The 56,834-nt window shown below is 50.2% G+C and carries 59 protein-coding genes, 13 tRNA genes and 4 rRNA genes (2 of these 76 running past the window's edge); 74 read left to right on the forward strand and 2 right to left on the reverse strand.

Translation table 11 applies throughout. The annotated features are described in order from the left end of the window. The 46 genes from rpoB to MKX64_RS13010 all read left to right on the forward strand — a co-directional run. On the forward strand, nt 1-2,996 hold the 3' portion of the coding sequence (rpoB, locus tag MKX64_RS12785; RefSeq protein WP_095267530.1) for a DNA-directed RNA polymerase subunit beta. The gene continues 550 nt to the left of window position 1, outside the view; only the last 2,996 of its 3,546 coding nucleotides appear in the window; its start codon lies off the left edge, out of view; its stop codon occupies nt 2,994-2,996. 88 nt (nt 2,997-3,084) lie between these two features. Next, the gene (rpoC, locus tag MKX64_RS12790; RefSeq protein ID WP_095267531.1) at nt 3,085-6,699 is read left to right on the forward strand and encodes a DNA-directed RNA polymerase subunit beta'; all 3,615 of its coding nucleotides are present in this window, start codon (nt 3,085-3,087) and stop codon (nt 6,697-6,699) included. 175 nt (nt 6,700-6,874) lie between these two features. Next, the gene (locus MKX64_RS12795) at nt 6,875-7,126 is read left to right on the forward strand and encodes a ribosomal L7Ae/L30e/S12e/Gadd45 family protein (protein ID WP_095267532.1); all 252 of its coding nucleotides are present in this window, start codon (nt 6,875-6,877) and stop codon (nt 7,124-7,126) included. A 138-nt stretch (nt 7,127-7,264) separates the two neighbouring features. Continuing rightward, nucleotides 7,265-7,687, forward strand: a complete 423-nt coding sequence (gene rpsL / locus MKX64_RS12800) for a 30S ribosomal protein S12 (RefSeq protein WP_095267533.1) — start codon at nt 7,265-7,267, stop codon at nt 7,685-7,687. Between the two features lie 51 nt (nt 7,688-7,738). Beyond that, complete coding sequence (gene rpsG, locus MKX64_RS12805) at nt 7,739-8,209, forward strand: 30S ribosomal protein S7 (RefSeq protein WP_095267534.1); 471 nt, start codon at nt 7,739-7,741, stop codon at nt 8,207-8,209. 46 nt (nt 8,210-8,255) lie between these two features. After that, on the forward strand, nt 8,256-10,334 hold the full coding sequence (gene fusA, locus MKX64_RS12810) for an elongation factor G (RefSeq protein WP_095267535.1): 2,079 nt from the start codon (nt 8,256-8,258) through the stop codon (nt 10,332-10,334). 94 nt (nt 10,335-10,428) lie between these two features. Continuing rightward, the gene (tuf, locus tag MKX64_RS12815; protein ID WP_095267536.1) at nt 10,429-11,619 is read left to right on the forward strand and encodes an elongation factor Tu; all 1,191 of its coding nucleotides are present in this window, start codon (nt 10,429-10,431) and stop codon (nt 11,617-11,619) included. A gap of 401 nt (nt 11,620-12,020) precedes the next feature. Continuing rightward, nucleotides 12,021-12,329: a 30S ribosomal protein S10 gene (rpsJ, locus tag MKX64_RS12820; RefSeq protein WP_006676490.1), complete on the forward strand. Its 309-nt coding sequence runs from the start codon at nt 12,021-12,023 to the stop codon at nt 12,327-12,329. Between the two features lie 38 nt (nt 12,330-12,367). Beyond that, complete coding sequence (gene rplC / locus MKX64_RS12825) at nt 12,368-12,991, forward strand: 50S ribosomal protein L3 (protein ID WP_095267537.1); 624 nt, start codon at nt 12,368-12,370, stop codon at nt 12,989-12,991. Between the two features lie 26 nt (nt 12,992-13,017). Next, nucleotides 13,018-13,641, forward strand: a complete 624-nt coding sequence (gene rplD, locus MKX64_RS12830; protein WP_095267538.1) for a 50S ribosomal protein L4 — start codon at nt 13,018-13,020, stop codon at nt 13,639-13,641. Beyond that, on the forward strand, nt 13,641-13,934 hold the full coding sequence (gene rplW, locus MKX64_RS12835; RefSeq protein WP_095267539.1) for a 50S ribosomal protein L23: 294 nt from the start codon (nt 13,641-13,643) through the stop codon (nt 13,932-13,934). Before rplD ends, rplW begins: the two co-directional genes overlap by 1 nt. A gap of 29 nt (nt 13,935-13,963) precedes the next feature. After that, nucleotides 13,964-14,794 carry a 50S ribosomal protein L2 gene (gene rplB, locus MKX64_RS12840; RefSeq protein WP_095267540.1) on the forward strand — a complete coding sequence of 277 codons (831 nt, stop codon included), beginning with the start codon at nt 13,964-13,966 and terminating at the stop codon, nt 14,792-14,794. Nucleotides 14,795-14,864: 70 nt separating this feature from the next. Next, the gene (gene rpsS, locus MKX64_RS12845; protein WP_095267541.1) at nt 14,865-15,140 is read left to right on the forward strand and encodes a 30S ribosomal protein S19; all 276 of its coding nucleotides are present in this window, start codon (nt 14,865-14,867) and stop codon (nt 15,138-15,140) included. Between the two features lie 35 nt (nt 15,141-15,175). Beyond that, complete coding sequence (gene rplV, locus MKX64_RS12850; protein WP_095267542.1) at nt 15,176-15,508, forward strand: 50S ribosomal protein L22; 333 nt, start codon at nt 15,176-15,178, stop codon at nt 15,506-15,508. Nucleotides 15,509-15,521: 13 nt separating this feature from the next. Next, entirely contained in the window at nt 15,522-16,187 is a 666-nt protein-coding gene (gene rpsC / locus MKX64_RS12855) for a 30S ribosomal protein S3 (protein WP_007132563.1), read from the forward strand. 2 nt (nt 16,188-16,189) lie between these two features. Further along, nucleotides 16,190-16,624 (forward strand): 50S ribosomal protein L16, encoded by a 435-nt coding sequence (gene rplP / locus MKX64_RS12860; protein ID WP_095267543.1) that lies wholly within the window; start codon nt 16,190-16,192, stop codon nt 16,622-16,624. After that, the gene (gene rpmC / locus MKX64_RS12865; RefSeq protein ID WP_007132561.1) at nt 16,614-16,811 is read left to right on the forward strand and encodes a 50S ribosomal protein L29; all 198 of its coding nucleotides are present in this window, start codon (nt 16,614-16,616) and stop codon (nt 16,809-16,811) included. Before rplP ends, rpmC begins: the two co-directional genes overlap by 11 nt. A 45-nt stretch (nt 16,812-16,856) precedes the next feature. After that, the gene (rpsQ, locus tag MKX64_RS12870) at nt 16,857-17,123 is read left to right on the forward strand and encodes a 30S ribosomal protein S17 (protein WP_007132560.1); all 267 of its coding nucleotides are present in this window, start codon (nt 16,857-16,859) and stop codon (nt 17,121-17,123) included. Between the two features lie 35 nt (nt 17,124-17,158). After that, on the forward strand, nt 17,159-17,527 hold the full coding sequence (rplN, locus tag MKX64_RS12875; RefSeq protein WP_095267544.1) for a 50S ribosomal protein L14: 369 nt from the start codon (nt 17,159-17,161) through the stop codon (nt 17,525-17,527). A gap of 48 nt (nt 17,528-17,575) precedes the next feature. Next, the gene (gene rplX, locus MKX64_RS12880) at nt 17,576-17,932 is read left to right on the forward strand and encodes a 50S ribosomal protein L24 (RefSeq protein WP_095267545.1); all 357 of its coding nucleotides are present in this window, start codon (nt 17,576-17,578) and stop codon (nt 17,930-17,932) included. A 29-nt stretch (nt 17,933-17,961) separates the two neighbouring features. After that, nucleotides 17,962-18,504 carry a 50S ribosomal protein L5 gene (gene rplE / locus MKX64_RS12885; RefSeq protein ID WP_095267546.1) on the forward strand — a complete coding sequence of 181 codons (543 nt, stop codon included), beginning with the start codon at nt 17,962-17,964 and terminating at the stop codon, nt 18,502-18,504. A gap of 47 nt (nt 18,505-18,551) precedes the next feature. Then, nucleotides 18,552-18,737: a type Z 30S ribosomal protein S14 gene (locus MKX64_RS12890; protein WP_013312154.1), complete on the forward strand. Its 186-nt coding sequence runs from the start codon at nt 18,552-18,554 to the stop codon at nt 18,735-18,737. 33 nt (nt 18,738-18,770) lie between these two features. Further along, nucleotides 18,771-19,169, forward strand: coding sequence for a 30S ribosomal protein S8 (gene rpsH / locus MKX64_RS12895; RefSeq protein WP_095267547.1), 399 nt, complete (start codon nt 18,771-18,773; stop codon nt 19,167-19,169). A 30-nt stretch (nt 19,170-19,199) separates the two neighbouring features. After that, nucleotides 19,200-19,742, forward strand: a complete 543-nt coding sequence (rplF, locus tag MKX64_RS12900; RefSeq protein ID WP_095267548.1) for a 50S ribosomal protein L6 — start codon at nt 19,200-19,202, stop codon at nt 19,740-19,742. A gap of 112 nt (nt 19,743-19,854) precedes the next feature. Continuing rightward, nucleotides 19,855-20,223, forward strand: coding sequence for a 50S ribosomal protein L18 (gene rplR, locus MKX64_RS12905; RefSeq protein WP_095267549.1), 369 nt, complete (start codon nt 19,855-19,857; stop codon nt 20,221-20,223). Between the two features lie 26 nt (nt 20,224-20,249). Then, nucleotides 20,250-20,747, forward strand: coding sequence for a 30S ribosomal protein S5 (rpsE, locus tag MKX64_RS12910; RefSeq protein WP_095267550.1), 498 nt, complete (start codon nt 20,250-20,252; stop codon nt 20,745-20,747). Nucleotides 20,748-20,759: 12 nt separating this feature from the next. After that, nucleotides 20,760-20,945: a 50S ribosomal protein L30 gene (gene rpmD, locus MKX64_RS12915; RefSeq protein ID WP_007132553.1), complete on the forward strand. Its 186-nt coding sequence runs from the start codon at nt 20,760-20,762 to the stop codon at nt 20,943-20,945. Nucleotides 20,946-20,987: 42 nt separating this feature from the next. Continuing rightward, nucleotides 20,988-21,428 (forward strand): 50S ribosomal protein L15, encoded by a 441-nt coding sequence (rplO, locus tag MKX64_RS12920; protein WP_095267551.1) that lies wholly within the window; start codon nt 20,988-20,990, stop codon nt 21,426-21,428. After that, entirely contained in the window at nt 21,428-22,726 is a 1,299-nt protein-coding gene (gene secY / locus MKX64_RS12925; RefSeq protein ID WP_095267552.1) for a preprotein translocase subunit SecY, read from the forward strand. The genes rplO and secY overlap by 1 nt, the downstream gene beginning before the upstream one ends. An 88-nt stretch (nt 22,727-22,814) precedes the next feature. Continuing rightward, on the forward strand, nt 22,815-23,459 hold the full coding sequence (locus MKX64_RS12930) for an adenylate kinase (RefSeq protein ID WP_095399119.1): 645 nt from the start codon (nt 22,815-22,817) through the stop codon (nt 23,457-23,459). A gap of 5 nt (nt 23,460-23,464) precedes the next feature. Continuing rightward, on the forward strand, nt 23,465-24,217 hold the full coding sequence (gene map / locus MKX64_RS12935) for a type I methionyl aminopeptidase (protein ID WP_095267554.1): 753 nt from the start codon (nt 23,465-23,467) through the stop codon (nt 24,215-24,217). 10 nt (nt 24,218-24,227) lie between these two features. Then, nucleotides 24,228-24,533, forward strand: coding sequence for a KOW domain-containing RNA-binding protein (locus MKX64_RS12940; protein WP_095267555.1), 306 nt, complete (start codon nt 24,228-24,230; stop codon nt 24,531-24,533). A gap of 3 nt (nt 24,534-24,536) precedes the next feature. Further along, the gene (gene infA, locus MKX64_RS12945; RefSeq protein ID WP_006212898.1) at nt 24,537-24,752 is read left to right on the forward strand and encodes a translation initiation factor IF-1; all 216 of its coding nucleotides are present in this window, start codon (nt 24,537-24,539) and stop codon (nt 24,750-24,752) included. Nucleotides 24,753-24,901: 149 nt separating this feature from the next. Further along, on the forward strand, nt 24,902-25,015 hold the full coding sequence (gene rpmJ / locus MKX64_RS12950) for a 50S ribosomal protein L36 (RefSeq protein ID WP_003333770.1): 114 nt from the start codon (nt 24,902-24,904) through the stop codon (nt 25,013-25,015). A 21-nt stretch (nt 25,016-25,036) separates the two neighbouring features. Continuing rightward, entirely contained in the window at nt 25,037-25,405 is a 369-nt protein-coding gene (gene rpsM, locus MKX64_RS12955; RefSeq protein ID WP_095267556.1) for a 30S ribosomal protein S13, read from the forward strand. A gap of 19 nt (nt 25,406-25,424) precedes the next feature. Next, nucleotides 25,425-25,820 (forward strand): 30S ribosomal protein S11, encoded by a 396-nt coding sequence (gene rpsK / locus MKX64_RS12960; RefSeq protein WP_007132545.1) that lies wholly within the window; start codon nt 25,425-25,427, stop codon nt 25,818-25,820. A 135-nt stretch (nt 25,821-25,955) separates the two neighbouring features. Further along, entirely contained in the window at nt 25,956-26,900 is a 945-nt protein-coding gene (locus tag MKX64_RS12965) for a DNA-directed RNA polymerase subunit alpha (RefSeq protein ID WP_095267557.1), read from the forward strand. Between the two features lie 34 nt (nt 26,901-26,934). Beyond that, entirely contained in the window at nt 26,935-27,300 is a 366-nt protein-coding gene (rplQ, locus tag MKX64_RS12970) for a 50S ribosomal protein L17 (protein ID WP_095267558.1), read from the forward strand. 363 nt (nt 27,301-27,663) lie between these two features. Further along, nucleotides 27,664-28,467 carry a tRNA pseudouridine(38-40) synthase TruA gene (gene truA / locus MKX64_RS12975; protein WP_095399120.1) on the forward strand — a complete coding sequence of 268 codons (804 nt, stop codon included), beginning with the start codon at nt 27,664-27,666 and terminating at the stop codon, nt 28,465-28,467. A 30-nt stretch (nt 28,468-28,497) separates the two neighbouring features. Next, nucleotides 28,498-28,827, forward strand: a complete 330-nt coding sequence (locus MKX64_RS12980; RefSeq protein ID WP_095267560.1) for a TFIIB-type zinc ribbon-containing protein — start codon at nt 28,498-28,500, stop codon at nt 28,825-28,827. 211 nt (nt 28,828-29,038) lie between these two features. Beyond that, entirely contained in the window at nt 29,039-29,476 is a 438-nt protein-coding gene (rplM, locus tag MKX64_RS12985) for a 50S ribosomal protein L13 (RefSeq protein ID WP_095267561.1), read from the forward strand. Nucleotides 29,477-29,496: 20 nt separating this feature from the next. Then, nucleotides 29,497-29,889 (forward strand): 30S ribosomal protein S9, encoded by a 393-nt coding sequence (rpsI, locus tag MKX64_RS12990; RefSeq protein WP_095267562.1) that lies wholly within the window; start codon nt 29,497-29,499, stop codon nt 29,887-29,889. Between the two features lie 369 nt (nt 29,890-30,258). Further along, nucleotides 30,259-30,951 (forward strand): phosphoadenylyl-sulfate reductase, encoded by a 693-nt coding sequence (locus MKX64_RS12995; protein ID WP_095267563.1) that lies wholly within the window; start codon nt 30,259-30,261, stop codon nt 30,949-30,951. A 64-nt stretch (nt 30,952-31,015) separates the two neighbouring features. Continuing rightward, nucleotides 31,016-32,185, forward strand: a complete 1,170-nt coding sequence (gene sat / locus MKX64_RS13000) for a sulfate adenylyltransferase (RefSeq protein ID WP_095267564.1) — start codon at nt 31,016-31,018, stop codon at nt 32,183-32,185. A 68-nt stretch (nt 32,186-32,253) separates the two neighbouring features. After that, complete coding sequence (gene cwlD / locus MKX64_RS13005) at nt 32,254-33,024, forward strand: N-acetylmuramoyl-L-alanine amidase CwlD (protein ID WP_095267565.1); 771 nt, start codon at nt 32,254-32,256, stop codon at nt 33,022-33,024. Between the two features lie 60 nt (nt 33,025-33,084). Continuing rightward, nucleotides 33,085-34,191, forward strand: coding sequence for an Mrp/NBP35 family ATP-binding protein (locus tag MKX64_RS13010; RefSeq protein ID WP_341036061.1), 1,107 nt, complete (start codon nt 33,085-33,087; stop codon nt 34,189-34,191). 226 nt (nt 34,192-34,417) lie between these two features. Here MKX64_RS13010 and gerD read toward each other — a convergent pair whose 3' ends face one another. Beyond that, nucleotides 34,418-35,140, reverse strand: a complete 723-nt coding sequence (gene gerD / locus MKX64_RS13015) for a spore germination lipoprotein GerD (RefSeq protein WP_095267567.1) — start codon at nt 35,138-35,140, stop codon at nt 34,418-34,420. 125 nt (nt 35,141-35,265) lie between these two features. On the opposite strand from gerD, the gene MKX64_RS13020 reads away from it, so the two are divergent. Next, a complete protein-coding gene (locus tag MKX64_RS13020; RefSeq protein WP_095267568.1) occupies nt 35,266-35,859 on the forward strand; it encodes a KinB-signaling pathway activation protein in 594 nt (197 codons plus the stop codon). Between the two features lie 45 nt (nt 35,860-35,904). Here the strand turns inward: MKX64_RS13020 and pdaB are convergent, their stop codons facing one another. Next, on the reverse strand, nt 35,905-36,708 hold the full coding sequence (gene pdaB, locus MKX64_RS13025; protein WP_095267569.1) for a polysaccharide deacetylase family sporulation protein PdaB: 804 nt from the start codon (nt 36,706-36,708) through the stop codon (nt 35,905-35,907). A 94-nt stretch (nt 36,709-36,802) separates the two neighbouring features. On the opposite strand from pdaB, the gene MKX64_RS13030 reads away from it, so the two are divergent. The 27 genes from MKX64_RS13030 to MKX64_RS13160 all read left to right on the forward strand — a co-directional run. Further along, a complete protein-coding gene (locus MKX64_RS13030; RefSeq protein WP_095267570.1) occupies nt 36,803-37,414 on the forward strand; it encodes a stage II sporulation protein M in 612 nt (203 codons plus the stop codon). 271 nt (nt 37,415-37,685) lie between these two features. Beyond that, nucleotides 37,686-37,916 carry a hypothetical protein gene (locus MKX64_RS13035; RefSeq protein ID WP_095267571.1) on the forward strand — a complete coding sequence of 77 codons (231 nt, stop codon included), beginning with the start codon at nt 37,686-37,688 and terminating at the stop codon, nt 37,914-37,916. 385 nt (nt 37,917-38,301) lie between these two features. Continuing rightward, nucleotides 38,302-39,854, forward strand: a 16S ribosomal RNA gene (locus MKX64_RS13040). A 193-nt stretch (nt 39,855-40,047) separates the two neighbouring features. After that, nucleotides 40,048-40,164, forward strand: a 5S ribosomal RNA gene (gene rrf / locus MKX64_RS13045). Nucleotides 40,165-40,173: 9 nt separating this feature from the next. Next, nucleotides 40,174-40,250 (forward strand) — tRNA-Ile (locus MKX64_RS13050). A 35-nt stretch (nt 40,251-40,285) separates the two neighbouring features. Further along, a tRNA-Ala gene (locus MKX64_RS13055) sits at nt 40,286-40,361 on the forward strand. Between the two features lie 294 nt (nt 40,362-40,655). Continuing rightward, nucleotides 40,656-43,704, forward strand: a 23S ribosomal RNA gene (locus MKX64_RS13060). A 203-nt stretch (nt 43,705-43,907) separates the two neighbouring features. Continuing rightward, a 5S ribosomal RNA gene (rrf, locus tag MKX64_RS13065) occupies nt 43,908-44,024 on the forward strand. Together the 16S, 23S and 5S rRNA genes with 13 tRNA genes alongside form the textbook arrangement of a ribosomal RNA operon. An 8-nt stretch (nt 44,025-44,032) precedes the next feature. Further along, nucleotides 44,033-44,108, forward strand: a tRNA-Asn gene (locus MKX64_RS13070). Nucleotides 44,109-44,111: 3 nt separating this feature from the next. Then, nucleotides 44,112-44,187, forward strand: a tRNA-Thr gene (locus MKX64_RS13075). A 40-nt stretch (nt 44,188-44,227) separates the two neighbouring features. Next, nucleotides 44,228-44,302: transfer RNA gene (locus MKX64_RS13080), tRNA-Glu, on the forward strand. A 1-nt stretch (nt 44,303) separates the two neighbouring features. Next, nucleotides 44,304-44,379 (forward strand) — tRNA-Val (locus tag MKX64_RS13085). 49 nt (nt 44,380-44,428) lie between these two features. After that, nucleotides 44,429-44,503, forward strand: a tRNA-Gln gene (locus MKX64_RS13090). Between the two features lie 5 nt (nt 44,504-44,508). Continuing rightward, nucleotides 44,509-44,584 (forward strand) — tRNA-Lys (locus MKX64_RS13095). Nucleotides 44,585-44,598: 14 nt separating this feature from the next. Continuing rightward, nucleotides 44,599-44,682 (forward strand) — tRNA-Leu (locus MKX64_RS13100). Between the two features lie 7 nt (nt 44,683-44,689). Continuing rightward, nucleotides 44,690-44,764 (forward strand) — tRNA-Gly (locus MKX64_RS13105). A gap of 1 nt (nt 44,765) precedes the next feature. Then, a tRNA-Arg gene (locus MKX64_RS13110) sits at nt 44,766-44,842 on the forward strand. Between the two features lie 53 nt (nt 44,843-44,895). Then, nucleotides 44,896-44,969, forward strand: a tRNA-Pro gene (locus MKX64_RS13115). Between the two features lie 11 nt (nt 44,970-44,980). Further along, a tRNA-Gly gene (locus tag MKX64_RS13120) sits at nt 44,981-45,054 on the forward strand. Between the two features lie 267 nt (nt 45,055-45,321). Next, nucleotides 45,322-48,105 carry a phosphoenolpyruvate carboxylase gene (gene ppc / locus MKX64_RS13125; RefSeq protein ID WP_095267913.1) on the forward strand — a complete coding sequence of 928 codons (2,784 nt, stop codon included), beginning with the start codon at nt 45,322-45,324 and terminating at the stop codon, nt 48,103-48,105. A gap of 250 nt (nt 48,106-48,355) precedes the next feature. After that, nucleotides 48,356-48,925, forward strand: coding sequence for an RNA polymerase sigma factor SigW (gene sigW / locus MKX64_RS13130; RefSeq protein ID WP_095267914.1), 570 nt, complete (start codon nt 48,356-48,358; stop codon nt 48,923-48,925). 131 nt (nt 48,926-49,056) lie between these two features. After that, nucleotides 49,057-49,671, forward strand: coding sequence for a zf-HC2 domain-containing protein (locus MKX64_RS13135; RefSeq protein WP_095267915.1), 615 nt, complete (start codon nt 49,057-49,059; stop codon nt 49,669-49,671). A 202-nt stretch (nt 49,672-49,873) separates the two neighbouring features. Further along, entirely contained in the window at nt 49,874-50,707 is an 834-nt protein-coding gene (gene cdaA, locus MKX64_RS13140; RefSeq protein ID WP_341036067.1) for a diadenylate cyclase CdaA, read from the forward strand. Next, nucleotides 50,700-52,154 carry a CdaR family protein gene (locus MKX64_RS13145; protein WP_341036068.1) on the forward strand — a complete coding sequence of 485 codons (1,455 nt, stop codon included), beginning with the start codon at nt 50,700-50,702 and terminating at the stop codon, nt 52,152-52,154. The genes cdaA and MKX64_RS13145 overlap by 8 nt, the downstream gene beginning before the upstream one ends. Nucleotides 52,155-52,205: 51 nt before the next feature. Beyond that, entirely contained in the window at nt 52,206-53,546 is a 1,341-nt protein-coding gene (glmM, locus tag MKX64_RS13150; RefSeq protein ID WP_341036069.1) for a phosphoglucosamine mutase, read from the forward strand. Between the two features lie 754 nt (nt 53,547-54,300). Next, entirely contained in the window at nt 54,301-56,133 is a 1,833-nt protein-coding gene (gene glmS, locus MKX64_RS13155; protein ID WP_095267920.1) for a glutamine--fructose-6-phosphate transaminase (isomerizing), read from the forward strand. Nucleotides 56,134-56,459: 326 nt separating this feature from the next. Further along, nucleotides 56,460-56,834: the 5' end (the start) of an alpha/beta fold hydrolase gene (locus MKX64_RS13160; RefSeq protein WP_095398659.1), read on the forward strand. 429 nt of this gene lie beyond the right edge of the window; 375 of the gene's 804 nt are visible here — the first part of the coding sequence; its start codon is at nt 56,460-56,462; the stop codon falls past the right edge of the window.

The raw sequence follows: 56,834 nt of genomic DNA on the forward strand, positions 1-56,834 counted from the left end.
ACCGCACCCGCAAAATCCCTGTAACCGTGCTTTTGCGTGCGCTTGGTTTTGGTACGGATGCCGAGATTCTGGAGTTGCTGGGCAATGATGAATATATTCAAAACACGCTGGACAAGGACAACACGGACTCTACCGAGAAGGCGCTGATCGAGATTTACGAACGTCTTCGTCCGGGCGAGCCGCCGACGCTGGAGAATGCGAAGAGCCTCCTGGTCGCGCGTTTCTTTGATCCGAAGCGTTATGACTTGGCTAATGTGGGTCGCTACAAGATCAACAAGAAGCTTCATATCAAGAATCGTTTGTTCAACCAGCGTCTGGCTGAAAGCCTGATCGACGTTGAAACTGGCGAGATTATCGCAGAAGCAGGACAAACGGTAGACCGTCGTCTCCTCGACGAGATTATGCCACACCTCGAGAAGAGCGTTGGCTTCAAGAACTACCATGTGGCCGGCGGTGTGCTGGATAGCGATGATATCCCGATGCAAACCATTGATGTCTTCTCTCCAATTGAAGACGGCAAGGTAGTGAAAGTGATCGCGAACGGAAATATCGACAAATCCGTGAAACATATTACGCCGGCGGATATCATCTCTTCCATCAGCTATTTCATCAACCTGCTGCATGGAATCGGGAACACGGATGATATCGACCATCTGGGCAACCGCCGTCTGCGTTCTGTTGGCGAGCTGCTGCAGAACCAGTTCCGTATCGGTTTGTCCCGCATGGAGCGCGTTGTGCGTGAAAGAATGTCGATTCAGGATGCGAATGTGATTACGCCGCAGGCATTGATCAACATTCGTCCTGTTATCGCATCCATCAAGGAGTTCTTCGGAAGCTCCCAGCTGTCCCAGTTTATGGATCAGACGAACCCGCTGGCAGAACTGACGCACAAGCGTCGTCTGTCTGCACTCGGACCTGGTGGTCTGACGCGGGAGCGCGCAGGCTTCGAAGTCCGCGACGTTCACCACAGTCACTATGGTCGTATGTGTCCGATCGAGACGCCGGAGGGACCGAACATCGGTCTGATCAACTCTTTGTCTACCTTTGCCCGCATTAACGAATACGGCTTTATTGAAGCTCCGTATCGCTGGGTGGATCCGAAAACAGGCAAGGTAACCGAGCAAATTGATTACCTGACTGCGGATGAGGAAGACAACTACGTGATCGCCCAGGCGAATGCCGAACTGAACGAAGACGGCAGCTTTACAGATGATGTCGTTATCGTTCGTTACAACAAGCAATCCGATAACATCCTGCCGATGCCGAGCGACCGTGTGGACTACATGGACGTATCGCCGAAGCAGGTTGTATCCGTGGCGACGGCGCTCATTCCGTTCCTTGAGAACGATGACTCTAACCGCGCCCTGATGGGATCGAACATGCAGCGTCAGGCGGTTCCTCTGCTCGTGCCTAAAGCTCCGCTTGTCGGAACAGGCATGGAGCATAAAGCTGCTAAGGATTCCGGTGTATGTATTGTAACCAAATACGACGGGATTATTGAACGTTCGTCCGCTGACGAAATCTGGCTCCGCCGCGTGGAGAACGTGGACGGACAAGAAGTCAAAGGGGACATCATTAAATATAAACTGCACAAGTTTATGCGTTCCAACCAAGGAACCTGCATTAACCAGCGTCCGATCGTCAAGCGCGGCGACGTGGTGAAGAAAGGCGACATTCTGGCCGACGGTCCTTCAACCGAGATGGGCGAATTGGCGCTTGGCCGCAACGTTGTTGTCGCGTTTATGACTTGGGAAGGTTATAACTACGAGGATGCGATCCTTCTTTCCGAGAAGCTCGTGAAGGAGGATGTGTACACTTCGATTCATATCGAGGAGTACGAATCCGAGGCTCGCGACACGAAGCTGGGGCCGGAGGAAATTACGCGCGACATTCCGAACGTCGGTGAAGAAGCGCTGAAGAACCTGGATGAGCGCGGCATTATCCGCATCGGTGCCGAGATTAGCGCCGGAGATATTCTCGTCGGCAAGGTTACGCCTAAAGGGGTAACGGAACTGACGGCGGAAGAGCGTCTCCTGCATGCGATCTTCGGTGAGAAGGCTCGCGAGGTTCGCGATACGTCACTTCGCGTGCCTCACGGAAGTGACGGCATCATCGTTGACGTGAAGGTGTTTACCCGTGAGAACGGCGATGAGCTGCCTCCAGGCGTCAACCAATTGGTTCGCGTCTACATCGCACAGAAACGGAAAATCTCTGAAGGCGACAAGATGGCAGGACGTCACGGTAACAAAGGTGTCGTTGCCCGGATCTTGCCTGAAGAAGACATGCCGTTCCTGCCGGATGGCACACCGGTACAGGTTGTGCTTAACCCGCTCGGGGTTCCATCGCGTATGAACATCGGTCAGGTGCTTGAGGTCCATCTGGGTATGGCTGCCCTCCAGCTCGGCATTCACGTTGCAACGCCGGTATTTGACGGTGCAAGCGAGTATGACGTGTTCGATACGATGGAGGAAGCAGGCATGCAGCGCAACGGTAAGACCGTGCTGTATGACGGCCGGACTGGCGAGCGCTTCGAGCGTGAAGTTACGGTGGGCGTCATGCACATGATCAAACTGGCGCACATGGTTGACGACAAAATCCATGCCCGTTCCACAGGCCCTTACTCTCTCGTTACGCAGCAGCCGCTGGGTGGTAAAGCTCAGTTCGGCGGTCAGCGCTTCGGTGAGATGGAGGTGTGGGCGCTTGAGGCCTACGGTGCAGCGTACACGCTGCAGGAAATCCTCACAGTGAAATCCGATGATGTTGTCGGCCGGGTAAAAACGTACGAATCGATTGTCAAAGGCGAGAACGTTCCGGAACCAGGTGTTCCTGAATCGTTCAAGGTATTGATCAAGGAGCTTCAGTCTCTCGGTATGGACGTCAAAATCCTAAGCGAGGACGAAGAAGAAATCGAGATGAAAGAACTCGATGATGAAGATGATGCCGCAGGTGATAAACTGAGCCTTAACTTGGAAGGCGCTGAAGTCGGAGTGGAATAACGGCTGCTGTTCACCCCGTCGGTCTTTGGCCGGCGGCGGTGTTGCGACCGTAGCACATAATTAGGACTAGGTTGAGGAGGGTTGCTCCTTGTTGGACGTTAACAATTTTGAGTATATGAAAATCGGTCTTGCTTCCCCGGAGAAGATTCGTTCTTGGTCCCGCGGCGAGGTGAAGAAGCCGGAAACGATTAACTACCGGACATTGAAGCCGGAAAAGGAAGGCTTGTTCTGTGAACGGATTTTCGGTCCTCAAAAGGACTGGGAATGTCATTGCGGTAAATATAAGCGTGTCCGTTATAAAGGCGTTGTCTGCGATCGCTGCGGCGTCGAAGTTACGCGTGCCAAAGTCCGCCGCGAGCGGATGGGACATATTGAGCTGGCCGCTCCTGTATCCCATATCTGGTACTTCAAAGGCATTCCAAGCCGGATGGGTCTGGCGCTGGATATGTCTCCAAGATCTCTTGAGGAGATCATCTATTTCGCATCTTATGTCGTAACCGATCCAGGCGATACGCCGCTGGAGAAAAAACAGCTGCTGTCCGAGAAAGAATATCGCAGCTATCGTGAGAAGTACGGTTATGGTTTCCAGGCTGGCATGGGTGCTGAGGCTGTGAAGAAGCTTCTTCAGGATCTGGATATTGAAAAAGAACTGGAATTCCTGAAAGAAGAGCTGCGTACGGCACAAGGCCAGCGCCGCAACCGCGCCATTAAGCGCCTTGAAGTCATTGAGGCGTTCCGCAATTCCGGCAACAAGCCGGAGTGGATGGTGATGGATGTACTGCCGGTGATCCCGCCTGAGCTTCGTCCGATGGTTCAGCTGGATGGCGGACGTTTTGCCACTTCTGACCTGAATGACCTGTATCGCCGTGTTATTAACCGGAACAACCGTTTGAAGCGTCTGCTGGATCTCGGAGCTCCGGACATCATCGTACAGAACGAGAAGCGTATGCTTCAGGAAGCGGTTGACGCGCTCATCGATAACGGCCGTCGCGGCCGTCCGGTTACAGGACCGGGCAACCGTCCTCTGAAATCCCTCAGCCACATGCTGAAAGGTAAGCAAGGGCGCTTCCGGCAGAACCTGCTCGGTAAACGGGTAGACTACTCCGGTCGTTCCGTTATCGTCGTAGGTCCGTACCTGAAGATGTATCAGTGCGGTCTGCCTAAGAAAATGGCGCTTGAGCTGTTCAAGCCATTTGTGATGAAAGAGCTGGTCAACAAAGGTCTGGCTCACAACATCAAGAGTGCAAAACGCAAAGTTGAACGTGTAAGCCCAGAGGTCTGGGACGTGCTTGAAGAAGTGATCAAGGAGCATCCGGTACTGCTTAACCGTGCCCCTACGCTTCACAGACTCGGTATCCAGGCGTTTGAGCCGATTCTCGTTGAAGGTCACGCGATTCGTCTTCACCCGCTCGTATGTACAGCGTACAACGCGGACTTTGACGGTGACCAAATGGCGGTTCACGTGCCGTTGTCTGCAGAGGCACAGGCGGAAGCTCGTCTCCTTATGCTGGCATCCGGCAACATTTTGAACCCAAAAGACGGCAAGCCTGTCGTTACCCCTTCCCAGGATATGGTCCTTGGTTCCTTCTATCTGACGATGGACAACAAGGAAGAGAAGGGCACCGGCATGATTCTGGGCAGCGTGAACGAGGCGGTATCCGCATATCAGCGCGGTGTTGCAGGTCTTCATGCACGTGTTGCCATCCCGGTTAAAGCGCTTGGCAAAACCAGCTTTACCGAGAAACAGCAGCAAGCGATGCTCGTAACGACGATCGGCCGGATCATCTTTAACGAGATTTTCCCGGCAAGCTTCCCGTATATTAACGAAGCTACGCGTACGAACTTGCTTCAAGGTACGCCGGAGAAGTATTTCATTTACGAAAAAGGCACCGATATTCAAGAAGTGATTCAGAATCTTCCGATCAGCGGTGCTGTCGGTAAGGAATATCTGGGTCAGATTATTGCTCGCTGCTTCGAAACGTACCATACAACCGAAACCTCCATCATTCTGGACAAAATCAAGCAGCTCGGCTTCACGTACTCGACACGTGCCGGCGTGACCGTAGCGGTCTCCGACGTTATCGTGCCGGAAGAGAAGAACGAGATTCTGAGAGAGTCCGATGAGAAGGTTAACGTCGTTACGAACCAATACCGTCGCGGTCTGATCACCAATGAAGAACGCTATGACCGCGTTATTGATATCTGGTCCAAAGCGAAGGACGACATTACGGAAGTTCTGATGAAATCGATGGACCGCTTCAACTCCATCATGCTCATGGTGGACTCCAAAGCGCGGGGTAACAAATCGCAGATCACCCAGCTGGGCGGTATGCGGGGTCTGATGGCCAACCCGTCCGGTCGAATCATCGAATTGCCAATCAAATCGAACTTCCGCGAAGGACTGACGGTACTCGAGTACTTCCTGTCCACGCACGGTGCGCGTAAAGGTCTGGCCGATACCGCGCTTCGTACCGCTGACTCCGGTTACTTGACACGTCGTCTGGTCGATGTCGCCCAGGACGTGATTGTACGCGAGGACGAGTGCAGCACGGATAAAGGCTTTACCGTAAGCCGCATCCAGGACGGCAAGGAAGTCATCGAGGATCTGTATGATCGTATCGAAGGCCGTTATTCCTTCGAAACCGTTCGTCATCCGGAAACAAAGGAAATTATCGTGAACCGCAACGAGCTGATCGATTCGGACAAAGCGGCCGAAATCGTGAAGGCTGGCGTAGAGAAAGTTCAGATTCGTTCGATTCTCAGCTGCCGCGCTCGCTATGGCGTCTGCAAAAAATGCTACGGCCGCAACCTGGCTACCGGCAAACATGTTGAAATTGGTGAAGCGGTTGGTATCATCGCCGCCCAATCCATCGGTGAACCGGGAACCCAGCTTACGATGCGTACATTCCACACAGGCGGTGTTGCCGGTGACGATATTACGCAAGGTCTTCCGCGTATCCAGGAGCTCTTCGAGGCCCGTAACCCTAAAGGTCAAGCGACCATTAGTGAGATCGACGGCGTCGTCAAAGAGATCCGCGAGACGAAAGACCGTCGTGAGATTGAAGTTCAGGGCGAAGCGGAAACGAAAGTCTACTCCGTCACATACGGCTCCCGTCTGCGCGTAAGCGAAGGACAGCATATTGAAGCCGGTGACGAGCTGACAGACGGATCCATCGATCCGAAAGAAATGCTTCGCATCAAAGGGATTCGCGGTGTGCAGAACTACATTCTGCAGGAAGTACAGCGCGTTTACCGGAACCAGGGTGTGGAAATCAACGATAAACACGTTGAAGTGATGATCCGGCAGATGCTGCGCAAAATCCGTATCGTTGATGCGGGAGATACGAACCTGCTGCCAGGCTCTTACGTGGATATCCATGAATACGAGTCAGCGAACAAGGAAGCGATTCTGTCCGGTAAAGAGCCGGCAGTTGCCAAGCCGGTGCTGCTCGGGATTACAAAAGCGTCTCTGGAAACCGACTCATTCCTGTCCGCAGCCTCCTTCCAGGAGACTACGCGCGTGCTGACCGACGCCGCCATCAAAGGTAAAGTCGACCAGCTGCTCGGTCTGAAAGAGAACGTCATTATCGGTAAGCTGATTCCTGCCGGTACCGGTATGAACCGCTACCGCAGCGTGAAATTCGAAGGTCAGGATCTTCTGAACGACGAAAATCAGGAACTGGAGCCAGCTTCCGTAGAGTAACAAGAAAGAAAGGATGGGACGGGATGTGAAAGCAGCCGTAATCCGGCGCTTTGCTCCCGTCCCAGAGTTTCTTTTTTTATCCGATTTAATAGCTTGACATCGTTTGGGGCAGATGCTAATATAGCAAAGGTGCGTGAATAGTTGCCTTGTTCCCTGATCTTTTGGAGGAATGCTTGTGTCTAATGAAAAAGGATTACAGGATGCACATGTCAAGATCGGCACCAAACAAACGATGAAGGCCGTGGAAACAGGCCAGGCCGCAGAAGTCTATGTGGCTGAAGATTGTGATCAGCGTCTGATAACCAAGATCGTATCCCTGTGCAGCAAGCATCAAGTGCATATCAATTATGTGCCTACGATGAAGGGGCTTGGGGAAGCGTGCGGCATAGAAGTCGGCGCAGCCATGGTCGCAGTCTTAAAATCATGAGTAGGAAACTGTTTTTGTTGGAGGAGCGTACTTCTCTCGGCAAAAACTTTTCATTTGTTCTTTTATGAACCGCCTGGGTCTGTGGACTTAAAACTTGGTTTGTAACAGGATGATAATTACGGGAAGGGGGTGGCTAGAATGCCAACAATTAACCAACTGGTTCGCAAAGGCCGTCAAGCAAAAGTGTACAAGTCGAAATCTCCAGCTCTTCAAAAAGGATTCAACGCTTTGAAACGTGAGGAGACGAACTTGAGCGCTCCGCAAAAACGCGGTGTTTGCACTCGTGTAGGTACAATGACGCCGAAGAAACCGAACTCCGCACTTCGTAAATATGCCCGTGTTCGCTTGACGAACCGCATTGAGGTGACGGCATACATTCCGGGTATCGGTCATAACTTGCAGGAGCACAGCGTTGTATTGGTTCGCGGCGGACGGGTAAAAGACCTTCCGGGTGTACGTTACCACATCGTTCGCGGTGCGCTTGATACCGCTGGTGTTAACAACCGGATGCAAGCTCGTTCCAAATACGGTACGAAGCGTCCGAAAGCAAAAAGCAACTAATGCTCATGTGACAACAATAGCATGACCATGATTGAAGAAAGGGGGATATCCATGCCACGCAAAGGTCCAGTTACAAAAAGAGACGTGCTGCCGGATCCGGTGTACAACAGCAAGCTGGTTACTCGTCTGATCAACCGTATCATGTTGGATGGTAAAAGAGGTGTTGCTCAAAGCATCCTTTACAATGCATTCAACATCATCAAGGAACGTACAGGCAATGATCCGATGGAAGTATTCGAAGCTGCTATCAAGAACATCATGCCAGTACTGGAAGTTAAAGCTCGTCGTGTCGGCGGTGCAAACTACCAGGTTCCGATCGAAGTTAAACCAGAGAGACGTACATCCCTTGGATTACGTTGGCTCGTAAACTACTCTCGCACACGCGGTGAGAAAACAATGGAAGAGCGTTTGGCAGCAGAGATTATCGATGCTTCCAACAACACAGGCGCTTCCGTTAAGAAGCGTGAAGACACGCACAAAATGGCTGAAGCAAACAAAGCATTTGCTCACTACCGCTGGTAGGATTAACAGTCACATTAAACTTCAATTTTGAAGGGAGACTATTCGCATGGCAAGAGAGTTCTCCTTGAAAAATACACGTAACATCGGGATCATGGCGCATATTGACGCTGGTAAGACGACCACCACAGAGCGGATCTTGTTCTATACCGGTCGTACGCACAAAATCGGGGAAGTTCACGAGGGTGCTGCTACGATGGACTGGATGGAGCAAGAGCAGGAGCGCGGAATCACAATTACGTCCGCTGCTACAACCGCTCAGTGGAAAGGTCATCGCGTTAATATTATCGACACCCCGGGGCACGTTGACTTCACAGTAGAAGTTGAACGTTCCCTTCGTGTATTGGATGGGGCAGTAGGTGTATTCAGTGCGAAAGAGGGCGTTGAACCTCAGTCGGAAACCGTATGGAGACAAGCAGACCGTTACGGTGTACCGCGGATCGCATATGTGAACAAAATGGATATTATCGGCGCTGACTTCTTGAATGTTGTAAAAGACATGAGAGATCGTCTGCAAGCGAATGCGGTAGCGATTCAGCTTCCGATTGGTGCAGAAGCTGACTTCATCGGCATCATCGATCTTGTCGAGGAAAAAGCTTATATGTATAAGGATGACCTCGGCCAGAACATCGAAGAAGCTGAGATTCCAGCCGAATACAAAGATCAAGTTGAAGAGCTTCGCAACGAGCTTATCGAGAAGGTAGCTGAGCTGGACGAAGATCTGACCATGAAATACCTTGAAGGTGAAGAAATCACGGTTGAGGAGCTGAAAGCTGCTCTGCGCAAAGGTGTAGTAGAGGTTAAAATCTTCCCTGTAATCTGCGGATCTTCTTATCGTAACAAAGGTGTTCAGCTGATGCTTGACGCTGTTATCGACTATCTGCCGGCTCCAGTTGACGTACCGGACATCAAGGGTACCCTTGAAGACGGAACGGAAGTAAGCCGCAAATCTGCCGATGAAGAGCCATTTGCTGCTCTGGCGTTCAAAATCATGACGGACCCTTATGTTGGTAAGCTGACGTTCTTCCGTGTGTATTCCGGTATTCTGCAATCCGGCTCTTACGTACTGAATGCAACGAAAGGCAAGCGCGAGCGTATCGGTCGTATCCTTCAGATGCATGCGAACAGCCGTCAAGAAATCAACCAGGTTTATGCTGGTGATATCGCGGCAGCTGTAGGTTTGAAAGATACCGGTACAGGTGATACACTGTGTGATGAGAAGCATCCAGTTATTCTGGAGTCCATGAACTTCCCGGATCCGGTTATCGAAATCGCAGTTGAGCCTAAAACAAAAGCCGACCAGGATAAAATGGGTGTGGCCCTCGGTAAGTTGACAGAAGAGGATCCAACGCTTCGCGCTCATACGGATGAGGAAACCGGCCAAACGATTCTGGCAGGTATGGGTGAGCTTCACCTTGATATCATCATCGACCGTATGCGTCGTGAGTTCAAGGTTGAGACCAACGTTGGTAAGCCTCAGGTTGCTTATCGCGAAACCTTCCGCAAGCCAGGGCGTGTTGAAGGTAAATTCGTCCGTCAGTCCGGTGGTCGTGGTCAATACGGTCACGTATGGGTTGAGTTCGAACCTCTCGAAGCGGGTAGCGGCAACCAGTTCGACAGCAAGATCGTCGGCGGTGCTGTACCTAGAGAATATATTGGACCAGCACAACAAGGTATTGAAGAGCAGATGAAGAACGGTGTACTTGCCGGCTTCCCGCTTGTAGACGTTAAAGCTACAATCGTTGACGGTTCTTACCATGATGTTGACTCCAATGAAATGGCGTTCAAAATCGCCGGTTCTATGGCTTTGAAAGCGGCGAAGGATGTATGTAGTCCTGTCCTGCTTGAGCCAATCATGAAAGTAGAAGTTACCGTGCCTGAGGAATACATGGGCGACGTAATGGGTATGCTGAACTCCCGCCGTGGACGTATCGAAGGTATGGACTCCCGTGGCGGTACGCAAATTATCCGTGCGAAAGTGCCTCTCTCCGAAATGTTCGGTTACTCTACAACTCTTCGTTCCGGTACACAAGGCCGCGGCGTATTCTCGATGGAACTCTCCCATTACGAAGAAGTTCCTAAGAATATCTCCGATGAAATTGTGACCAAGTTCAAAGGCGCAGAGTAATAAGTTTCACCTGCTGGATTAGGAGACGGGATGATCGTCCCGTTCATTCCGTTCCAGCCTAACATATATATCCCCTTAAGGAGGAATTGTTCAAATGGCAAAGGCTAAATACGAACGTACGAAACCCCATGTTAACATCGGTACTATCGGTCACGTTGACCATGGTAAAACAACTTTGACTGCTGCAATCACTACTGTATTGTCCAAAAGATACGGCGGTGCTGCTGTAGCATTCGACCAAATCGACAAAGCTCCTGAAGAGCGCGAGCGCGGTATCACAATCTCCACAGCTCACGTTGAATACGAAACTGATACTCGTCACTATGCACACGTTGACTGCCCAGGTCACGCTGACTATGTTAAAAACATGATCACTGGTGCTGCTCAAATGGACGGCGCAATCTTGGTTGTATCCGCAGCTGACGGCCCAATGCCGCAAACTCGCGAACACATCCTGCTGTCCCGTCAGGTAGGCGTTCCTTACATCGTTGTATTCCTGAACAAATGCGACATGGTAGAAGACGAAGAGCTTCTGGAACTGGTTGAAATGGAAGTTCGTGACCTGCTGAGCGAATATGACTTCCCAGGCGACGACACTCCAATCACTCGTGGTTCCGCTCGTGAAGCGCTGCAAAACCCAGATGGTCCTTGGGCTGACAAAATCGTTGAAATGTTCAAAACCATCGACGAGTACATCCCACTGCCAGAGCGCGACACTGAGAAGCCTTTCTTGATGCCTGTTGAGGACGTATTCTCCATCACAGGTCGTGGTACTGTTGCTACTGGTCGTGTAGAGCGCGGTACGATCAAAGTTGGTGACGAGATTGAAATCGTGGGTATCGCTGAAGAGACTCGCAAATCCGTTGTTACGGGCGTTGAGATGTTCCGTAAATTGCTGGATTCCGCACAAGCTGGTGACAACATCGGCGCATTGCTTCGCGGTGTTGAGCGTACTCAAATCGAGCGCGGTCAAGTACTTGCTAAGCCTGCATCCGTTAAACCACACACGGAGTTCACTGCTCAAGTATACGTACTGAGCAAAGAAGAGGGCGGACGTCATAAGCCTTTCTTCACTGGCTACCGTCCACAGTTCTACTTCCGTACTACGGACGTAACTGGCGTAATCAACCTGCCAGAAGGAACTGACATGGTAATGCCTGGTGACAACATCACCGTTACCGTTCAACTGATCGCTCCAATCGCGATCGAAGAAGGTACGAAGTTCTCCATCCGTGAAGGCGGCCGTACTGTAGGTGCTGGTTCCGTTGCTTCCATCATTAAGTAATTAACGCTTATTCCATAAGCGATCGATATGCAACAGTGTACTGTAACGAGCAACAATGTGATGTAACGATAAGAGAGTCCGGCCCTCAAGGCCGGGCTCTTTTTCTGTGACAACTTCCTTCTATATATATGATAGAATTTGCGAAGCAATTCCTGTCCCGTGTTTAAGACGGGGGACGGAGATCTATACTGATAACAGCCAATACATGGCTTTTCATGAATTATGATTTAATGCTTGCAATACGCCTATCTTTTCTATATAATAGTGAATGTTGTTCTGCGACGTTGCGATGATGTGAGAGGTTACCGACACACCCGGCCCCTTTGCCATGAGGAGGGTGATCGGAAAATTTTCACGGAGTATGTCCGATACCAAATTGGGCGATAGAAGGAGGGAATAAAATGGCAAAGCAAAAAATTCGTATTCGCTTGAAAGCATACGACCACAGAATTCTTGATCAATCCGCTGAGAAAATCGTTGAGACAGCTAAACGTTCGGGTGCTGGTGTTTCCGGTCCGATCCCGCTTCCAACTGAGAAACAAGTAATTACCATTCTCCGTGCGGTGCACAAGTATAAGGATTCTCGGGAACAGTTCGAGATGCGTACTCATAAACGCTTGATCGATATCGTGAACCCGACTCCACAAACTGTGGATGCCTTGATGCGCTTGGACCTGCCGTCCGGTGTAGATATCGAAATCAAACTGTAATTGCATAATGAATTAGTGAAAAGAAAAGAGGTGTCAACATGAAAGGTATCTTAGGTAGAAAACTCGGAATGACTCAAGTGTTTACTCCAGAAGGTAATGTAATCCCTGTAACGGTTATCGAAGCAGGTCCTTGTGTTGTTCTGCAGAAAAAAGATCTTGAGAACGATGGATACGAAGCGATCCAGGTTGGTTTCGCTGATAAGAAAGAGCAACGTGCCAACAAACCAGAAGCAGGACATGCGAAAAAAGCAAATACTGCACCTAAGCGCTACGTTCGCGAAATTCGCGGTGTTGACCTCGCGAGTGTCGAGGTCGGCCAGGAGCTGAAGGCAGATGTCTTCTCCGAAGGCGAATTTGTTGACGTAACCGGTATTTCCAAGGGTAAAGGTTTCCAAGGTGTTATCAAGCGTTGGGGACAAAGCCGCGGACCAATGTCTCACGGTTCCCGTTATCATCGCAGACCAGGTTCCATGGGTTCGATCCAGGCTAACCGTGTTCCTAAAGGAAAACGCCTGCCAGGTCACATGGGCCACGAAACAGTTACCATCCAAAAGCTTGAAGTGATCAAGGTAGACGCTGAGCGTAACGTTATCCTTGTTAAAGGTTCCGTTCCAGGACCGAAAAAAGGCTTTGTGCAAATTAAAGAAACGGTGAAGAAATAATCACCTAAAGAAAGGAGGAGCAAACAATGCCTAAAGTAGCACTTTATAATGTCAGCGGTAGCCAAGTTGGCGAAGTAGAACTGAATGAAGCGGTATTCGGGATTGAGCCGAACGTGCATGTTATGCACAGTGCAGTATTGCTGCAGCGCGCTTCCCTTCGTCGCGGTACGCATAAAGTAAAAGGACGTTCTGAAGTACGCGGCGGCGGTCGTAAGCCTTGGAAACAAAAAGGCACAGGACGCGCTCGTCAAGGATCGATCCGTGCACCACAATGGAAAGGCGGCGGTACCGTATTCGGACCAACTCCGCGCAGCTATTCCTTCAAACTTCCTAAGAAAGTTCGTCGTCTGGCGATCAAATCCGCTTTGTCTTCTAAAGTGAACGACAATGCAATTATCGTACTGGATCAATTGACGCTGAATGCGCCAAAAACGAAAGAGTTTGCAAGCATCCTGAGCAACCTTAAAGTAGGACGTAAAGCTCTGATCGTTGCTCCTAGCTACGATGACAACGTTGCCCTTTCCGCTCGTAACATTCCGGGAGTGAAGTTTGTAGCGGCTGATGGCATTAATGTTCTTGACGTACTGTCGTACGATCAACTGATCATTACGAAAGAAGCAGTTCAGAAGGTAGAGGAGGTGCTCGCGTAATGAAGGACCCACGCGATATTATCAAGCGCCCGGTGATCACGGAACGTACGGCTGACTACATGGCAGATCTGAAATATGCTTTTGAAGTTGATATTCGTGCGAACAAAACCGAGATCAAACAAGCTGTTGAATCCATTTTCAAAGTGAAAGTTTCGAATGTGAATACGATGCGTGTTCCGGCGAAGCCGAAACGCTATGGCCGTTATTCCGGTTACACTTCCGAATGGAAGAAAGCGATCGTAACGCTTACTCCGGACAGCAAGCCGCTCGAATTCTTTGAATCTGCAGAATAACAATTTCTTGAGTAAGGAGGGAAAACACAGTGCCTATTAAAAAGTATAAACCGACATCCCCGGCTCGCCGTAACATGTCCGTGTCGACTTTCGAAGAGATCACCACGAACAAGCCGGAGAAATCGCTTTTGGCGCCGCTGAGCAAAACAGCTGGCCGCAATAACCAAGGTAAAATTACGGTTCGTCATCATGGCGGCGGACATAAACGTAAATACCGGATCATCGACTTCAAACGTAACAAAGACGGCATTCCAGGTCGCGTTGCTACGATTGAGTACGATCCAAACCGTACTTCCAATATCGCTCTGATTCACTACGCAGACGGAGAGAAGCGCTACATCATCGCTCCTAAAGGTCTGAAAGTAGGAGATCAAGTTGTTTCCGGCGTAGGTGCCGACATCAAAATCGGTAACGCACTGCCGCTTGAGAACATTCCGGTGGGTACTGTTATCCACAATATCGAATTGAAGCCAGGCAAAGGCGGACAATTGGTTCGCGCTGCTGGTACAGAAGCACAGCTTCTCGGTAAAGAAGATAAATACGTAACGATTCGTTTGTCTTCCGGTGAAGTTCGTCACATCCTGAAAACTTGCCGTGCAACCATCGGTTCTGTGGGTAACCAAGACCATGAGTTGATCAAAATCGGTAAAGCAGGCCGCAGCCGCTGGCTCGGACAGCGTCCTGAAGTGCGCGGGGTTGTTATGAACCCTAACGATCACCCTCACGGTGGTGGTGAAGGCCGCGCTCCAATCGGACGTAAGTCTCCTATGTCTCCTTGGGGTAAACCAACCCTTGGTTACAAAACCCGTAAAAAAGGCAAAGCTTCTGACAAATATATCGTTCGCCGCCGCACGAAGTAATGCGCTCACTCGCATAGCTTCGTGAAGTGCCGAAGGTAACGAGATCATTTGGTGAAGGGAGGATTTCTATATGAGCCGCAGTTTGAAAAAAGGACCTTTCGTCGACGGATACCTGCTTAAAAAAGTAGAGGAAATGAACAGCTCGAACAAAAAGGCTGTGATCAAAACTTGGTCCCGCCGTTCCACTATTTTCCCGCAATTTATCGGTCACACGTTCGGTGTATATGACGGCCGCAAGCATGTGCCTGTATATGTAACAGAGGACATGGTAGGACACAAGTTGGGTGAGTTTGCTCCAACTCGTACTTACAAAGGTCACGAAGACGATAAGAAAACGAGAAGATAATTAACGAAGCTCTTTGTTTGAGAGGAGGTTAAACAATGGAAGCAAAAGCACATGCAAGATCGATTCGGATTGCTCCTCGTAAAGCTCAACTCGTAGTTGACTTGATCCGCGGCAAGCAAGTCGGCGAAGCGATCGCAATTCTTCGTCACACTCCAAAGGCTGCATCTCCAATCGTGGAGAAGTTGCTGAACTCGGCTGTTGCGAATGCTGAGCACAACTACTCTTTGGATGTTAATAAATTGGTTGTAACCCAAGCTTATGTTAACCAAGGTCCGACCATGAAACGTTTCCGCCCACGTGCGATGGGACGTGCAAGCCGGATTAACAAACGCACCAGCCATATTACTTTGGTGGTAGCTGAAAAATAAGGAGGGAAAACGTGTGGGCCAAAAGGTAAATCCAGTAGGACTCCGTATCGGTATTATCCGTGATTGGGAATCCAAATGGTATGCAGGCAAAGATTTCGGTGATCTTTTGCTGGAAGACGTGAAAATCCGTGAATACCTGAAAAATAAATTGAAAGACTCCGCTGTATCCCGTATTGAAATCGAGAGAGCGGCAAACCGTGTGAACGTGACGATCCACACTGCGAAACCAGGCATGGTTATCGGTAAAGGTGGTTCCGAGGTAGAAGTGCTGCGCGGACAAGTGACTAAAATCGCTGGCGGCAAAAAAGTTCACATCAACATTTCTGAAATTAAAAACCCTGAACTGGACGCAATTCTTGTTGCTGAAAGCATTGCACAACAGCTGGAACGTCGTGTATCTTTCCGTCGTGCACTGAAACAAGCAATTCAAAGAACGATGCGTGCAGGAGCGAAGGGGATCAAAACATCGGTCAGCGGACGTCTTGGCGGAGCCGAGATTGCTCGTACGGAAGGCTACAGTGAAGGAACTGTTCCACTTCATACGCTTCGTGCAGACATCGACTATGGTACAGCAGAAGCGCATACGACTTACGGCCGTATCGGCGTGAAAGTATGGATCTATCGTGGAGAGGTTCTTCCTACGGCTAAGAAACAAGCTGCTCAGGAAGGAGGCAACTAATCATGTTGGTACCAAAGCGCGTAAAACACCGCAAGCAACAACGCGGTAATATGAGAGGTAGAGCTAAAGGCGGTACTGAAGTACTCTTCGGTGAATTCGGTCTGCAAGCTACGGAACCAGGTTGGATCACCAACCGTCAGATCGAAGCTGCCCGTATTGCTATGACTCGTTACATCCGCCGGGGTGGTAAAGTATGGATCAAAATCTTCCCGGATAAGCCGATCACTCAGAAGCCTCTCGAGGTTCGTATGGGTAGCGGTAAAGGTAACGTTGAGAAATGGGTTGCTGTTGTTAAACCAGGCAAAGTCATGTTTGAACTTGGAGGCGTGTCCGAGGAAATCGCCCGCGAAGCGATGCGTCTCGCCGCTCACAAGCTGCCTGTGAAAACGAAGTTTGTGAAACGAGAAGAAGTGGGTGGTGAAGCAAATGAAAGCTAATGAACTGCGCAACTTAACCACTGCAGAAATCGAGCAAAAAATCGCCGGATTTAAAGAGGAACTCTTTAACCTCCGTTTTCAATTGGCTACAGGCCAGCTTGACAATCCAACTCGGATTCGTGACGTTCGCAAAGAAATAGCTCGTGCTAAAACCGTTATCCGTGAAAGAGAACTTGGGATTAGTTAATGAAACGGACATGTGAGTGTCTGGATTCAGGAAGGAGGCTAACAAATGAGCGAAGAACGCAATGCTCGTAAAGTGCAAATCGGTAAAGTCGTCAGTGACAAAATGGATAAAACCATCGTTGTAGCTGTTGAGACGTATAAGAAGCATGACTTGTACCACAAGCGCATTAAATACACGAAGAAATTTAAAGCGCATGATGAGAACAATGAAGCTCAAATCGGAGATACCGTTAAAATCATGGAAACTCGCCCTCTCTCCAAAGACAAGCGCTGGAGACTGGTTGAAGTGGTCGAAAAAGCGGTTATCATCTAACTTGTAATCAGTTTGTCCGAAAGGAGGAAATTGAAATGATTCAACCATTTACACGTTTGGCTGTGGCCGACAACTCTGGTGCGAAGGAACTGATGTGTATCCGCGTATTGGGTGGAACGGGTCGCCGTACAGCTCAAATCGGTGATCTGATCGTATGCTCCGTCAAACAAGCAACACCAGGAGGCGTTGTCAAAAAGGGTGACGTTGTTAGAGCGGTTGTTGTTCGTACGAAACGTTCTGTGCGTCGTAAGGACGGATCCTACATCTCTTTTGACGAGAATGCAGCGGTTGTAGTGAAAGAAGACAGAAGCCCACGCGGAACTCGTATTTTCGGACCAGTTGCTCGCGAACTTCGCGAAAGAGACTACATGAAAATCGTTTCCTTGGCTCCGGAAGTTATCTAATAGCACGGACAAGTAAGAAGAACTGGCTAGTCATAGGAGGTGTAACGAATGGCTAATGTGAAAAAAGTTCTGGAATCCCATAACAATAAACTGCACGTGAAGAAGGACGACACAGTTATTGTTATCAGCGGTAAGGACAAAGGCAAGAAAGGCCGTGTCATTGCTGCGTACCCTCGGGAGAACCGCGTTCTGGTTGAAGGTGTGAACATGATCAAGAAGCACCAAAAGCCGAACCAAGCGAACCCTCAAGGCGGGATTATTGAAAAAGAGGCTCCGATCCATGTCTCGAACGTCATGCACGTTGATCCGAAGAGCGGAAAAGTAACCCGTATCGGTTACAAGGTACTCGACAACGGCAAGAAAGTTCGCGTCGCGAAAAGATCCGGAGAAGTTCTTGATAAATAAGACTTGTTAAGAAAGGAGGTCCTTGAATCATGGCAGCAAGAATGAAAGAACGTTTTCTGAACGAAGTAACTCCTGCGCTGATGCAGAAGTTTAACTATAAAACAGTAATGCAAGTACCAAAAATCGAGAAGGTTGTCATCAACATGGGTGTAGGTGACGCTGTAGCGAACTCGAAGGTGCTTGATTCCGCTGTAAACGACATGCAGCTGATCGCTGGTCAAAAGCCGGTTATCACTCGTGCGAAAAAATCCATCGCAGGCTTCAAACTGCGTGAGAACATGCCAATCGGGGTAAAAGTAACCCTGCGCGGTGAGCGCATGTACTACTTCCTCGACAAGCTGTTCAACGTTACGCTTCCGCGTGTACGTGACTTCCAAGGTGTATCCACCAAGGCGTTTGACGGACGTGGAAACTATACGCTCGGCTTGAAAGAACAACTCATTTTCCCTGAAATTGAGTATGACAAAGTGGATAAAGTTCGCGGTATGGACATCGTTATCGTAACGACAGCAAAAACCGACGAAGAATCCCGTGAACTGCTTGCTCAACTGGGCATGCCTTTTGCGAAATAAGACGGTTGTCCCTTTTCTCCGAAACTATTTAGGAGGTGTCAGGCTAAGTGGCAAAAACTTCGATGAAAGTTAAACAACAACGCACACCTAAGTTCAAAGTACGGGCTTATACTCGTTGTGAGCGTTGTGGTCGTCCACATTCGGTACTGCAGAAGTTTAAGATTTGCAGAATTTGTTTCCGTGAATTAGCTTATAAAGGCCAGATTCCTGGCGTGAAAAAAGCAAGCTGGTAAGAAGTTTATAACCGGGAAGGAGGTTTATCCTACATGACTATGTCCGATCCAATTGCAGATATGCTAACTCGTATTCGTAACGCGAACACGGTTCGCCACGAAACGGTAGAAATGCCTGCTTCGACGATTAAGAAACAAATCGCTGAAATTTTGAAGCGTGAAGGTTTCATCCGTGATGCGGAGTTTGTGGAAGATAACAAACAAGGGATCATCCGTGTATTCCTTAAGTACGGCGCAAACAACGAACGTGTCATCACAGGTCTGAAAAGAATCAGTAAACCAGGTCTTCGCGTTTACACGAAGAGCAATGAAGTTCCTCGTGTTCTCGGTGGACTGGGTATCGCGATCATCTCCACATCCAAGGGAGTTATGACCGACAAAGAAGCTCGTCAAGCCAAAGCTGGCGGAGAAGTTCTCTGCTACGTATGGTAATCAACGTCACAAGATAGGAGGTGTAACTGTATGTCCCGTATTGGTCGTAAACCAATTGCAATCCCAAGCGGTGTAGATGTTACATTGGATAACAATGTCATCACGGTGAAAGGACCGAAAGGAACCCTGACTCGTGTACTGCATAAAGATATGCAAATTACTGTAGAAAATAACGAAATTAATGTTGTGCGTCCATCCGACAACAAAATGCATCGTTCTCTTCACGGCACAACCCGCAGCGTTGTCTCGAATATGGTTAGCGGTGTAACAGAAGGCTTCTCGAAGAACCTTGAACTGGTTGGCGTCGGATACCGTGCCAGCAAGTCCGGAGACAAAATCGTACTGAACGTGGGTTACTCCCACCCAGTAGAAATTGCACCGGAAGCCGGCATCGAGTTCGAAGTAGCTGGAAACACCAAAATTACAGTTAAAGGTATCGATAAAGAGCGTGTAGGTGCATACGCTGCTAAGATCCGTTCTGTACGTGAGCCTGAGCCTTACAAAGGCAAAGGGATCAAATACGAAGGCGAACGCATTATCCGTAAGGAAGGTAAAGCCGGTAAGAAGAAATAAGCTGCTTGACGCTTCGGTTATCCGATGGCTAGTTAAGCAATTTCTTCTTACTTACCCCATGCGTCTAAAAGTGAAGCTGTCATGGCAAAACTGAAGGGAGTGAAAGGGAAGCATGATCACGAAACAAGACAAGAACAAAGCGCGCTTGAAAAGACACCTTCGTGTCCGTAAGAAAATTCAAGGCACGGCTGAGCGTCCTCGTCTGAACGTATTCCGTTCTTCGAAGCACATCTACGCTCAACTGATCGATGATGTAGCTGGCGTAACATTGGCATCGGCTTCTACGCTTGATAAAGAATTGAGCGGTGACATTCAAAACGGCGGTAACGTTGAGTCCGCACGCAAAGTCGGAGCTCTTGTAGCTAAACGCGCTACGGAAAAAGGCTATAAGTCGGTTGTATTCGACCGCGGTGGATACTTGTACCATGGACGTATTCAAGCACTGGCAGAGGCTGCTCGTGAAGAAGGCCTTGAATTCTAACTTATTTACAAAAGGAGGTAAACGACTTGCGTATAGATCCTAACACTTTGGAACTGACTGAAAGAGTAGTAAACATTAACCGCGTCGCTAAGGTTGTTAAAGGCGGACGCCGCTTCAGCTTTAGCGCACTGGTAGTTGTCGGTGACGGTAAAGGTTGGGTAGGAGCAGGTATCGGTAAAGCAGGCGAAGTACCGGATGCCATCCGCAAAGGTATTGAGGATGCTAAGAAAAACCTGATCCATGTTCCACTCGTTGGAACCACCATTCCTCACCTTGTACAAGGTCACTTCGGAGCAGGTAAAGTATTGCTTAAACCAGCTTCTGAAGGTACCGGGGTTATCGCTGGCGGACCGGTTCGTGCCGTGCTCGAGCTGGCTGGCGTAGGCGACATTTTGACAAAATCTCTAGGTTCTTCGAACTCCATGAACATGGTCAATGCGACTTTGGAAGGGTTGTCCCGCCTGAAGCGTGCTGAAGATGTTGCCAAGCTTCGCGGCAAATCCGTCGAAGAGCTGTTGGGTTAAGGAGGGAATCTCATGGCTAAACTTGAAATCACCCTCGTGCGCAGCGTGATTGGACGTCCAGAGGATCAGCGTGCAACTGTGAAAACACTTGGACTTCGTAAAATCAACCATTCCGTGGTTCAAAACGACAATCCTGCGATTCGCGGAATGATCAAGAAAGTAAATCACCTGGTTTCTGTTAAAGAAATCGAAGGTTAATCCCGGGTGCTTCCCGGATACATTAAGGAGGTGCAACGAACGATGAAGTTACATGAGCTGAGCCCAGCGGCTGGTTCCCGCAAAGAGCGCAAACGCGTTGGTCGCGGTACGAGCAGCGGCACGGGTAAAACATCAGGTCGAGGTCATAAAGGACAAAACGCTCGTTCCGGCGGTGGTGTACGTCCAGGCTTCGAAGGCGGACAGAACCCGTTGTATCGTCGTCTTCCGAAGCGCGGTTTCGTAAACCCTACACGGAAAGAGTACGCGATTGTGAACATCGAAGAGCTTAACAGCTTTGCAGCAGGTACTGAAGTGACTCCAGAAGTTTTGGTCGAAAACGGTATTGTGAAAAATACGAAGAGCGGCATCAAAATTCTTGGCAATGGCGAAGTTACCGTTTCATTGACTGTAAAAGCTAATAAGTTTTCTCAATCTGCGGTAGAGAAGATCGAGGCTGCCGGCGGTAAAACCGAGGTGATCTAATGTTTAAGACCCTGCAAAATATATGGCGTGTCGAGGACCTTCGCAAACGGATCCTGTTCACCCTGTTCGTACTGATTATTTTCCGTATCGGATCGTTTGTACCGGTTCCAGGTGTCAATAAAGACGTCTTTACTCAGGCGAATCAGGCAGGAAATGAATTGTTTGGTCTACTCAACACGTTCTCGGGGGGCGCGCTATCGCAGTTTTCGATCTTCGCCCTTTCGATATTCCCATATATTACAGCGTCCATTATCGTGCAGCTATTGTCGATGGACGTCATTCCGAAGTTCGCGGAGTGGAACAAACAAGGGGAACATGGTAAAAAGCAGTTGGCTCAGATTACTCGTTATGGTACGGTATTACTGGGTCTCATCCAGGCCTTCGCGTTGTCCATCGGGTTTAACCGGATGTACGGCATGGATATGGTGCCAGGAGCAACCTTTATTGATTTCGTTGTGATCGCGATCGTGCTTACCGCGGGTACTGCGTTCTTGATGTGGCTCGGTGAGCAGATTACGGAACGTGGAATTGGTAACGGGATTTCGATTATTATCTTTGCCGGTATCGCAGCTGGGATTCCAATGCATATCCGCACACTGGTCGAGTCGAACTTCATTCAGGATAATCAAGTCTTCCTGAACTCGCTGAAGGCGATCATTATCCTTCTCATTCTGATTCTGATCATTGCCGGTGTTGTATTCATCCAGCAAGGGATCCGCAAGATCCCGGTACAATACGCGAAGCGTGTTGTGGGCAACAAGATGTATGGCGGGCAGAATACACATATTCCGCTCAAAATTAACGCTGCAGGCGTTATTCCGGTCATCTTCGCCATGTCCTTGCTTCAGTTCCCGGTGATCTTGGCGAGCTTCTGGGCACATATGGCTTGGGCCAGATGGGTTGATGCCAACCTGGCATATGACAGCCCACTCGGAATGGTGCTTTATGTTCTTATGATCATTGGTTTCACGTTCTTCTATACATTCGTACAGATGAACCCGAACCAAATGGCCGAGAACATGAAGAAGAACGGCGGCTACATCCCGGGCATTCGCCCAGGTAAAGCTACTGAGAAGTATCTGACTCGGGTAATGACCCGCTTGACAATGACAGGAGCATTGTTCCTGGCTGTAATCTCCGTGATGCCGGTATTCTTCGGCGCTCTTGCCGGGCTTCCGCGTACGGTACAAATCGGCGGTACCTCCTTGCTGATCGTAGTCGGTGTTGCACTGGATACGATGAAGCAAATCGAGAGCCAGCTGATCAAGCGTCATTACAAAGGGTTTATCAATAAATAGGCGATAGGTTCCGGCGAGTAGGTTTACTGCTTCCCGGCGCCTATTGTGTTGTTCTTGCTTGTCAAGCAAGGGGAGGGAGTGACGTAAGGTGAACATCTTATTCATGGGTCCTCCTGGGGCAGGAAAAGGAACACAAGCAGAGCATATCGTGAATGAATTCGGCATTCCGCATATTTCAACAGGCGATGCTTTTCGTCTGGCGATCAAGCAAGGAACTCCTGTTGGAATCAAGGCGAAGGAATATATCGATCAAGGCCTGCTGGTACCTGATGATGTGACAATCGGAATCGTGGAAGAAAGATTGCAGCAGTCCGATTGCGAAAAAGGTTTCTTATTGGATGGTTTTCCAAGAACCCTTTCGCAAGCGGAAGCGCTGGATGAAATTCTGGCACGCCTGAGCACTCAGCTTGACCATGTCATCAACCTGAAAGTGGATCGGGATAAGCTTATGGCTCGACTCACAGGTCGTCGGATTTGTAAGCAATGCGGCTCGACCTATCATGTGATCTTTAATCCTCCCAAACAGGAAGGCATTTGTGATAAATGCGGCGGTGAATTGTATCAGCGCTCCGACGATAACGAAGAGAGCGTAGGCATTCGCTTGGACGAATATATCAACAAAACAGCACCACTCCTCACGTTTTATGAGAATAAAGGTCTTTTGCGTCAAATCGATGGCGATCAGGAAATCGACGCGGTTTCCGCACAAATTGCGTCTATACTGAGAGGTTAAGGAACATGATCATTTGTAAATCCGAAACGGAACTGGGCTTGATGAGAGAGGCAGGGCGAATTGTGGCGGAATGCCACAAACTTCTCGCTGCTCACGTGGAACCGGGCATTACGACCGGGGAGCTGGACCAGCTGGCCGACAAGTTCATTCGAAGCCAAGGCGCTGTGCCATCTTTCAAAGGCTATAACGGATTTCCTTACAGCATTTGCGCATCAGTTAATGAAGAATTGGTGCATGGATTTCCAAGCAAACGCAAATTGATCGAAGGCGATATCGTCACGTTTGATATCGGTGCGCAGTACGAGGGTTACCACGGTGACTCAGCATGGACCTACCCAGTAGGCCGCATTTCCGAAGAAGCCCAGCGTTTGCTGGACGTCACGGAAGGCTCGCTCTATGCGGGACTCGCGCTAGTCAAACCGGATGTCCGCTTGTTTACGATCTCTCATGCCATCCAGCGTTATATCGAGGACGCAGGTTTATCTGTTGTCCGGGAGTATGTAGGCCATGGCGTGGGCACTGATCTGCATGAGGATCCGCAAATTCCGAACTATGGCATTCCAGATCGCGGACCAAGACTCAAACCGGGCATGGTGCTCGCAATTGAACCGATGGTCAATGCCGGTAAACGGCATGTCAAGACGCTGGAGGACAATTGGACGGTAGTCACGGTTGACGGCTCGCTGTGTGCTCACTTTGAGCATACGGTAGCAGTAACCCAGGACGGCATGGAAATCCTGACGAAGCTGCCGGAATAAGGTGATGGACTTGAATAAGGAAATCACACTGGAAATCGGCCAGATCGTCAAAGCGCTGAAAGGCAGAGATGCTGGACAGTATGCCGTTATCGTCGGGATTGAAGACAGCAGGTTCGTATGGATTGCGGACGGGGACAAACGGAAGTTTGACCAGGCCAAGAAGAAGAACATTCTTCATCTGGAACCCCAATCCTTCATAAGCAGTGAAGTAGTGAACAGTTTGCAAGAAAGCGGAAGGGTCACAAACGGAAAGCTGCGGTTCGCCGTTGCGAAGTTTATGGCCGAACAATCCAAGGCAAATCAGAAAGGAGACTAATCTGTGGCTAAAGAAGATGTCATTGAAGTCGAAGGAACGGTTATTGAGCCGTTGCCGAATGCTACGTTTAAAGTCGAGCTGGAGAATGGTCATCAAATTCTTGCTCACGTTTCCGGAAAGCTGCGGATGCACTTTATCCGCATCCTCACAGGAGACAAAGTGGTTGTTCAACTATCACCGTACGATTTGACCAAAGGTCGCATTACGTACCGTAAATAGATGACGTTCCCCCGGGGAACAAGGAAAGCTGCCAGCGGTTTTACTGAAGTAAAACACAGCAGCGGTTACGAACGGTTTTGTTTTGGCAAAACTAAAGTCTAGTTTCGAAGCTGGTTTTACAAACGTAAAACTTGGAGGAGGTAATTAACATGAAGGTAAGACCTTCTGTAAAGCCTATTTGCGAAAAATGCAAAGTCATTCGCCGCAAAGGGAATGTAATGGTTATCTGTGAAAATCCGAAGCACAAACAAAAACAAGGTTAATAGAAGGGGGTGTAGCGTAAAATGGCTCGTATAGCTGGTGTGGATTTGCCACGTGACAAACGCGTTGAGATCGCCTTGACTTACATTTTCGGAATCGGTAAAACGACTTCCCAAAAAGTACTGAAAGAAACAGGCATCAATCCTGATACTCGTGTCCGTGACTTGACGGAAGATGAAGTTAGCAAATTGCGTGAAACGATCGACGGAAGCGTTAAGGTAGAAGGTGACCTTCGTCGTGAAATTTCCTTGAATATTAAACGTCTGACCGAGATTGGCTGCTACCGCGGTATTCGTCATCGTCGTGGCTTGCCTGTTCGTGGACAACGTACTAAAACCAATGCTCGTACACGTAAAGGTCCTCGTCGTACCGTAGCGAACAAGAAGAAGTAAGAAAGGGGGATAATAGACAATGGCTAAACCAAAAAAAGTCGTACGTACTAAACGTCGTGACCGCAAAAATATCGAAAGTGGCGTAGCTCATATCCGTTCTACGTTCAACAATACGATCGTAACGATTACGGATCCTCACGGAAACGCGATTTCTTGGGCAAGCTCCGGCGGCCTTGGATTCAAAGGCTCCCGTAAGTCGACCCCGTTCGCTGCGCAAATGGCTGCTGAAACAGCTGCCAAAGCGGCTATGGAACACGGTATGAAATCGGTGGAAGTTATGGTTAAAGGTCCTGGCGCTGGTCGTGAAGCAGCAATCCGCTCTTTGCAAGCAGCTGGTCTTGAAGTTAACCTGATTAAAGACGTTACACCAATTCCACATAACGGATGCCGCCCACCAAAACGTCGTCGCGTATAATGAAGTCATCCTTGTTAATGTGGTATAAATCCGGTGCAATCTGCTAATAATGGTTGTTTAGGCATACTACTACATGGATTACTGGATAAGATGACAGTTTCATATAGGAGCGACGTTTGAAGGAGGGGTACTTGCGTGATTGAAATCGAAAAGCCGAAAATTGAGACCGTTGATGTCAATGAAGAAGGAACCTATGGAAAATTCGTAGTAGAACCGCTTGAGCGCGGATACGGCACGACGCTGGGGAATTCACTTCGCCGCATTCTGCTGTCCTCGCTCCCGGGCGCAGCGGTCACATCGATTCAAATCGATGGGGTGCTGCATGAGTTTTCCACGATTCCGGGTGTCATGGAAGACGTGACCGAAATCATTCTGAACCTGAAGGCTTTGTCGCTGAAGATTCATTCCGACGAAGAAAAAGTGTTCGAGATTGATGCGGAAGGTGAAGGGGTAGTCACTGCGGGTGATATTCGCGCAGACAGTGATGTGGAGATTCTTAATCCGGACCTGCACATTGCGACGCTCGGCCCTGGCGCAAGACTTCATATGCGTATTTTTGCTAATCGCGGTCGTGGCTATGTCCAGGCGGATCGGAACAAACGCGATGACCAGCCTATCGGCGTCATTCCCGTCGATTCGATCTATACTCCGATTAGCCGTGTGAATTACGGCGTGGAAAATACGCGTGTTGGTCAAGTGACCAACTACGACAAATTGACGCTTGAAATTTGGACGGATGGAAGCATTCGCCCGGAAGAGGCGGTTAGCCTCGGCGCGAAGATCCTGACTGAGCATCTGTTCCTGTTCGTCGGCTTGACCGATGAAGCGAAGGATGCTGAGATCATGGTCGAGAAGGAAGAAGACAAGAAGGAAAAAGTGCTTGAAATGACAATCGAGGAGCTGGATCTCTCCGTTCGTTCCTACAACTGTCTCAAGCGTGCTGGTATCAATACGGTACAAGAGCTGACCACGAAAACGGAAGAGGATATGATGAAGGTTCGTAACTTGGGCCGCAAATCCTTGGAAGAGGTTCAAGAGAAGCTCGAGGAACTTGGATTGGGACTCCGTTCGGAGGATTAAGTTCTAAGATAGGCTAGCAAAGGAGGGAATACACATGGCATACCAAAAGTTGGGCCGCGATTCCAGTGCACGTAAAGCATTGTTCCGTGACCTGGTAACGGACCTGTTCTTATACGAGCGTATTCAAACGACAGAAGCCAAGGCGAAAGAAGTTCGTTCGATCGCTGAAAAACTGATCACTCAAGCGAAGAAGGGTGATCTGCACGCTCGTCGTCAAGTGGCAGCATTCGTGCGCCGCGAAACGGTAGACGGTGAACAGGATGCAATCCAAAAACTGTTCTCCGATATCGCACCTCGTTACGCTGAGCGTCCAGGCGGATACACTCGTATCCTGAAACTGGGTCCTCGTCGGGGCGATGCAGCTCCAATGGTTTATTTGGAACTGGTTGACCGCGCGTAATTTGATTTAGGTTATGAAGTGACTGAAGTTATATATGCCCGGCTCTGCTCTCATTTATTCTGTATCAGATAATACGGGTGGAGCCTATGATCGGGAAGTGGTGCGAGATACAGTCGTTCATTCTGGTTCGACTCATCTCGGCTACCCCATGGGCATTCATAACGGGGACCTTCTAGTCATGCGGCTGACTCGAAGGGTTCGGCTGACATGATGAAAAGGAGCTCCTTTGGGGCTCTTTTTTGACATTTAGAGCGGTTTATGTTCCGGATCTAATGCAAGTGCCTGCATAGGCTTAGACGTGAGACAGCACCCTGCGAACGTGGGGCTGCTTAGTGAGTGGATGAATGGGTTCAGGAGGACAGCATGCGCAATCTTCTGATGAAGGTCAGCTATGACGGAACCGATTATAACGGGTTTCAGACGCAGCCAGGTGGCCATACGATCCAGGACTATCTGGAGGAAGCGATCCTCGCCTTATCGGGAGAGCAGGTGAAAATCACCGCTTCTGGCCGTACCGATGCCGGAGTTCATGCGCGGGGCCAAATCTTTAACTTCTATACCTCCTCGCAAATTCCTGTGGAGCGCTGGTGCGTTGCCTTGAATTCCAGGCTGCCGGAGGATATTGTCGTGACCGAGGCGATGGAGGTGCCGCTGGATTTCCATTCCCGGCGGGAGGCCAAGCGCAAAACGTATCGGTATACGATTAATGCCAACCAATTTCCGGATCTGTTCGGACGCCGTTATCAGCTTCATCACCCCGGATCGCTTGATATTGAGGCGATGAGCGCGGGGCTGCGGCATCTGATCGGCACGCATGATTTCACATCATTTGCATCCCGAAAATCAACCAAACCGTCGCATGTCCGGACGATTTACGATGCGTGGATCGAAACGGATACATCCATGTGCCGGTCAGGCACAAGGGATCAAGGCCTTATCCATACGTATGTGAGCGGTAGCGGTTTTTTGCAACATATGGTACGGATTATTATGGGGACGCTGATTACCGTCGGGGAAGGCAAGCTGAAGCCCGATGAGATGAAACGGATTCTGGAAGCCCGGAATCGCGCGGCAGCAGGCCCTACAGCAATGGGAAAGGGCTTGATGCTGTGGAGTGTGGAGTATGATATTACGGATGGTGTGAAGCCCGATCTTTGGAATACGTAACACGTACACAATAAGAGGAGGTATATTCTGATGAAATGTCCGGTATGTGATGATGTTCGTATGCGGGAGGTCGAGAAGAACGGTGTTCTGATCGATGTTTGCCCGGAGTGCAAAGGGGTCTGGCTCGACCGCGGAGAGCTCGAGAAGCTGATGAGCGAGATTCGCGAGGTTCGGCCGGCCTTTAACGAATGGTATGAGCGGCAAGATGATCGTGGATATGATCGACGTGATGAAGAGTACAGACGTCCATATCCTGACAAGGATTCGGAATATGACCGCCGGTATCCCCCACACGATAAGGGCTATCGGAAGAAGAAGAAAAAATCGGTCCTCGACGTTTTTGGCGACCTGTTTGACTGATTTCCGTTGCCTTTAAAAAGCCAAATAACGCTTGCTATTTATGGGCGGTTCCTGTATTATATAAGTTGTGTTTTCTTAGAGGCTCTCCCACAGCCCCGGCTAAGAAAACCGTCAACAATGATCCATCAACAAACAATGCTTTACACATGAACGCAGATAAATTAACGAATATTTGAACCGATTTTCGGATGAATACAAGGAGGAACTAAACATGCGTACCACCTATATGGCGAAGCCTAATGAAGTTGAGCGCAAATGGTACATCGTTGATGCCGAAGGCAAAACGCTTGGCCGTTTGGCAAGTGAAGTTGCGGCTCTGATCCGCGGCAAGCATAAGCCACAATTTACTCCACATGTCGATACTGGAGACTTCGTAATTGTTATCAATTCCGAGAAGATCCACTTGACTGGTAAGAAACTGGCTAATAAAAAATACTATCGTCACTCCCTCCATCCGGGTGGATTGAAGGTTACTGTTGCTCAGGACCTGATCGCGAAATACCCTGAGCGCGTTATTGAGAGTGCCGTACACGGAATGCTTCCTAAAACCCGCATGGGCGAGAAGATGAAACTCAGATTGAAAGCATACGCTGGCACAGCACATCCACACGAAGCACAAAAACCAGAAGTTTACGAACTTCGCGGCTAATTAAAAAGGAGGACAGTTTCATGGCACAAGTACAATACTATGGGACAGGTCGTCGTAAGCACTCGGTAGCACGTGTACGCCTCGTACCGGGTGAAGGACGCATCGTCATTAATAAACGTGAAATCGATGAATATTTCGGCTTGGAAACACTTAAGCTGATCGTTAAGCAACCACTTAACCTGACTGAAACACTGGGCAAATACGATGTACTCGTAATCGCTCACGGAGGCGGTATCTCCGGACAAGCGGGCGCAATCCGTCACGGTATCTCCCGTGCGCTGCTGAAAGCAGACCCAGAGCTTCGCGGTTCCCTGAAAAGAGCCGGCTTCCTGACTCGCGACCCTCGTATGAAAGAGCGTAAGAAATACGGTCTTAAAGCAGCTCGTCGCGCACCTCAGTTCTCGAAGCGTTAATATTCTTATATGCAACACAACCAGCCCTTGGCCTTTGGCCAGGGGCTTTTGTTATGCTTCTCATCAGAAGATGTTACCAGTCTGTTTAAGAAGCGGTCACTTGTTGCTGATACTTAAATAACTACTCCTTCGTTGCTCATCCGCTGGTTTTTCGGGAAATCCCGGAATGCCGGCGTTTTTTTGTATTGACGGAAGGATCGGCATGAACATTTCATGGGCGTTTGAAATACGATAATAGGGAGCAGAAATCCAGGCAGAAGCAGGGGAAATGGCCGTTGGGTGGTTGACAATTATTAGGATTGTTTTATACTGTACTTAATTCATATTATTTCAGTAGGGTTTTAAGGTTTAATCGGGAGGCATGCGATTATGAATTTACTTGAGAAAGAAGACTTGATTAAGGTCAAATCCGAGGAGCTCGAGCACGCGAGTGCAGAGGAAGTGATAGCGTATGCTGTTGAAACCTTCCCTAATATTACGTTTGCTTGCAGCTTCGGGGCAGAAGATGTGGTTATCGTTGATATGATCCAGAAGATTAGCCCCCAGACGGACATTTTCTATCTGGATACCGATTTTCACTTCAAGGAAACGTATGAAACGAGAGACCGTATGGTTGAGCGCTACGGGCTGGAATTCGTGCGGGTATCTCCGAAACTGACACCGGAGGAACAAGCAACCCAGTATGGCGATGAATTGTGGAAAACCAATCCGAACCAATGCTGCAACATTCGCAAGGTCGAGCCGTTGACCCGTATTTTGACGCAGTATGAGGCATGGATTACCGGGATCCGGAGAGATCAGGCACCGACACGGGCCAATGCGAAGAAGATTGAGTACGACACCAAGTTTGGTCTCGTCAAGTTCAATCCGATTGCGGATTGGACCAGCGAGGATGTATGGAATTACATCCGCGAGAACAATGTCATCTATAATCCGCTCCATGACCAGAACTACCCGAGCATTGGCTGCGAGTATTGCACAAGACAGGTCATGCCTGGTGAAGACCCACGTGCGGGACGCTGGGCAGGTCATGAGAAGACCGAATGCGGACTTCATAAATAAAACACGGAATTTGAAATCATAACGATTGCTGATTGCATGAGGCAGCATTGGAGGAGGAATACGCATGACAGCCATACGCCCTCACGGCGGCACGCTGGTACAGCGGGTTGCACAAGGAGAAGAGCGTGAGAAGCTTTTGAAATCGGTCGAGTCGCTTCGGAAAATCCGGGTGAACAGCTGGACCATCTCGGATCTGGATCTGATCGGGGTTGGCGCTTTTTCACCGCTCCAGGGCTTCTTGAATGAAGAGGACTATCATTCAGTTGTGAAGTCGATGCGCCTTGCCGATGGCACGGTATGGAGCATTCCGATTACGCTCGCTGTGGAGGACGAGACCGCCGCCCAGCTTCGCGTAGGCGAGACAGCTGCGCTGGTCGGAGAGAACGACGGCGTTGTGTACGGTGTCATCGATATTGAAAGCATTTATCAGGTTAATCAAGCCGAAGAAGCCGTCCATGTCTTTAAGACCGACGATCTGGAGCATCCGGGTGTAAAAAAGCTGTTTGACCGTCCTGCTACTTATGTGGGAGGCCCGATTCAGGTGCTGCAACGTCCACAGCCTGAGCGCTTTGGCGAGTTTTACTTCGACCCTGCGCAGACGCGCGAGATATTCCAGGCGAAAGGCTGGAAGTCCGTCGTTGGCTTTCAGACCCGCAACCCGGTTCACCGGGCGCATGAATATATTCAGAAAAGCGCGATGGAGATTGTGGATGCTCTGTTCCTGAATCCGCTCGTCGGGGAGACCAAGTCGGATGACGTTCCCGCAGATGTGCGTATGAAGAGCTATTTGACGCTGCTGGACAATTATTACCCTGAAGATCGCACCTTCCTCGGCGTATTTCCTGCTGCCATGCGTTATGCTGGACCGAGAGAAGCGATTTTCCATGCCATCGTCCGCAAGAACTATGGCTGCACCCATTTTATCGTCGGCCGTGATCATGCCGGTGTCGGCGATTATTACGGAACCTATGAGGCTCAGGAGATTTTCAAGAACTTCACGGCAGAGGAAATCGGAATTACCCCGCTCTTTTTCGAGCACAGCTTTTTCTGCAAAAAATGTGGCAACATGGCTTCCAGCAAAACATGCCCTCATTCCAAAGAGGATCATCTGACACTGTCCGGAACGAAGGTTCGGGGCTTGCTTCGCGAAGGTGTATGTCCGCCGCCGGAATTTACCCGGCCTGAAGTGGCTCAGGTGCTGATCGAAGGCATGAAAGAACAGATTGGCGTATAAGAGGTCATAATTGTCCGCCTTGTCCCATATCATGGAGTAGAACACTCATGGGACGAGGTGGTTTTTTTATGTCCAGGCGGCGAACAGACAAGGTGACATTGTGGATATCCTGGAAACAGATGAAGCGGATGCTGATGGGAGCGGGATTGCTGGCGCTGCTTATTGCCGTGCTATCCTATGAGGTTCCTACAGCCCGGACCTCGCAGACATGGAGTCTGCCGCTCGCAGGCAAAGTCATTGCGCTGGATGCCGGTCACGGCGGGCCTGATGGCGGGGCGGTCAGCCGCCAGGGTGTGATCGAGAAGGACGTCAATCTGGCGATTACGCTGTATCTTCGCGATTACTTGCAGCAGGCGGGAGCGGTGGTGGTCATGACTCGGGAAGGGGACTATGACCTGGCAGCTGAAAGCACGAAAGGATACTCCAGAAGGAAGACAGAGGACCTGATGCAGCGTGTCCGCAAGATCGAAGATGCCAAAGCGGATCTGTTTATCAGCGTTCATCTGAACAGCATGCCGTCGAACCGCTGGAGAGGGGCACAAACCTTCTATCCGCAAGGCAATGTGCAAAGCCAGAACCTTGCGGAGCTGATCCAGGCCGAGATTCGGCACAATCTGGAGAACACCAATCGACTGGCGAAAACAGAAAATACAGTCTACTTGCTTAAAGCGCTCCGCATTCCTTCGGCGCTTGTAGAGGTCGGTTTTCTCTCTCATCCCGAGGAGTCGGAGCTGCTGCGCGATGAGAAATATCAGCGGAAAGTAGCGGCTTCCATCTATAACGGGATTCTCCGATATTCTTCCGGAGAGCAGGCTGAGTCGGCAAATGCGGTAGAGTAGTGGTATAATGTAAACGAAACCAAAGTTGCAATGACCATTACATAAACCGAGGTGCATATCATGCTGACTAGAGAACAGGTGCAGGAGATTCTTCAGCCTCTAACCGATCCGGAGACCGGGCAGAGCCTGATGGGACTTCAGCGTATTCGTGATATCGTCGTGAAAGAGCGCACTGTAAGATTGTCGGTAACTTACAGCAGCGAGGATATGAAGGCATCACTGGAAGCGCAAATCCGTGAGCTGCTCCAAGCGATGGGGGCGGAACATATTCATATCCGGATGCGGCCGCTGGATCAGACAGGGGTTGCGGAGGCGTCGAACGGAGCTAAGGAGCCTTCGGATCAGGAGAAGCTGACCAAGGGCCATGCCGCCGGCATGGTGAATAACAAGCTCCTGAGCGAGCAGTCCGGGGTTCATTTTATCGCGATTGCCAGCGGCAAGGGCGGCGTCGGCAAATCCACCGTAGCCGTCAATCTTGCAGTGGCACTGGCACGTCAGGGCAAGCGGGTCGGACTTATCGATGCGGATATTTATGGCTTCAGCGTGCCGGATATGATGGGCATCGAAGAGGGGCCTTCCGTCTCGGATGATGGCATCATAATGCCGGTGGAGCGTTTTGGCGTGAAAGTAATGTCTATGGGCTTTTTTATCCGGGAGAACAGCCCGGTAATATGGCGCGGTCCGATGCTTGGCAAAATGCTGCGGCAGTTCTTCGACGATGTTGGTTGGGGAGAGCTGGATTACATGCTGCTTGATCTGCCGCCTGGGACCGGAGACATCGCGCTGGATGTTCACCAGATGATTCCGCAGAGCAAGGAGATTATCGTGACAACGCCGCATGCGACAGCTGCGTTCGTAGCTGCCCGGGCCGGTGCGATGGCCATTCAGACGGAGCATGAGATTCTGGGTGTTATCGAGAATATGGCTTACTATCCTTGCCCGCATTGCGGGGAGAAGGAATATGTGTTTGGCCGCGGTGGCGGCGGCAAGCTGGCGGAGACACTGCATACCGAGCTGCTGGCCCAGCTGCCTCTCGGAGCGCCTGACAACCATCCTGCAGAGCCGGATTTCTCTCCATCAGTATATAAAGCCGAGACGGAGTGTGCGGGAATCTACGACGAGGTTGCTGTCAAGATAGCAGCCAAGTGCGAAGGAACAGCCGTTTAACCGGTCGTTCGCCTTGCTAATATCGCGTTGCACATAAGAGTGCGAGTCAGGGATGATATCCGCTGACCCGCACTTTTTTTGCATACTATGCATTTGTCGTTACGTGTTATCATTACATGCCCGGGGGCAGAAGCACTGCAAGGTAGTGAATCCGATTGGAAAAGGGGGATGACTAGCTCATCCTGTGGTGCGCTGTGATAGCGCGTGGGGACTGTGCTGCAGAGGCTTAGGATCCGCCATCCTGCTGCTGTCCGCCGTCTTCGCCGTTACCACCTTCTCCGTTTTCTTGCCCGCCTTGACCGCCGCCCTGACCTTGGCCGCCTTGATCCGGCTCTTTCTTCTCCACTTTAGGCTGCAGTTCGTCTCGGACCACCGCTTTCAGCAGCTCTAATACTTCCATGCGGAAGAGCGGGTTTTGCATCGTTTCCTGCATGATGGTCATGGACTGCTTGCGGTAATCCGGCGTGTTGGTCAGCTCCAGAAATGACTTCATCACTTCCGGCGACTTCATAATTTGCTCAATCGATTTCTGGTATGTCGGATCCTTGATCAGCTCCATGTGGAGCTGTTTGCTTTGGGTGTTGATCGCTTTGGCAAAATCACCGGCAAATTTCGGATCGGTCATAATTTTCTCGATTTCCTTCTTGTACTCTTCAGATACGAGCGTATCCTTCACGGCCAGCCGAATTTGTTCTCCCGACTGGGCACTGATCATTCGCATGCTCATGGATCCGCCGCCGGCAGAACCACCAGTTCCTCCCCCGCTGCCACCCGACAGCGCGTCCTCGACGGCTTTCCTTCCTTCATCCGTCTTGAGTATATCGACGACCATCGACTTGATTTCTTTATATCCCATCTGGGGGGAAGAGCTTTGTTCCGCGCCGCAAGCGCTCAGCAGCAGGGCAGCTCCCGTGAAGAGTATGCATATACGGAATAATGGCCACCTCATTCCCGTTGTCCTCCTTTTATGCGGTTGTACGGATAGTATGTTGATTGTTATGAGGAAATATGTCGAGGATGGCATGGTTTTTTATTGTGAACGTTGGTAAAATAATGATTTGTGGGGGTGTCGTATTGAGTTTACGTAAATGGTCGAAACTATTTTTTAAAACATTGCTCGTAGGAGCGATCGGAGCCGTCATCGCTGGGCTCATCCTGCAGCTCTTCAACGGCGGGATCCAGTTTAAGAGCACGGTTGATATCTTGATATATCCGTCGATTTTGCTAGGGTATGGAGCTCTGGTGAGCGTGTATTCACAGATGGGCTTTTTTGCTTACCTGACACTGAATTATATGGGGACAGGTATCTTCCGGAGAAGGACTTGGCAGTACATACAGGTTGTGCTGGCGACATTAGCGCTGTTCGAACTGGTGTTCTTCCGCACCTTTGTTGGCGGGCAGAGCAGTTTGCAGTCCGATCTGATCCTCGGCATCGCGATTCTGCTTGTAGCTATTGTTGTGGCTTATTTCAAGGTGAAGAGCACGAATGCATCCGCGTGGATTCCAACCATCTTCTTCATGGTGGCTGTAACGATCGTGGAGATCATCGGCGTGCTGGGGATCGGTGTGCAGAATGCCACCATTTTTATTATCATTCCGCTGCTGGTATGTAATGCGTACCAGATCCTGACGCTGCACAAAGTAACCCAAGACGAAAAAAAGAGCTAAACGCTTAGCTCTTTTTTTGTTAATGGATGATGCTGTGGCGGGGGGTTACATGCCAACGGCATCATCGATGCCTTTTTGAATGGTAGCCTGGTCGCGCACTTCATTGCCCTTTGCGCTGCTCTGCTCCAGCAGGTCGGTGACCGTCACGAATTCATACCCTTGCTTACGCAGCTCCTCAATAATGAGCGGGAGTGCTTCATGGGTCTGCTTGACGGAATCACTGGCATGCATCAGCACGATATCGCCGGGATGCGCTTTGGAGACGACCCGGTGGACGATTTTGTCGACGCCGATATTTTTCCAGTCACGGGAATCGGTGTCCCACTGAATCACTTTGTAGTTGAGGCTTTCTGCAATACTGAGCACCCTTTTGTCAAAATCGCCGTTCGGAAGTCGAATCAATCGAGGTTCTTGTCCGGTAACTGAGGTTAATATTTGATGGGCCGTCGAGATTTGTTTCCGGATTTCCTCATCGGTCATCGCGCTGTAATTGTCATGCTTGTATCCGTGGCTTCCGATTTCATATCCGCTTTCCTTGATTGCGTTCACGATATCGGGATGGGTTTTGCTCCAGGGCGCGGACAGGAAAAAGGTCGCCTTCTCGACACCGTTGTCCTTCAGTACCTGCAGAATCGGTTCTGCGCGCTTTTCGCCCCAGCTGATGTCAAATGTGAGGGCAATTTGCTTTTTGTCCGTAGTTACGCTGTAAATAGCCGACGGCGTGCTTTCAGAGAACACCGATATGTTGTCACTTTCGACATAGATGACTCCGATGGCGAACACAGCAGCGGCAATAACAAAGAAGAATCGCTTGATTTTTTTGCCGTTGAATACATAAAAAGAATTCATAATACGAGCGCCCCTCTCCCTTCGGTAAGCTAGTGCTTGTTTACTTTCAGGATATGCTCGTACTTGTGAGTTATACCAATTAAGGAGGTAACGGATGTTTCGTTTTAGTGCTTTTCTCAGAGATGTCAGTTCGATTCGAAAGGCTGTCATTCTGTCAACCGTCTTGTTTACGCTAGGGATTATTGCAGGCTGGACATCGGAAGGCTTTGAGGATCTGCTGATCAGTCAGCTGCAAGGATTGAGCGAGATCAGCCAGCAGCTGCAAGTTTCGGAGACGCCGGAGCTGAGCTTTTTTGTGTTTATTTTTCTGAACAATAGCATCAAAAGCGTCATTGTGATGTTTTCCGGGCTGCTGTTCGGCCTGCTGCCGATCGTGTTCCTCGTGATTAATGGAATGGTCATCGGTTTTCTGCTGAAAATTGTGCAGGCAAGCGGGGAAAGCCTGTTTAATCTTGTGGTCAAAGGGCTGCTTCCACACGGCATCATTGAAATCCCGGTGATTATTATCGCTTGCGCCTATGGGCTGGCGCTTGGTGGGTTGGTGCTGCGCAGCATCTTTAAGGGAGCTTCACAAGCTGGGAGAGGGATCGGCCAGGAATGGCGTTCATTCTGGCGCAAGCTGGGGACAGCATCTCTATGGGTGGTCGTTCTGCTGTTTGTCGCCGCTATTATCGAAAGTACAATTACGTACTGGCTGATGTCATAAATTTGGTGAAAAGTGTGCATACCTAATAAAGCGCCTGGCTCGAATCATGCCTCGGAAGATCAAGGCGGGGAGAGCCGGGCTTTTTTTACAAATCCATGTGAACTGCTGCAATCGAGGTTTAAAGAACCGGCTCATCCGGTTAAACACCTTACATATAGGACATGGCTCTATGCTGCAAGCTTTCCGCCTAGAGTGGGCGTCCGCTATGAAACCGTTCGAAGCGACAGTGAGCATACTTGATTTTCGCTAATTATACTAAGGAGGTTCTACCATGCTGGGAATGCTGTTTAACGAAAAGGAATGCAAAGAACTCGATTATGTGCTGAGGAAAGAGCTTGATGAAATGCTCCTTGACTTGAGTGATGGACGGCTGGACCACAATATTCGGCAGGCGATTGCCAACCGGTATAAGACCGTCTTCCGGATGTATGCACGATTCGCTCCTCAAAAAGAACTCTCCAAATATGCGCGTAACGGCAAGTTTCCGCAAATCAAACATTAAAACCTTAGAAAAACACCTCGAAATATAAAAAAGAGTGTTGACTATCCTCGTTTGAATGTGGTAAATTAAGTTTCGCTTCCTTAACGAAAGCTGATGCCGCCAACCGGCGGCAGAGATGATTCTTAAAAGAGAATGAAAAAACTTTTAAAAAAAGTCTTGCAAAGTAACTAGGAAGTATGATATATTATAAAAGTCGCCGCTGAGAGATGCGATGACGAAAAAGCAAGATGATCGATCTTTGAAAACTGAACAACGAGTGGGTAAAACGAACCGCTTCGGCGGGGAGTTATGAATAGAGAATTGAACAAATTCTCGTCAGTTTTGAAATGAGCTACAAACTCATCGGTTGGATAATTTCTTGGAGCGATCCAGAAATTTTCAATCTTTATTGGAGAGTTTGATCCTGGCTCAGGACGAACGCTGGCGGCGTGCCTAATACATGCAAGTCGAGCGGAATCGATGGAGTGCTTGCACTCCTGAGATTTAGCGGCGGACGGGTGAGTAACACGTAGGCAACCTGCCCTCAAGACTGGGATAACTACCGGAAACGGTAGCTAATACCGGATAGGATATTTGGCTGCATGGCCGAATATGGAAAGGCGGAGCAATCTGTCACTTGAGGATGGGCCTGCGGCGCATTAGCTAGTTGGTGGGGTAATGGCCTACCAAGGCGACGATGCGTAGCCGACCTGAGAGGGTGAACGGCCACACTGGGACTGAGACACGGCCCAGACTCCTACGGGAGGCAGCAGTAGGGAATCTTCCGCAATGGACGAAAGTCTGACGGAGCAACGCCGCGTGAGTGATGAAGGTTTTCGGATCGTAAAGCTCTGTTGCCAGGGAAGAACGCCAGAGAGAGTAACTGCTCTTTGGGTGACGGTACCTGAGAAGAAAGCCCCGGCTAACTACGTGCCAGCAGCCGCGGTAATACGTAGGGGGCAAGCGTTGTCCGGAATTATTGGGCGTAAAGCGCGCGCAGGCGGTTCTTTAAGTCTGGTGTTTAAACCCGGAGCTTAACTTCGGGACGCACTGGAAACTGGGGAACTTGAGTGCAGAAGAGGAGAGTGGAATTCCACGTGTAGCGGTGAAATGCGTAGATATGTGGAGGAACACCAGTGGCGAAGGCGACTCTCTGGGCTGTAACTGACGCTGAGGCGCGAAAGCGTGGGGAGCAAACAGGATTAGATACCCTGGTAGTCCACGCCGTAAACGATGAATGCTAGGTGTTAGGGGTTTCGATACCCTTGGTGCCGAAGTTAACACATTAAGCATTCCGCCTGGGGAGTACGGTCGCAAGACTGAAACTCAAAGGAATTGACGGGGACCCGCACAAGCAGTGGAGTATGTGGTTTAATTCGAAGCAACGCGAAGAACCTTACCAGGTCTTGACATCCCTTTGACCCCTCTAGAGATAGAGGTTTCCTTCGGGACAGAGGAGACAGGTGGTGCATGGTTGTCGTCAGCTCGTGTCGTGAGATGTTGGGTTAAGTCCCGCAACGAGCGCAACCCTTGATCTTAGTTGCCAGCACGTAATGGTGGGCACTCTAAGGTGACTGCCGGTGACAAACCGGAGGAAGGTGGGGATGACGTCAAATCATCATGCCCCTTATGACCTGGGCTACACACGTACTACAATGGCTGGTACAACGGGAAGCGAAGCCGCGAGGTGGAGCCAATCCTAAAAAGCCAGTCTCAGTTCGGATTGCAGGCTGCAACTCGCCTGCATGAAGTCGGAATTGCTAGTAATCGCGGATCAGCATGCCGCGGTGAATACGTTCCCGGGTCTTGTACACACCGCCCGTCACACCACGAGAGTTTACAACACCCGAAGTCGGTGGGGTAACCGCAAGGAGCCAGCCGCCGAAGGTGGGGTAGATGATTGGGGTGAAGTCGTAACAAGGTAGCCGTATCGGAAGGTGCGGCTGGATCACCTCCTTTCTATGGAGAATCGCTCTCTGAGACGAGAGCATTCAAATAGGCTGACTGTAAAGTCGCCGATCCCTTTGCGAAAGCAAAGGGACCAAATCAGGTTTAGGCCTGAGATTATGCTTTCGGAGTAGCTTTACTTCGTAAAGCTTTCGCCCACTCGTTGGTCAGTTTTGAGAGGTCAATCCTTTCATACATATATACGTTTGGTGATGATGGCGGAAGGGTTCCACGCGTACCCATACCGAACACGACCGTTAAGCCTTCCAGCGCCGATGGTACTTGGACCGAAGGGTCCCGGGAGAGTAGGACGTCGCCAAGCGTATGATATGGGCCCTTAGCTCAGCTGGTTAGAGCGCACCCCTGATAAGGGTGAGGTCGGTGGTTCGAGTCCACTAGGGCCCACCATTTCAACTTCATATTTAGTGATGAGGTTCCTTTTTGGGGCTATAGCTCAGCTGGGAGAGCGCCTGCCTTGCACGCAGGAGGTCAGGGGTTCGATCCCCCTTGGCTCCACCATCATACTCATATCACTTCCATAAATTGCAGGTTGCACTGAAATGTATGGCATGATATGATAATCTTCCGGTCGAAGGACCGGGGGTGATCCTTGAAAACTAGATAACGAAACGAATTTGCGTTTTAGAAATATCCTTTTAGCTGAACTTGTGTCACAACAAGTTTCAATAAAAGTAGCACGCGAAGGTTTTGAGATCGTCGATCCTTTGGAAGTTTGTTTCCACCACCGAGCGGTTTTATCCAATCAGGGAAACAAACGGACAACAGAGCGAGGAGCGCAAAACCGGAGCAAATGGTTAAGCTACTAAGAGCACACGGAGGATGCCTAGGCGCTAGGAGCCGATGAAGGACGTGGCGAACGACGAAATGGCCTCGGGGAGCTGTAAGCAAGCTTTGATCCGGGGATGTCCGAATGGGGAAACCCGGCTGGTGTAATAACCAGTCACTCACAGCTGAATACATAGGTTGTGAAGAGGCATACCCAGGGAACTGAAACATCTAAGTACCTGGAGGAAGAGAAAACAAGAGTGATTCCGTCAGTAGCGGCGAGCGAACGCGGAACAGCCTAAACCGAAGAGCTTGCTCTTCGGGGTTGTGGGACGTCTCACATGGAGTTACAAAGGTTTAGATTAGTTGAACAGGTCTGGAAAGGCCGGCCATAGAAGGTAAAAGCCCTGTAGTCGAAAATGTGAACCCTCCGAGACGGATCCCGAGTAGTGCGGGGCACGTGAAACCCCGTATGAATCTGCCAGGACCATCTGGTAAGGCTAAATACTCCCTAGCGACCGATAGTGAAGCAGTACCGTGAGGGAAAGGTGAAAAGCACCCCGGGAGGGGAGTGAAATAGAACCTGAAACCGTGTGCTTACAAGAAGTCAGAGCCCGTTAAATGGGTGATGGCGTGCCTTTTGTAGAATGAACCGGCGAGTTACGTTCCCATGCAAGGTTAAGGCGAGAAGCCGTAGCCGCAGCGAAAGCGAGTCTGAATAGGGCGAATGAGTATGTGGGCGTAGACCCGAAACCGTGTGATCTACCCCTGTCCAGGGTGAAGGTGCGGTAACACGCACTGGAGGCCCGAACCCACGTACGTTGAAAAGTGCGGGGATGAGGTGGGGGTAGCGGAGAAATTCCAATCGAACTCGGAGATAGCTGGTTCTCCCCGAAATAGCTTTAGGGCTAGCCTCGGAATAAAGAGTCATGGAGGTAGAGCACTGATTGGGTGCGGGGCCCGCAAGGGTTACCAAGCTCAGTCAAACTCCGAATGCCATCGACTTATGTCCGGGAGTCAGACAGTGAGTGCTAAGATCCATTGTCAAAAGGGAAACAGCCCAGACCATCAGCTAAGGTCCCCAAGTGTGTGTTAAGTGGGAAAGGATGTGGAGTTGCACAGACAACCAGGATGTTGGCTTAGAAGCAGCCACCATTTAAAGAGTGCGTAATAGCTCACTGGTCGAGTGACTCTGCGCCGAAAATGTAACGGGGCTAAACACACCACCGAAGCTATGGCTTGAATCGACTTCACTGCTTCTTTGAGGTTGTGAAGACCCAGGATGAACATTTTTGTCAGACTTGCGATGAAATCAAGGATGACCAAATGCTTCTCGGGGATAAACACATCACTTCGAAGGCGGAGTGAAGTCGATTCAGGGGTAGGGGAGCGTTGTATAGGCGTCGAAGGTGTACCGTAAGGAGCGCTGGAGCGTATACAAGTGAGAATGCCGGTATGAGTAACGAAAAGATCAGTGAGAATCTGATCCGCCGAAAGCCCAAGGTTTCCTGAGGAAGGCTCGTCCGCTCAGGGTAAGTCGGGACCTAAGGCGAGGCCGAAAGGCGTAGTCGAAGGACAACAGGTTGAAATTCCTGTACCACCATAAACCGTTATGAACGATGGGGGGACGCAGGAGGGTAGTGACGCGGACTGATGGATGTCCGTCCAAGCAGTGAGGCTGATGTGTAGGCAAATCCGCACATCGTAAGGCTGGGCTGTGATGGGGAGTGAAAATTACAGTAGCGAAGGTCATGATCTCACACTGCCAAGAAAAGCCTCTAGTCAGGTGAAGGTGCCCGTACCGCAAACCGACACAGGTAGGCGAGAAGAGAATTCTAAGGCGCGCGGAAGAACTCTCGTTAAGGAACTCGGCAAAATGACCCCGTAACTTCGGGAGAAGGGGTGCCTCGGTAGGGTGAATAGCCCGAGGGGGCCGCAGTGAAAAGGCCCAAGCGACTGTTTAGCAAAAACACAGGTCTGTGCGAAGCCGTAAGGCGAAGTATACGGGCTGACGCCTGCCCGGTGCTGGAAGGTTAAGGGGAGCGGTTAGGAGCAATCCGAAGCTGTGAACCGAAGCCCCAGTAAACGGCGGCCGTAACTATAACGGTCCTAAGGTAGCGAAATTCCTTGTCAGGTAAATTCTGACCCGCACGAATGGCGTAACGACTTGGGCGCTGTCTCAACGAGAGATCCGGTGAAATTTTAATACCTGTGAAGATGCAGGTTACCCGCGACAAGACGGAAAGACCCCATGGAGCTTTACTGCAGCTTGATATTGAATTTGGGTACGATCTGTACAGGATAGGTGGGAGCCTAGGAAACCTGAGCGCCAGCTTGGGTGGAGGCGCCGTTGGGATACCACCCTGATCGTATCTAGGTTCTAACCTGGTGCCCTTATCGGGTACAGGGACCGTGTCAGGTGGGCAGTTTGACTGGGGCGGTCGCCTCCTAAAGAGTAACGGAGGCGCCCCAAGGTTCCCTCAGAATGGTTGGAAATCATTCGAAGAGTGCAAAGGCATAAGGGAGCTTGACTGCGAGACCCACAAGTCGAGCAGGGACGAAAGTCGGGCTTAGTGATCCGGTGGTACCGCATGGAAGGGCCATCGCTCAACGGATAAAAGCTACCCTGGGGATAACAGGCTTATCTCCCCCAAGAGTCCACATCGACGGGGAGGTTTGGCACCTCGATGTCGGCTCATCGCATCCTGGGGCTGAAGTAGGTCCCAAGGGTTGGGCTGTTCGCCCATTAAAGCGGTACGCGAGCTGGGTTCAGAACGTCGTGAGACAGTTCGGTCCCTATCTGTCGTGGGCGTAGGAAATTTGAGAGGAGCTGTCCTTAGTACGAGAGGACCGGGATGGACGTACCGCTGGTGCACCAGTTGTTCCGCCAGGAGCACGGCTGGGTAGCTACGTACGGAAGGGATAAGCGCTGAAAGCATCTAAGCGTGAAGCCCCCCTCAAGATGAGATTTCCCAATTCGTAAGACCCCTTGAAGACGACGAGGTAGATAGGTTGGAGGTGGAAGTGCAGCAATGCATGGAGCTGACCAATACTAATCGGTCGAGGGCTTATCCTACAAGCTTTACGAAGTAAAGCTCGCTACGGAAGCATATGCTAACCCCGATACAACATTGGGGTATGCTACGGATAATATAACGCAAATCGTTTCGTATCTAGTTTTCAGGTGATCAAAACATCTGAAATCAAGCTGCATGTCCTTTATAAGGATTGATATTTTCTCGCAGCGATTTTGAGAAGCGGAAGCTTCGAAAAATCATGTCTGGTGGCGATAGCGGAGGGGTTCCACGCGTACCCATACCGAACACGACCGTTAAGCCCTCCAGCGCCGATGGTACTTGGACCGAAGGGTCCCGGGAGAGTAGGACGTTGCCAGGCGTACATATTCCCTGATAGCTCAGTTGGTAGAGCACTCGACTGTTAATCGAGTTGTCACAGGTTCGAGTCCTGTTCGGGGAGCCACTTGCTTCCATAGCTCAGTAGGTAGAGTGCATCCATGGTAAGGATGAGGTCACCGGTTCGATCCCGGTTGGAAGCTCCAGATTCACCTTTTATGAAGCATTACATAATGCTACGCTTGTGGCCCGTTGGTCAAGGGGTTAAGACACCTCCCTTTCACGGAGGTAACAGGGGTTCGAATCCCCTACGGGTCACCATGGAGGCTTAGCTCAGCTGGGAGAGCATCTGCCTTACAAGCAGAGGGTCGGGGGTTCGATCCCCTCAGCCTCCACCATTCATCTTATTTACAGAATGGGACAACCTAAACGAAGAAGAAGTAATGTTGGGGATTAGCCAAGCGGTAAGGCAACGGACTTTGACTCCGTCATGCATAGGTTCGAATCCTATATCCCCAGCCATGTAAGAGCCATTAGCTCAGTTGGTAGAGCACCTGACTTTTAATCAGGGTGTCGAAGGTTCGAGTCCTTCATGGCTCACCAGGTTTTATCTTTGTGCGCGTGTGGCGGAATTGGCAGACGCACTAGACTTAGGATCTAGCGTCTTTGACGTGGGGGTTCAAGTCCCTCCACGCGCACCACTTATATGCGGACGTGGCTCAGCGGTAGAGCATCGCCTTGCCAAGGCGAGGGTCGCGGGTTCGATTCCCGTCGTCCGCTCCATGTGCCCTTAGCTCAGCTGGATAGAGCGTTTGACTACGAATCAAAAGGTCGGGAGTTCGAATCTCTCAGGGCACGCCATTTATGCTTCGAACATGAGCTGAATGGATCAAGGTTTTCAAGTTTATATTTATCGGGATGTAGCTCAGCTTGGTAGAGCACCTGGTTTGGGACCAGGGGGTCGCATGTTCAAATCGTGTCATCCCGATCTTTACATCTGCGGGTGTAGTTCAATGGTAGAACTCCAGCCTTCCAAGCTGGTAGCGTGGGTTCGATTCCCATCACCCGCTCCATACATAGACAGACATCACTTTACCGTGGTGTTTTTTTTACATCTTGATGCCATTGTTCTGCAAAGTATTAATGTAATAAAGGAAGGCCCGTCGTATAAGGGCTGAAGGCGCAACTTGATGAGGCTTTTGTGGTGTTTTGGTTAATTTTTCGCGGGGAAATCGCGGGAAAAATGGAGATTTTCGTCCGTTTTTATTGTATGATGTTAGGAAGGCGTTAAGTCTGGATTCTACAGATAAACTGATTCGGGTTTAGATGGGAGGAGAAGTATGACTGAACTCACAGTAACCGCAAAGAGCAATTCCAACAACCTACTGCGGCGAGATGTACGGTTTCTGGGGAACATTCTCGGGGAGGTTCTTGTCCATCAAGGGGGCAATGAGCTGTTAGATATCGTGGAGAAAATACGTGAGACGAGTAAATCGTTACGATCGGTCTTCTTGCCTGAATTGTTTGCTGATTTCAAGAACATGATCAGCACGCTGGAGCCGGATATCCGCCACCAGGTGATTCGGGCCTTCGCTATATACTTTCAGCTTGTCAACATTGCGGAGCAGAACCACCGTATTCGCCGGAAACGGGATTATGAACGTTCAGCGGGCGAAAGCGTGCAACCAGGCTCAATTGAAAGTGCTGTGCAGGACCTGAAGGAACGCAACATTCCTTATGAAGAGGTTCAAGAAATTCTCGAAGGGCTGTCTCTGGAGTTGGTAATGACAGCTCACCCGACCGAAGCGATGCGTCGAGCGATTCTGGATATCCACAAACGGATTGCAGAAGATGTGATGCTGCTCGACAATCCGACACTCACATTCCGTGAAAGAGAACAGCTTCGGGAAAAACTGCTGAATGAAGTGATCACGCTATGGCAAACCGACGAGCTGCGCGACCGCAAGCCGACGGTTTTGGATGAAGTACGAAACGGAATGTATTATTTTCACGAAACACTGTTTCACGTTTTGCCAGAGGTTTATCAAGAACTGGAGCGCTGTTTGAACAAATACTACCCAGGGCACCGTTGGCATGTTCCTACGTACCTGCGTTTTGGCTCCTGGATCGGAGGGGACCGCGACGGCAACCCTTCGGTTACGGCTGACGTTACGTGGAAGACGCTTGAAATGCAGCGTAAGCTGGCCATCCGGGAGTATCAGCGCATTCTGGTAGAGCTGATGAAGTATCTCAGCTTCAGCTCTTCGATGGTCTCCGTATCTGACGAACTGCTTCAATCGATCGAGAAGGATCGCAGTCAGGTGACCCTGAAGAAGATGGAAATCTGGCACAACGAGAAAGAGCCGTATCGGATTAAACTTACTTATATGCTGGCCAAAATGATGCATATTCTCGACGAGAATATGACCGGCACCGAATGTTATCAGAGTCCGGAAGAGTTTATCGAGGACCTGAAAGTCATCGACCGAAGCTTGCGCTTCCACTTTGCTGACTATGTCGCAGATACTTATATTCAAAAGCTGATTCGCCAGGTAGAGTTGTTTGGCTTCCATACCGCCACCCTGGACATCAGGCAGCATAGCCAGGAGCATGAGAATGCCATGGCCGAAATTTTGCAGAAAATGAACGTGGTGCAGGACTACGCCTCCCTTACCGAGGATGAGAAGGTAGAACTGCTGAATAACCTGCTGAATGATCCGCGTCCTTTGACAACGCCTTATCAGGAGTACAGCGACAGTACAGAGGAATGCCTTGAGGTATATCGGACGGTGTTCCGTGCACAGCAGGAATTTGGCCGCAACTGTATCTCGAGCTATCTCATCAGTATGTCCGAAGGAGCAAGCGATATTCTGGAGGTTATGGTATTTGCCAAGGAGGTTGGCCTCTTCCGTAAAGATCCGGACGGTCATGTCACCGCTACCCTGCAGGCAGCTCCGCTGTTTGAGACGATTGAGGATTTGCATGCTGCACCTGACATTATGCGCAGGCTGTTCAACCTTCCGATTTACCGGGAAGCTGTTCTGGCCATGGGGGATCTGCAGGAGATTATGCTTGGCTACTCCGACAGCAACAAGGACGGCGGAGCCGTCACAGCGAACTGGGAGCTGCAGGTGGCGCTCAAGGAAATTACCGCGGTTGCCAATGATTTTGGCATCAAGGTGAAATATTTCCACGGCCGCGGCGGATCGCTCGGTCGCGGAGGAATGCCGCTTAACCGCAGCATTATGGCGCAGCCGCCTTCAACGATTGCCGGTGGCATCAAGATTACGGAGCAAGGCGAAGTCATCTCTTCTCGTTATTCCCTGAAAGGGATTGCTTACCGCAGTCTGGAGCAGGCAACATCGGCCTTGATTACGGCTTCGGTGCAGGCCCGCTATCCGCAGGCTGAAACGAATGAGGAGTGGTTGCGAATCTCTGCTAGCATCTCGGAAGTGGCTCAGAAGAAATATCAGGACCTCATCTTCCGTGATCCGGATTTCCTGAGTTTCTTCAAAGAATCAACGCCACTGCCTGAGGTCGGCGAACTCAATATCGGTTCACGTCCTTCCAAGCGCAAGAACAGTGACCGTTTTGAGGACCTGCGTGCCATTCCTTGGGTGTTTGCATGGACGCAGAGCCGTTACCTCCTTCCTGCATGGTATGCGGCCGGTACAGGCCTGCAGAGCTTCTATCAGGGCAAGGAAGAGAATCTGAAGGTGCTTCAGCAGATGTATAAGAATTTTCCGTTCTTCACATCGCTGATCGACACGCTGCAGATGGCGATGGCCAAGGCGGATCTGATCATTGCCAAAGAATATTCGAACATGGTGAAAAACACGGACGCGCGTGAGCGCATCTTTGGACAAATTCAGGAAGAGTTTAACCTGACCAAAGATCTTGTCCTCAAAATTACGGGCCAACAGGAGATTCTAGATAATCAGCCTGTTCTGCAGGAATCCATTCGTCTGCGCAATCCGTACGTGGACCCGCTCAGTTACTTGCAGGTGCAGCTGCTGAATGAGCTTCGCACGCTCAGGGAACAGAGTCAGGACGATCCTGAACTGCTGCGAGAAGTATTGCTGACCATTAACGGAATCGCTGCAGGTCTTCGGAATACGGGCTAATCGCTTTCCTGCTTGATTAGGATCATGCAAGATGAAGTGAACCACTTCCGGTTAATTACAGGCGGGACTCCTCATATGTAGGGGTCTCGCTTTTTATTTATCATATCGTTGCGATGAAGGTTGATGTAGGATGTATCTCGATCACACAGGATGATGGATTTTGAAAATTTGTTGCATTTTAGAAACAGTTGAATTACCATTTTGAATGATGCTTGTTATACGTTACCCATCAGACCATTCTGGGGGAGTTATGGTGGACAATTTAGATGTTAGATTGGCAAAGCTCGCCCGGAAAGGGGATCAAAGAGCGTTTGCCGAGATCGTGGAGTTATATAAGGATAAAATATTTCATTTGGCTTATCGAATGCTGAGCAATCGGCATGAGGCCGAGGACGTGGTACAGGAGACTTTCCTGCGAGTCTACAAAAATCTCGACCGATACGACGATAATCAGAAGTTCTCGACGTGGATTTACCGGATTGGCACCAACCTTAGCATTGATAGGCTGCGCAAGCGCAAGCCTTCCTTTTCTTTGGACGCCGAGGTGAGTGACAACGAAGGGACCGACGGATACGCCTTTATACCTAGCGATAACCGCACGCCGGAGAGCGAGACGCTTCTGTCGGAGACCCAGCGGATTATTCACCAGGCGATTGATGGACTGCCTGCCAAGTATAAGACGATCATGATTCTGAGATACATACAGGACATGTCGTTGCAGGAGATCAGTGAGGTTATGGACTTGCCGGTGACAACGATCAAAACAAGAGTGCATCGTGGTCGGGAATTTTTACGTAAGAAACTGGAATACAAATTGTAAGTAATTAGAATTATTGGATAGAAAAAAGATGAAACATCCTCGATTCCGGCGCGTATGAACATTAAGCAAGTCTTATGCCCTTACGAGGGAGTAGACCCAGCAAAGAGATTTAATGAAAGGATTGGCTCATAATGGAATGCAAATTAGCCGTCTCTTTGATGCATGATTATCTGGATAATGACTTGTCCGAGCCGCAGCAGCTGGAATTGAAGAAACATTTGTTGGAATGTGCTGACTGTCGGAATTATTTTGAGAAGCTCCAGCAGACGGATATGCTGCTGTTTTCTTTAACACATCATGATACGAGGCCGTCCGATGATTTAACCGATCGGATTATGGCTATGATTCCAAAGCCGAAGACGCAGAAGCGATGGGTCAACTGGGTGAGGAATCATCCTGCAATTACAGCGGCCGCTTTGTTCCTGCTTGTCATGTTCTGCAGCACGCTTAGCCTGTGGAATCAAGGCAATCAGCTGGTTGTGAAGACCGATGAGCTGGAGAAGCTGGTGATCGAAGGTAAAACAGTGATTATACCCGAAGGTCAGACGATTACCGGCGACATTACGATCGAGAACGGAAAAACCAAAGTATACGGTCAGGTGGACGGCAATCTGACGGTTATCGATGGTGAGCTTTTCCAGGCATCGACGGCTCATATATCAGGTCAAGTTAAAGATATTGATAAGGCAATGGATTGGATATGGTACAAAATCACCAGTCTGTTCACGGATGTCGCTTACCGCTAACGAATCGTAAGATTCCTAATGATGAACGGCGCCTCTTTTCAATGAAAAGACGGCGCTTGTTTTGTTGTTTAATGGCAGGAATCGGCCGTTGACAGGGGCATTCGCTTGCATCGTGAGGTCTAACGTTATAACCTAGATAGTATAGAGTACATACTATATATATGTTTGCCAGCACGACTAAAGGAATGACGGGGGTTGCTGTATGGGGTATTTTGCGGATATGACGTGGAAAGAATCCATTAAAGATATCATCGATATACTTATCGTTACCTATATTATATATCAGTTGATTTTACTCGTTCGGGGTACCAGGGCAGTTCAGCTGTTGAAAGGTATCCTTGTACTGGTTGTAATCTGGGCTTTAAGTACATGGTTTGATTTGTACACGCTGAAATGGCTGATGAATCAAATCTTTACCTTTGGTGTGCTTGCGATCTTCATTATATTCCAGCCGGAGCTCAGACGAGGTCTGGAGCAGCTGGGAAGAGGAAAGATGTTCGGCCGGACGGCGGACATGGATGAGGAAACGAATAAATTAATCAGCGAAACGATTAAGGCTGTAAACTATTTATCCCGTCGAAAAATTGGCGCATTAATTGTGTTCGAGCGAAAGACGGGTTTGAATGAATATGTGGAGTCTGGAATCCAGATGCGTTCGATCATCAGCTCAGAGCTGCTGATCAATATTTTCATTCCGAATACGCCCCTTCATGATGGCGCGGTGATCATTCAGGGCGGACAGATTGCAGCAGCAGGCTGCTATCTGCCGCTGTCAGAGAACCCGTTCATCAGCAAGGAGCTGGGAACCCGCCACCGGGCGGCTATCGGGATTAGTGAGACCGGCGATGCGATATCGGTCGTAGTATCGGAGGAAACGGGACAAATCTCCCTTGCGCTTAACGGGCAGGTGGTGCGCGATATCAAGGAGGAATCGCTTATTTCCAAACTGTATGAGGAACTGAAGCCGGCAGCCTCGATTAAAGAAAAGCGTTCGTTTTTCTTCTGGAAACGGAAGGGGGAAGACCGCAATGGATAAATGGATCAATAACAACAACGTCAGCAAACTGATCGCGCTGGCAGTCAGTGTATTGTTATGGGCCATGGTTCATATGGATAACGGGACCCCCGCGCCGCCGACAACTTTCATTGATACGCGCCTCATTGAGGGTGTCCAGATTCAGACGTTCGGTTTTGATGACAGCCACTATGCGCTCACAGGCATCGACAAGGATCGTGTGGACCTTGAGGTGAGAGGGAAGCTGTCGCAAATCCGGCTGGTGAAGGACGAATACAAAGTCAGACTTGACCTCAGCGGGGTCAAAGAGCCGGGAACGCATACGTTGCCTCTCACGTACTCCGTCCCGAGCGGGGTAGAGCTGGTCTCGATGGAGCCGTCACAGGTGACGGTGACTGTCGAGAAGCGGGTCACGCGCTCGGTAACGGTAAGTATTGGCACGACAGGGGAGCCTGCGAAGGACTATCGGGCCGGAACGCCTATGCTCATAGAACCACGCCAGGTCACGGTCACCTTGCCTGAATCGGAGATGGAGCAGCTTGGTGAAGTGAAAGGATTCATCAACCTGGACGGGGCTGACGAGACGGTGACGGAGAAACGAATCCGACTAACGGCATATGATAAACTAGGCAACCCAATGGAAGACGCGGTCATTGAGCCATCCACCGTTGCGGCGGAAGTGTCGGTTGAACCAGCATTTGTATCGGTTCCGCTGGATGTGGATTACACTGGCCGGCTGCCGGACCATCTCGTATTGTCGAAAGTGGAGAGCAAGGTGAAAGAGGTTCGTCTCTTCGGCAATCAGGAGGCGCTGGCAGGAGCGGAGGACTACTTCCGGGTCACGATCGATTTGGGGAAAATCACCAATTCGGGAACAACAGTGCTTACGACTGACTTGACGCCGCCTGTAGGTTTTGAGAAAATCGAGCCGAGCTCTGTCGATGTGGAAGTGACCGTTGTCGCTCATGAAGAAAAAGTCATAGACGGCATTCCGATCGTATTAAACGGCGTACCGGCTGGCCTGGAGGCTGCCATTCGGGAGCCCAGGAGTCAATCGATATCGCTGGAGGTTGCCGGAGCTCCGGATATTTTAAGGGGACTCGGGCCTGCGGACATTCAGGCTGAAGCCGATTTATCCGGCATGAGCGCAGGGGTTCATGAGGTGCCCCTGCAAATTTCACTTCCAGATTTTGTTATGCGAACCGATCAGGAGCGGGTCACGGTTCAGGTCGAGCTCAAGGAGAAATCGACACCCGCGTCAACCAAGCCCGATCAACAGGGGGCCGAAGCGGATCAAACCGAGGCAGAGAAGCAGGACCCGCCGGCCGTGCCGGAAGGGCCGCCGCAGGCACCTCCGGCTGACAGCGGTGAAGGCAGCGGTTCAGATGAGGGAACCGTCCGGCCACCGGCAGAAGGCACTGAGGAGCCAGAGACGAAGCCTGGCGACGGCACGGGTGAAGGACAATAACTGAACAGATAACAAAGATATATAACCGTTAAGGGACAAAGGAGTATACAAATGGGGAAATATTTTGGTACAGACGGAGTTAGAGGCATTGCCAACAAGGAGCTTACCGCGGAGCTTGCATACAGCATCGGCCGCTGCGGCGGATATGTGCTGACTGGAAATAAGGAGAAACCGACGGTTGTGATCGGTATGGACACCCGGGTATCGGGTGCCATGCTGGAATCCGCACTGATCGCAGGCCTGCTGTCGATCGGTGCGCATGTGATCCGCCTCGGTGTTGTAACGACACCGGCGGTTGCTTATATTACAAGATTGCTGAAGGCGGACGCCGGAGTGATGATCTCAGCCTCGCATAATCCGGTGGAGGATAACGGCATTAAGTTTTTTGGCGGGGATGGCTTCAAGCTGTCCGATGAAACCGAGCTGAAGATCGAGGAACTGATGGATGCCGAGACCGATACGCTTCCTCGCCCAATTGGCGGCGAGCTGGGCGAGCTTCGGGTCGATAATGAATCGAAATTTAAATACCTTGATTATTTAAAAACGACGATTGCGAACCGTTTCGACGGGTTGAAAATCGTGCTGGATTGCGCCAATGGCGCAGCCTATGAACTGGCACCTAAATTGTTCCGTGAGCTGGGCGCCGAGGTCATTGCGATTGGTGCAGAGCCTAACGGGCTGAACATTAACGACAACTGCGGGTCGACTCATCCCGAGAAGCTCGTTGAAGCGGTGCTGGCACATGGTGCAGATGTTGGGCTTGCCTTTGACGGTGATGCAGACCGGCTGATTGCGATCGACCATAAGGGTGAAGAAGTCGATGGCGATTATATTCTGTGCATTTGCGGAGAGGCGATGAACCGGGCCGGCAAGCTGAAGGCCGGCACGATTGTCTCAACCGTCATGAGCAATATCGGCTTTTACAAGGCGTGTGACAGTCTGAAACTGAAAACCGCCAAGACCGCTGTAGGCGATCGTTATGTCATGGAAGAGATGCGTCGCGGCGGGTATAATCTGGGTGGCGAGCAGTCTGGCCATGTCATTTTCCTAGATTACAATACGACAGGGGACGGCATTCTGACAGGCATTCAGCTGGTGGATACCATCGTGGCATCCGGGAAGAAGCTTCATGAGCTGAAAGGAAGCATGCGCAAATATCCGCAGGTTCTCGTTAACGTGCGTGTCGGCGACAAGAGCAAGTATCAAGGCAATGCCGTGATCGAAGCGGCCATTTCGGAAGTCGAGCAGAAGCTTGGCGATAATGGCCGGGTACTCGTGCGGCCGTCTGGGACCGAGTCTTTGATTCGGGTGATGGCAGAAGGACCGGATAAGGACGAACTGGACCGCTATGTGACCCAGATCGCTGATGTTGTGAAGCGGGAGCTTGCCTGATTCCTGAGTCGTGTTTTTTCAGGGAGCGGGTGTTGGAACACAGGGTCGGTGGAGCTACAGCTGCTTGCTTCATCGGCTCTGCGTTCGGGTATAGATAGGAAGGATCTGAGGAGGCAAACCGCATAGCTGCTGGCGCCGTAGGCGTGTGGCAGGGGATTGCCCGACAGAACTAGTTAATCTCTGTTTGAAATCGTACGGCGAGTGGACTCGTGTCGGGATAAGTCGAACGCGAGTTGCCAAACGAGATCCATGTGAATATAATATAGAATGTCATTCAGGAATGGAAAGCGAGGGTAGTGAGGTAGATCACGAGTTATACAAGCGCCAGAGCTTGACGACCGCAGGTGCTTGGCATATCGTTTCTTGATCATCGGTTCAGGATGCGAAGACGGCCAGGGGGCGGATCAGCAAGCTGACGAGGTGGAGGTGTTCGGAATGTTCGGCGGGGACCTCCCGGTATTGCACCATAGCCGTAAGTCGGATACGGAAAATGAATGGGCGACCGTTCACACAATGTTCCGGCAGGGTGCCAATCAATCATAAAACCATGGGTGTACGAACCAGAGCATGCGTAAAGACGGTGAAAGAAGAGTGCATTCATGTATATTCAATAACTGACTGAGCCCGATGGGTTTGGATTGTACGTTGACAATTGAATAATTCATCATTCTTCTTTCGACATACCGCACTTGGCGTCATGTTCAGGGGATCCACACCTCATCATATACGGAAACCCGAACGGAGGAATTATACAATGTGTGGTATTGTTGGATATATTGGAACGCAGAAAACGCAATCGGTGTTGCTTGAAGGTCTGAAGAAGCTGGAGTATCGTGGTTATGACTCTGCCGGAATTGCAGTCTTTACGAGTGAAGGGCTTCGTATTGCCAAGGCGAAGGGACGTCTGGCGAACCTGGAGCAAAGACTGGAAGAGGCGCCGCTGGTCGGAACAGCTGGAATTGGTCATACGCGCTGGGCTACGCATGGCAAGCCATCGGACGTTAACTCTCACCCGCATACGGATGAAAGTCAGAAGTTTTCGGTCGTTCATAATGGCATTATTGAAAATTATCTGGAGCTCAAGGAAGAGTTGATTAGCCAGGGGCATGAGTTTGTGTCCGAGACGGATACTGAAGTGATCTCTCACCTGATCGCTAGAGAATACGATGGAGACATTGTAAAAGCGGTTCAGAAGGCGATTACCCATATGAGAGGGGCTTTTGCGCTTGGTGTGCTGACAGAGTACGAGCCGGACAGACTGGTGGCTGTTCGACAAGCGAGCCCGCTTATTATCGGTATTGGCGAAGGGGAGAACTTTATCGGTTCCGATATCCCGGCCATTCTGAAATATACGCGTAATGTCTACATTCTGAACGATGGCGAGATGGCCTTGCTGACAGCCGATGCTGTCGAACTGATGACGATCGAGGGGAATTTTATTTCTCGGGAAATGATCCGTGTCGATTGGGATGCCGTCACAGCGGAAAAAGGCGGTTTCGATCACTTCATGCTTAAGGAAATCCACGAACAGCCGAAGGCTTATCGGGATACGATGCTCGGACGCATTGATGCCAGCGGCAAAAAAGTAGTATTGCCGGAGCTGAAGCTGACGGAGGACCAGATCAAGAACATTCGCAACATCCAGATTGTCGCCTGTGGTACAGCGTACCATGCAGGGCTTGTAGGCCGCACGATCATCGAGCAGCTGGTTCGCATTCCGGTGGAGACGGATGTAGCTTCCGAGTATCGCTATCGTTCGCCGATCGTGAACAAGGATACGCTCGTCATCGTAGTCAGCCAATCCGGTGAGACAGCAGATACGCTGGCCGCTCTCCGTGAAGCTCAGGCTAACGGCGCACACGTGCTGGCCATCACCAACGTGGTGGGAAGCTCCATTGCCCGTGATGCAGACGACGTGATCGCGACGCTGGCGGGTCCTGAAATCGCGGTAGCCTCGACCAAAGCGTATACTTCCCAGCTCATTGCTTTCAACCTGCTGGGCTTGTATCTGGCTCAGGTGCGCGGCACCCAGACACCGGAGCAGATCGCACACACGATCGCAGCGATGCAGGCGCTGCCGGAGCAGGTCGAATCGATGCTGAAGCAGGCGGACGCCATCAAGAATTATGCCGAGCAGATCTCCAAGCATGAGCATCTGTTCTTCATCGGCCGGGGCCTGGATTATGCTGTCGCTCAGGAGGGCTCTCTGAAGCTGAAGGAGATTTCCTATATTCATTCCGAAGCATATGCTGCGGGTGAGCTGAAGCATGGTACCTTGGCGCTGATTGAGGACGGCATTCCGGTCATTGCCCTGGCGACACAGGAAAGTGTGCTGGAGAAGACCGTTAGCAACATCAAGGAAGTGAAGGCACGCGGTGCTGACGTACTGGCCATCACGTATGAAGAGCATGTTGCAAGCCTGCTGAAGTCTGTCGACCAAGCGTTTGCGATTCCGAAAACATTGCCGCTGCTCAGCCCGGCCTTGTCGGTTGTTGTACTGCAGCTGCTGGCTTACTACGCTTCCTTGGCGCTCGGCCACGACGTGGATAAACCACGGAATCTGGCGAAGAGCGTGACGGTGGAGTAAGTAGGGGTTACGGGGTACGAAGGGGTTTGTCTTCATTAACGACTCCTGCATAGATAAAGTTAAGGTTCTTAAATAAAAAATCCGAAGGTTTTTCCGGTACTTTTCCGGGAGGCCTTCGGTTTTTTTATTGTCAAAAACGGAAACAATCCTAGCGATCCGTACCAGTGCACTCACAAATTCAATGAGAAATATCCATACGATGAGAGGTACTAAAGGAATGTTATAATGCTTCATCCGTTTCAGCAGTTTCAGTATTTACTAAAATAATTAAAAAGGGTAACATGGACTTGTAAGCGATCGGAGTTTCATAAAGGGAGGGAATCTCTGTGAATAATGATTTGTTAGAAAAAGTAATGAGTAAGGACGGCTGTAATATCCATTATTGGATTTCAAATCAGGGGAAAGATTCATGGCTAATATGGTTACATGGTGCCGGTGCTGATCACAAGATGTTTAATGAACAAATACCCGTGGTTGATAAGGCGTTCAATCTTTTGCTTTGGGATGCGAGGGGGCACGGTTTATCCAGACCCATGGGTGATAAATTTAGCATAAAATTATTGATGGAAGATCTAATAGAGATCATGAAGATAGAAGGAATAGAGAAGGCGACGTTTGTAGGTCAATCGATGGGTGGCAATACAGCACAAGAGATGGCATTTTATCATCCCCACAAAGTAGAGAAACTTGTACTGATTGAT

This window comes from Paenibacillus sp. FSL M8-0334, assembly GCF_038000405.1.
Taxonomy (GTDB): Bacteria; Bacillota; Bacilli; order Paenibacillales; family Paenibacillaceae; genus Paenibacillus_AQ; species Paenibacillus_AQ campinasensis.

Coding starts and splice junctions, on each gene's coding strand:
- rpsL (WP_095267533.1), top strand. CDS start 7,265: ATGCCAACAATTAACCAACTGGTTCGCAAAGGCCGTCAAGCAAAAGTG.
- rpsG (WP_095267534.1), top strand. CDS start 7,739: ATGCCACGCAAAGGTCCAGTTACAAAAAGAGACGTGCTGCCGGATCCG.
- fusA (WP_095267535.1), top strand. CDS start 8,256: ATGGCAAGAGAGTTCTCCTTGAAAAATACACGTAACATCGGGATCATG.
- tuf (WP_095267536.1), top strand. CDS start 10,429: ATGGCAAAGGCTAAATACGAACGTACGAAACCCCATGTTAACATCGGT.
- rpsJ (WP_006676490.1), top strand. CDS start 12,021: ATGGCAAAGCAAAAAATTCGTATTCGCTTGAAAGCATACGACCACAGA.
- rplC (WP_095267537.1), top strand. CDS start 12,368: ATGAAAGGTATCTTAGGTAGAAAACTCGGAATGACTCAAGTGTTTACT.
- rplD (WP_095267538.1), top strand. CDS start 13,018: ATGCCTAAAGTAGCACTTTATAATGTCAGCGGTAGCCAAGTTGGCGAA.
- rplW (WP_095267539.1), top strand. CDS start 13,641: ATGAAGGACCCACGCGATATTATCAAGCGCCCGGTGATCACGGAACGT.
- rpsS (WP_095267541.1), top strand. CDS start 14,865: ATGAGCCGCAGTTTGAAAAAAGGACCTTTCGTCGACGGATACCTGCTT.
- rplV (WP_095267542.1), top strand. CDS start 15,176: ATGGAAGCAAAAGCACATGCAAGATCGATTCGGATTGCTCCTCGTAAA.
- rplP (WP_095267543.1), top strand. CDS start 16,190: ATGTTGGTACCAAAGCGCGTAAAACACCGCAAGCAACAACGCGGTAAT.
- rpmC (WP_007132561.1), top strand. CDS start 16,614: ATGAAAGCTAATGAACTGCGCAACTTAACCACTGCAGAAATCGAGCAA.
- rpsQ (WP_007132560.1), top strand. CDS start 16,857: ATGAGCGAAGAACGCAATGCTCGTAAAGTGCAAATCGGTAAAGTCGTC.
- rplN (WP_095267544.1), top strand. CDS start 17,159: ATGATTCAACCATTTACACGTTTGGCTGTGGCCGACAACTCTGGTGCG.
- rplX (WP_095267545.1), top strand. CDS start 17,576: ATGGCTAATGTGAAAAAAGTTCTGGAATCCCATAACAATAAACTGCAC.
- rplE (WP_095267546.1), top strand. CDS start 17,962: ATGGCAGCAAGAATGAAAGAACGTTTTCTGAACGAAGTAACTCCTGCG.
- rpsH (WP_095267547.1), top strand. CDS start 18,771: ATGACTATGTCCGATCCAATTGCAGATATGCTAACTCGTATTCGTAAC.
- rplF (WP_095267548.1), top strand. CDS start 19,200: ATGTCCCGTATTGGTCGTAAACCAATTGCAATCCCAAGCGGTGTAGAT.
- rplR (WP_095267549.1), top strand. CDS start 19,855: ATGATCACGAAACAAGACAAGAACAAAGCGCGCTTGAAAAGACACCTT.
- rpmD (WP_007132553.1), top strand. CDS start 20,760: ATGGCTAAACTTGAAATCACCCTCGTGCGCAGCGTGATTGGACGTCCA.
- rplO (WP_095267551.1), top strand. CDS start 20,988: ATGAAGTTACATGAGCTGAGCCCAGCGGCTGGTTCCCGCAAAGAGCGC.
- secY (WP_095267552.1), top strand. CDS start 21,428: ATGTTTAAGACCCTGCAAAATATATGGCGTGTCGAGGACCTTCGCAAA.
- map (WP_095267554.1), top strand. CDS start 23,465: ATGATCATTTGTAAATCCGAAACGGAACTGGGCTTGATGAGAGAGGCA.
- rpmJ (WP_003333770.1), top strand. CDS start 24,902: ATGAAGGTAAGACCTTCTGTAAAGCCTATTTGCGAAAAATGCAAAGTC.
- rpsM (WP_095267556.1), top strand. CDS start 25,037: ATGGCTCGTATAGCTGGTGTGGATTTGCCACGTGACAAACGCGTTGAG.
- rpsK (WP_007132545.1), top strand. CDS start 25,425: ATGGCTAAACCAAAAAAAGTCGTACGTACTAAACGTCGTGACCGCAAA.
- rplQ (WP_095267558.1), top strand. CDS start 26,935: ATGGCATACCAAAAGTTGGGCCGCGATTCCAGTGCACGTAAAGCATTG.
- truA (WP_095399120.1), top strand. CDS start 27,664: ATGCGCAATCTTCTGATGAAGGTCAGCTATGACGGAACCGATTATAAC.
- MKX64_RS12980 (WP_095267560.1), top strand. CDS start 28,498: ATGAAATGTCCGGTATGTGATGATGTTCGTATGCGGGAGGTCGAGAAG.
- rplM (WP_095267561.1), top strand. CDS start 29,039: ATGCGTACCACCTATATGGCGAAGCCTAATGAAGTTGAGCGCAAATGG.
- rpsI (WP_095267562.1), top strand. CDS start 29,497: ATGGCACAAGTACAATACTATGGGACAGGTCGTCGTAAGCACTCGGTA.
- MKX64_RS12995 (WP_095267563.1), top strand. CDS start 30,259: ATGAATTTACTTGAGAAAGAAGACTTGATTAAGGTCAAATCCGAGGAG.
- sat (WP_095267564.1), top strand. CDS start 31,016: ATGACAGCCATACGCCCTCACGGCGGCACGCTGGTACAGCGGGTTGCA.
- cwlD (WP_095267565.1), top strand. CDS start 32,254: ATGTCCAGGCGGCGAACAGACAAGGTGACATTGTGGATATCCTGGAAA.
- MKX64_RS13010 (WP_341036061.1), top strand. CDS start 33,085: ATGCTGACTAGAGAACAGGTGCAGGAGATTCTTCAGCCTCTAACCGAT.
- gerD (WP_095267567.1), bottom strand. CDS start 35,140: ATGAGGTGGCCATTATTCCGTATATGCATACTCTTCACGGGAGCTGCC.
- pdaB (WP_095267569.1), bottom strand. CDS start 36,708: ATGAATTCTTTTTATGTATTCAACGGCAAAAAAATCAAGCGATTCTTC.
- MKX64_RS13030 (WP_095267570.1), top strand. CDS start 36,803: ATGTTTCGTTTTAGTGCTTTTCTCAGAGATGTCAGTTCGATTCGAAAG.
- MKX64_RS13035 (WP_095267571.1), top strand. CDS start 37,686: ATGCTGGGAATGCTGTTTAACGAAAAGGAATGCAAAGAACTCGATTAT.
- ppc (WP_095267913.1), top strand. CDS start 45,322: ATGACTGAACTCACAGTAACCGCAAAGAGCAATTCCAACAACCTACTG.
- sigW (WP_095267914.1), top strand. CDS start 48,356: ATGGTGGACAATTTAGATGTTAGATTGGCAAAGCTCGCCCGGAAAGGG.
- MKX64_RS13135 (WP_095267915.1), top strand. CDS start 49,057: ATGGAATGCAAATTAGCCGTCTCTTTGATGCATGATTATCTGGATAAT.
- cdaA (WP_341036067.1), top strand. CDS start 49,874: ATGGGGTATTTTGCGGATATGACGTGGAAAGAATCCATTAAAGATATC.
- MKX64_RS13145 (WP_341036068.1), top strand. CDS start 50,700: ATGGATAAATGGATCAATAACAACAACGTCAGCAAACTGATCGCGCTG.
- glmM (WP_341036069.1), top strand. CDS start 52,206: ATGGGGAAATATTTTGGTACAGACGGAGTTAGAGGCATTGCCAACAAG.
- glmS (WP_095267920.1), top strand. CDS start 54,301: ATGTGTGGTATTGTTGGATATATTGGAACGCAGAAAACGCAATCGGTG.